At 46.8% G+C, this 57,671-nt stretch carries 47 protein-coding genes, 1 rRNA gene, 2 pseudogenes and 1 CRISPR repeat array (1 of these 51 cut by a window edge); of the genes and pseudogenes, 19 read left to right on the plus strand and 31 right to left on the minus strand.

The window, feature by feature from the left end:
* Positions 1–933: ribosomal RNA gene (locus tag PLE7327_RS05465) — 16S ribosomal RNA — on the minus strand; it reaches 557 nt to the left of the window's first position.
* A 331-nt stretch (positions 934–1,264) separates the two neighbouring features.
* Between PLE7327_RS05465 and glyQ the strand changes: the two genes are divergently transcribed.
* Positions 1,265–2,155 carry a glycine--tRNA ligase subunit alpha gene (glyQ, locus tag PLE7327_RS05470; RefSeq protein ID WP_083888329.1) on the plus strand — a complete coding sequence of 297 codons (891 nt, stop codon included), beginning with the start codon at positions 1,265–1,267 and terminating at the stop codon, positions 2,153–2,155.
* A gap of 71 nt (positions 2,156–2,226) precedes the next feature.
* Positions 2,227–3,188: pseudogene (locus tag PLE7327_RS23900) on the plus strand (IS630 family transposase).
* A 153-nt stretch (positions 3,189–3,341) separates the two neighbouring features.
* On the opposite strand, the gene PLE7327_RS05485 reads toward PLE7327_RS23900, so the two are convergent.
* The 4 genes from PLE7327_RS05485 to PLE7327_RS05500 form a co-directional block, all read right to left on the minus strand.
* On the minus strand, positions 3,342–5,036 hold the full coding sequence (locus PLE7327_RS05485; RefSeq protein ID WP_015142867.1) for an NAD+ synthase: 1,695 nt from the start codon (positions 5,034–5,036) through the stop codon (positions 3,342–3,344).
* A 412-nt stretch (positions 5,037–5,448) separates the two neighbouring features.
* Positions 5,449–6,183, minus strand: coding sequence for an NUDIX domain-containing protein (locus PLE7327_RS05490; protein WP_015142868.1), 735 nt, complete (start codon positions 6,181–6,183; stop codon positions 5,449–5,451).
* On the minus strand, positions 6,180–6,746 hold the full coding sequence (locus PLE7327_RS05495; RefSeq protein WP_041392835.1) for a nicotinate-nucleotide adenylyltransferase: 567 nt from the start codon (positions 6,744–6,746) through the stop codon (positions 6,180–6,182). The genes PLE7327_RS05490 and PLE7327_RS05495 overlap by 4 nt, the downstream gene beginning before the upstream one ends.
* A 107-nt stretch (positions 6,747–6,853) precedes the next feature.
* A complete protein-coding gene (locus tag PLE7327_RS05500) occupies positions 6,854–8,206 on the minus strand; it encodes a nicotinate phosphoribosyltransferase (protein ID WP_015142870.1) in 1,353 nt (450 codons plus the stop codon).
* Positions 8,207–8,366: 160 nt separating this feature from the next.
* Here PLE7327_RS05500 and PLE7327_RS26120 point away from each other — a divergent pair, with 160 nt between their 5' ends.
* Both PLE7327_RS26120 and PLE7327_RS05505 read left to right on the plus strand, forming a co-directional pair.
* Positions 8,367–8,498 (plus strand): hypothetical protein, encoded by a 132-nt coding sequence (locus tag PLE7327_RS26120; protein ID WP_256377717.1) that lies wholly within the window; start codon positions 8,367–8,369, stop codon positions 8,496–8,498.
* 352 nt (positions 8,499–8,850) lie between these two features.
* Positions 8,851–9,141 (plus strand): hypothetical protein, encoded by a 291-nt coding sequence (locus PLE7327_RS05505; protein ID WP_015142871.1) that lies wholly within the window; start codon positions 8,851–8,853, stop codon positions 9,139–9,141.
* A gap of 40 nt (positions 9,142–9,181) precedes the next feature.
* Positions 9,182–12,189: direct repeats of the CRISPR family, unit length 37 nt; unit sequence GTTTCAATCCCTAATAGGGATTAAGAATGTTTGGAAT.
* A gap of 280 nt (positions 12,190–12,469) precedes the next feature.
* Here the strand turns inward: PLE7327_RS05505 and PLE7327_RS05510 are convergent.
* Positions 12,470–14,938: an ATP-dependent helicase gene (locus tag PLE7327_RS05510; RefSeq protein ID WP_015142873.1), complete on the minus strand. Its 2,469-nt coding sequence runs from the start codon at positions 14,936–14,938 to the stop codon at positions 12,470–12,472.
* A 385-nt stretch (positions 14,939–15,323) separates the two neighbouring features.
* Between PLE7327_RS05510 and PLE7327_RS22555 the strand changes: the two genes are divergently transcribed.
* Both PLE7327_RS22555 and PLE7327_RS05520 read left to right on the plus strand, forming a co-directional pair.
* Positions 15,324–15,554, plus strand: a complete 231-nt coding sequence (locus tag PLE7327_RS22555) for a hypothetical protein (RefSeq protein ID WP_051036386.1) — start codon at positions 15,324–15,326, stop codon at positions 15,552–15,554.
* Between the two features lie 41 nt (positions 15,555–15,595).
* Entirely contained in the window at positions 15,596–15,781 is a 186-nt protein-coding gene (locus PLE7327_RS05520; RefSeq protein WP_041391877.1) for a hypothetical protein, read from the plus strand.
* An 83-nt stretch (positions 15,782–15,864) separates the two neighbouring features.
* Here the strand turns inward: PLE7327_RS05520 and PLE7327_RS05525 are convergent, their stop codons facing one another.
* Positions 15,865–16,743, minus strand: coding sequence for a 4-hydroxybenzoate solanesyltransferase (locus PLE7327_RS05525; protein WP_015142874.1), 879 nt, complete (start codon positions 16,741–16,743; stop codon positions 15,865–15,867).
* 121 nt (positions 16,744–16,864) lie between these two features.
* Between PLE7327_RS05525 and PLE7327_RS05530 the strand changes: the two genes are divergently transcribed.
* A complete protein-coding gene (locus PLE7327_RS05530; RefSeq protein WP_015142875.1) occupies positions 16,865–18,520 on the plus strand; it encodes a Ppx/GppA phosphatase family protein in 1,656 nt (551 codons plus the stop codon).
* Between the two features lie 182 nt (positions 18,521–18,702).
* Positions 18,703–19,440 (plus strand): acetoacetyl-CoA reductase PhaB, encoded by a 738-nt coding sequence (phaB, locus tag PLE7327_RS05535; protein WP_015142876.1) that lies wholly within the window; start codon positions 18,703–18,705, stop codon positions 19,438–19,440.
* A gap of 81 nt (positions 19,441–19,521) precedes the next feature.
* Here phaB and PLE7327_RS05540 read toward each other — a convergent pair whose 3' ends face one another.
* Positions 19,522–20,145: a TenA family protein gene (locus PLE7327_RS05540; RefSeq protein ID WP_015142877.1), complete on the minus strand. Its 624-nt coding sequence runs from the start codon at positions 20,143–20,145 to the stop codon at positions 19,522–19,524.
* Between the two features lie 13 nt (positions 20,146–20,158).
* Positions 20,159–20,935: a pentapeptide repeat-containing protein gene (locus tag PLE7327_RS05545; protein WP_015142878.1), complete on the minus strand. Its 777-nt coding sequence runs from the start codon at positions 20,933–20,935 to the stop codon at positions 20,159–20,161.
* Positions 20,936–21,118: 183 nt separating this feature from the next.
* Here PLE7327_RS05545 and grxC point away from each other — a divergent pair, with 183 nt between their 5' ends.
* Both grxC and gshB read left to right on the plus strand, forming a co-directional pair.
* The gene (grxC, locus tag PLE7327_RS05550; RefSeq protein WP_015142879.1) at positions 21,119–21,388 is read left to right on the plus strand and encodes a glutaredoxin 3; all 270 of its coding nucleotides are present in this window, start codon (positions 21,119–21,121) and stop codon (positions 21,386–21,388) included.
* A 210-nt stretch (positions 21,389–21,598) separates the two neighbouring features.
* Positions 21,599–22,570, plus strand: coding sequence for a glutathione synthase (gene gshB / locus PLE7327_RS05555; RefSeq protein ID WP_015142880.1), 972 nt, complete (start codon positions 21,599–21,601; stop codon positions 22,568–22,570).
* A gap of 286 nt (positions 22,571–22,856) precedes the next feature.
* Here gshB and PLE7327_RS05560 read toward each other — a convergent pair whose 3' ends face one another.
* Together PLE7327_RS05560 and patD are read right to left on the minus strand one after the other, a co-directional pair.
* Positions 22,857–24,542 (minus strand): ABC transporter ATP-binding protein, encoded by a 1,686-nt coding sequence (locus tag PLE7327_RS05560; RefSeq protein ID WP_015142881.1) that lies wholly within the window; start codon positions 24,540–24,542, stop codon positions 22,857–22,859.
* Positions 24,543–24,670: 128 nt separating this feature from the next.
* The gene (gene patD / locus PLE7327_RS05565) at positions 24,671–25,039 is read right to left on the minus strand and encodes a heterocyst frequency control protein PatD (protein WP_015142882.1); all 369 of its coding nucleotides are present in this window, start codon (positions 25,037–25,039) and stop codon (positions 24,671–24,673) included.
* A gap of 285 nt (positions 25,040–25,324) precedes the next feature.
* Between patD and PLE7327_RS05570 the strand changes: the two genes are divergently transcribed.
* Positions 25,325–27,622, plus strand: a complete 2,298-nt coding sequence (locus PLE7327_RS05570; protein WP_015142883.1) for a bifunctional (p)ppGpp synthetase/guanosine-3',5'-bis(diphosphate) 3'-pyrophosphohydrolase — start codon at positions 25,325–25,327, stop codon at positions 27,620–27,622.
* A 103-nt stretch (positions 27,623–27,725) separates the two neighbouring features.
* On the opposite strand, the gene PLE7327_RS05575 is transcribed toward PLE7327_RS05570, so the two are convergent.
* From PLE7327_RS05575 to bchI, 6 genes are all read right to left on the minus strand, one after another.
* Positions 27,726–28,265 (minus strand): NAD(P)H-quinone oxidoreductase subunit J, encoded by a 540-nt coding sequence (locus tag PLE7327_RS05575; RefSeq protein WP_015142884.1) that lies wholly within the window; start codon positions 28,263–28,265, stop codon positions 27,726–27,728.
* A complete protein-coding gene (gene ndhK, locus PLE7327_RS05580; RefSeq protein WP_015142885.1) occupies positions 28,258–29,013 on the minus strand; it encodes a photosynthetic/respiratory NAD(P)H-quinone oxidoreductase subunit K in 756 nt (251 codons plus the stop codon). The genes PLE7327_RS05575 and ndhK overlap by 8 nt, the downstream gene beginning before the upstream one ends.
* A gap of 97 nt (positions 29,014–29,110) precedes the next feature.
* Entirely contained in the window at positions 29,111–29,473 is a 363-nt protein-coding gene (ndhC, locus tag PLE7327_RS05585) for a photosynthetic/respiratory NAD(P)H-quinone oxidoreductase subunit C (RefSeq protein WP_015142886.1), read from the minus strand.
* A gap of 145 nt (positions 29,474–29,618) precedes the next feature.
* A complete protein-coding gene (locus PLE7327_RS05590) occupies positions 29,619–31,025 on the minus strand; it encodes an MlaD family protein (RefSeq protein ID WP_015142887.1) in 1,407 nt (468 codons plus the stop codon).
* A gap of 50 nt (positions 31,026–31,075) precedes the next feature.
* Positions 31,076–31,861 (minus strand): ABC transporter ATP-binding protein, encoded by a 786-nt coding sequence (locus tag PLE7327_RS05595; RefSeq protein WP_015142888.1) that lies wholly within the window; start codon positions 31,859–31,861, stop codon positions 31,076–31,078.
* A 68-nt stretch (positions 31,862–31,929) separates the two neighbouring features.
* A complete protein-coding gene (gene bchI / locus PLE7327_RS05600; protein WP_015142889.1) occupies positions 31,930–33,009 on the minus strand; it encodes a magnesium chelatase ATPase subunit I in 1,080 nt (359 codons plus the stop codon).
* Positions 33,010–33,408: 399 nt separating this feature from the next.
* On the opposite strand from bchI, the gene PLE7327_RS24740 reads away from it, so the two are divergent.
* Positions 33,409–33,582, plus strand: a complete 174-nt coding sequence (locus PLE7327_RS24740) for a hypothetical protein (RefSeq protein ID WP_186005368.1) — start codon at positions 33,409–33,411, stop codon at positions 33,580–33,582.
* Positions 33,583–33,630: 48 nt separating this feature from the next.
* Here the strand turns inward: PLE7327_RS24740 and PLE7327_RS23160 are convergent.
* A pseudogene (locus tag PLE7327_RS23160) lies at positions 33,631–33,771 on the minus strand (glutathione S-transferase family protein); the annotation flags it as partial.
* Between the two features lie 88 nt (positions 33,772–33,859).
* Entirely contained in the window at positions 33,860–34,864 is a 1,005-nt protein-coding gene (locus PLE7327_RS05605; protein WP_015142891.1) for a zinc-binding dehydrogenase, read from the minus strand.
* A gap of 438 nt (positions 34,865–35,302) precedes the next feature.
* Here PLE7327_RS05605 and PLE7327_RS05610 point away from each other — a divergent pair, with 438 nt between their 5' ends.
* Together PLE7327_RS05610 and PLE7327_RS26380 are read left to right on the plus strand one after the other, a co-directional pair.
* Complete coding sequence (locus PLE7327_RS05610; RefSeq protein WP_051036387.1) at positions 35,303–35,872, plus strand: hypothetical protein; 570 nt, start codon at positions 35,303–35,305, stop codon at positions 35,870–35,872.
* On the plus strand, positions 35,824–36,231 hold the full coding sequence (locus tag PLE7327_RS26380) for a transposase (RefSeq protein ID WP_071880594.1): 408 nt from the start codon (positions 35,824–35,826) through the stop codon (positions 36,229–36,231). Before PLE7327_RS05610 ends, PLE7327_RS26380 begins: the two co-directional genes overlap by 49 nt.
* Before the next feature lie 68 nt (positions 36,232–36,299).
* Here PLE7327_RS26380 and PLE7327_RS05620 read toward each other — a convergent pair whose 3' ends face one another.
* Positions 36,300–37,319: a glutathione S-transferase family protein gene (locus PLE7327_RS05620; RefSeq protein ID WP_015142892.1), complete on the minus strand. Its 1,020-nt coding sequence runs from the start codon at positions 37,317–37,319 to the stop codon at positions 36,300–36,302.
* Between the two features lie 69 nt (positions 37,320–37,388).
* On the opposite strand from PLE7327_RS05620, the gene PLE7327_RS05625 reads away from it, so the two are divergent.
* Positions 37,389–37,883, plus strand: coding sequence for a GNAT family N-acetyltransferase (locus PLE7327_RS05625; RefSeq protein ID WP_015142893.1), 495 nt, complete (start codon positions 37,389–37,391; stop codon positions 37,881–37,883).
* A 53-nt stretch (positions 37,884–37,936) separates the two neighbouring features.
* Here the strand turns inward: PLE7327_RS05625 and PLE7327_RS05630 are convergent, their stop codons facing one another.
* The 10 genes from PLE7327_RS05630 to PLE7327_RS05680 all read right to left on the minus strand — a co-directional run bounded on the left by PLE7327_RS05630 (position 37,937) and on the right by PLE7327_RS05680 (position 53,647).
* Positions 37,937–40,993 carry a response regulator gene (locus PLE7327_RS05630; protein WP_015142894.1) on the minus strand — a complete coding sequence of 1,019 codons (3,057 nt, stop codon included), beginning with the start codon at positions 40,991–40,993 and terminating at the stop codon, positions 37,937–37,939.
* Positions 40,994–41,260: 267 nt separating this feature from the next.
* Positions 41,261–43,717, minus strand: a complete 2,457-nt coding sequence (locus PLE7327_RS22560; RefSeq protein ID WP_015142895.1) for a methyl-accepting chemotaxis protein — start codon at positions 43,715–43,717, stop codon at positions 41,261–41,263.
* Positions 43,718–43,778: 61 nt separating this feature from the next.
* The gene (locus PLE7327_RS22565) at positions 43,779–46,628 is read right to left on the minus strand and encodes a cache domain-containing protein (RefSeq protein ID WP_015142896.1); all 2,850 of its coding nucleotides are present in this window, start codon (positions 46,626–46,628) and stop codon (positions 43,779–43,781) included.
* Positions 46,629–46,696: 68 nt separating this feature from the next.
* Positions 46,697–47,815, minus strand: coding sequence for a TRAP transporter substrate-binding protein (locus tag PLE7327_RS05650; protein WP_015142897.1), 1,119 nt, complete (start codon positions 47,813–47,815; stop codon positions 46,697–46,699).
* A gap of 6 nt (positions 47,816–47,821) precedes the next feature.
* Positions 47,822–50,260 carry a methyl-accepting chemotaxis protein gene (locus tag PLE7327_RS22570; RefSeq protein ID WP_015142898.1) on the minus strand — a complete coding sequence of 813 codons (2,439 nt, stop codon included), beginning with the start codon at positions 50,258–50,260 and terminating at the stop codon, positions 47,822–47,824.
* A gap of 27 nt (positions 50,261–50,287) precedes the next feature.
* Complete coding sequence (locus PLE7327_RS05660; RefSeq protein ID WP_015142899.1) at positions 50,288–50,782, minus strand: chemotaxis protein CheW; 495 nt, start codon at positions 50,780–50,782, stop codon at positions 50,288–50,290.
* Positions 50,779–51,141: a response regulator gene (locus tag PLE7327_RS05665; protein ID WP_015142900.1), complete on the minus strand. Its 363-nt coding sequence runs from the start codon at positions 51,139–51,141 to the stop codon at positions 50,779–50,781. The genes PLE7327_RS05660 and PLE7327_RS05665 overlap by 4 nt, the downstream gene beginning before the upstream one ends.
* Before the next feature lie 41 nt (positions 51,142–51,182).
* The gene (locus PLE7327_RS05670; protein ID WP_015142901.1) at positions 51,183–52,367 is read right to left on the minus strand and encodes a response regulator; all 1,185 of its coding nucleotides are present in this window, start codon (positions 52,365–52,367) and stop codon (positions 51,183–51,185) included.
* 228 nt (positions 52,368–52,595) lie between these two features.
* Positions 52,596–53,042: a VOC family protein gene (locus PLE7327_RS05675; RefSeq protein ID WP_015142902.1), complete on the minus strand. Its 447-nt coding sequence runs from the start codon at positions 53,040–53,042 to the stop codon at positions 52,596–52,598.
* 95 nt (positions 53,043–53,137) lie between these two features.
* Positions 53,138–53,647 carry a TIGR02652 family protein gene (locus PLE7327_RS05680; RefSeq protein WP_041391879.1) on the minus strand — a complete coding sequence of 170 codons (510 nt, stop codon included), beginning with the start codon at positions 53,645–53,647 and terminating at the stop codon, positions 53,138–53,140.
* A 115-nt stretch (positions 53,648–53,762) separates the two neighbouring features.
* Here PLE7327_RS05680 and PLE7327_RS05685 point away from each other — a divergent pair, with 115 nt between their 5' ends.
* The 3 genes from PLE7327_RS05685 (at position 53,763) to PLE7327_RS05695 (ending at position 54,958) form a co-directional block, all read left to right on the plus strand.
* Positions 53,763–54,308: a gamma carbonic anhydrase family protein gene (locus tag PLE7327_RS05685; RefSeq protein ID WP_015142904.1), complete on the plus strand. Its 546-nt coding sequence runs from the start codon at positions 53,763–53,765 to the stop codon at positions 54,306–54,308.
* Positions 54,309–54,376: 68 nt separating this feature from the next.
* Entirely contained in the window at positions 54,377–54,496 is a 120-nt protein-coding gene (locus tag PLE7327_RS05690; RefSeq protein WP_015142905.1) for a photosystem II protein Y, read from the plus strand.
* A 132-nt stretch (positions 54,497–54,628) separates the two neighbouring features.
* Positions 54,629–54,958 carry a heavy metal-binding domain-containing protein gene (locus PLE7327_RS05695; RefSeq protein ID WP_015142906.1) on the plus strand — a complete coding sequence of 110 codons (330 nt, stop codon included), beginning with the start codon at positions 54,629–54,631 and terminating at the stop codon, positions 54,956–54,958.
* A gap of 18 nt (positions 54,959–54,976) precedes the next feature.
* Here the strand turns inward: PLE7327_RS05695 and PLE7327_RS05700 are convergent, their stop codons facing one another.
* Positions 54,977–56,218 carry an RNA-guided endonuclease TnpB family protein gene (locus PLE7327_RS05700; protein WP_015142907.1) on the minus strand — a complete coding sequence of 414 codons (1,242 nt, stop codon included), beginning with the start codon at positions 56,216–56,218 and terminating at the stop codon, positions 54,977–54,979.
* Between the two features lie 202 nt (positions 56,219–56,420).
* Between PLE7327_RS05700 and PLE7327_RS05705 the strand changes: the two genes are divergently transcribed.
* Positions 56,421–57,584, plus strand: coding sequence for a glycosyltransferase family 4 protein (locus tag PLE7327_RS05705; RefSeq protein WP_015142908.1), 1,164 nt, complete (start codon positions 56,421–56,423; stop codon positions 57,582–57,584).
* The last annotated feature ends 87 nt before the right edge of the window (positions 57,585–57,671 follow it).

Consider the following 57,671-nt stretch of genomic DNA (forward strand, 5'->3'; position numbering starts at 1 on the left):
CCTGGTAAGGTTCTTCGCGTTGCATCGAATTAAACCACATACTCCACCGCTTGTGCGGGCCCCCGTCAATTCCTTTGAGTTTCACACTTGCGTGCGTACTCCCCAGGCGGGAAACTTAACGCGTTAGCTTCGGCACGGCTCGGGTCGATACAAGCCACGCCTAGTTTCCATCGTTTACAGCTAGGACTACAGGGGTATCTAATCCCTTTCGCTCCCCTAGCTTTCGTCCCTCAGTGTCAGTTCCGGCCCAGTAGCGCGCTTTCGCCACCGATGTTCTTCCCAATCTCTACGCATTTCACCGCTACACTGGGAATTCCCGCTACCCCTACCGGACTCTAGCTGCGCAGTTTCCACGGCCGCTCCGGAGTTAAGCTCCGGTCTTTGACCGCCGACTTGCGTTGCCACCTACGGACTCTTTACGCCCAATGATTCCGGATAACGCTTGCCTCCTCCGTCTTACCGCGGCTGCTGGCACGGAGTTAGCCGAGGCTGATTCGCTCGGTACCGTCACTTTCTTCTTCCCGAGCAAAAGAGGTTTACAACCCAAAGGCCTTCCTCCCTCACGCGGCGTTGCTCCGTCAGGCTTTCGCCCATTGCGGAAAATTCCCCACTGCTGCCTCCCGTAGGAGTCTGGGCCGTGTCTCAGTCCCAGTGTGGCTGCTCATCCTCTCAGACCAGCTACAGATCGTCGCCTTGGTAGGCTTTTACCCTACCAACTAGCTAATCTGACGCGAGCTCTTCTTCAGGCGAATTTCTTTCACCTTGCGGCACATCGGGTATTAGCAGCAGTTTCCCGCTGTTGTCCCCGTCCTGAAGGCAGATTCTCACGCGTTACTCACCCGTCCGCCACTAGGTGTTTCCACCCCGTTCGACTTGCATGTGTTAGGCACGCCGCCAGCGTTCATCCTGAGCCAGGATCAAACTCTCCATGGTAGAGTTGGTTTGATTGTTGCTCCAAAAACTGTTTTCAGTCTCCGGCATCTTTCGAGGTTTTCCTCGATCGGACTAGACCTCGCTAGTCGCTCGAGTTATAATTTCTTTTAACAAGGGCTCTGGCAACTTGGCTTTCAAACTATTGTCTTGTCTAGGTTCGGGGCGCTGCTCGAAGCGTTTGCCTCAACCGCGCATTTATTAATGTAACTATCTTTTGAGCGTTTGTCAACCTTTTGGCTCAAAAAATTTTTGAGTTTTTCTATAATGCGCTTGTCATGACCTTTCTGGGCGACAATGGAGAAGAAAGAGAAAGGTAGTCGATAAAGTGTCTATTAATTTTCAGTCAATCGTCGTTACGCTAAATCAGTTCTGGAGCGATCGCGGGTGTTTAATCGTTCAACCCTATGATATTGAGAAAGGAGCTGGAACTAAGAACCCGCATACATTTTTGCGAGCGTTAGGACCAGAACCTTGGTCTGTGGCTTATATAGAACCTTGTCGAAGACCGACGGACGGACGCTATGGAGAAAATCCCAATCGCTTCCAGCATTATTATCAGTATCAAGTCCTAATCAAACCTTCGCCAGACAATATCCAAGATATTTATTTGGATTCATTGAGAGCGTTGGGCATCCATCCCGAAGACCACGATATTCGCTTTGTGGAGGATAATTGGGAGGATGCAGCCGTCGGTGCTTGGGGAACTGGTTGGGAAGTTTGGTTAGATGGGATGGAAATTACTCAGTTTACTTACTTTCAGCAGTGCGGCGGGATCGATTGTCGTCCGGTTTCCATTGAGATTACTTACGGTTTAGAACGATTGGCAATGTATCTACAAGATGTAGATGCGATTATCAAGATTCGGTGGAACGATCGCATTACTTATGGAGAGATTTTTCTGCAAGCGGAAATAGAGCAATGTACTTATAATTTTGAGGCATCTAACCCGGATTTGTTGTTTAGTCTGTTCGATCTTTACGAACAGGAAGCAAAACAGCTTCTCGATCGCGAATTGGTTTGGCCAAGTCTTGATTACGTTCTCAAATGTTCTCACACTTTCAATTTGTTGGATGCAAGAGGCGTGATAGCTGTCGCGGAGAGGACGCGCTATATTGGCCGAATTCGCCATCTAGCTAGACAAGTCGCTCAATTGTACGTTCGGCAACGAGAAAAATCAGGGTTTCCGCTTTTGAATAATCAACCCGAAGTTATTAGTAAGTAGGTCGGGGTTGAAAAGCTGCGGTATGTGAAGTTAAATCAAAGCATGGATTTCCAAGCTGAGAGGTAGAGCCAATGGGCAGTCGCTTACGAGTGTTTCTCAGTGCCGCAGAAAACCGCACCTTGTTCGAGCTACGAACTGCCTGCACGGTGCCGCAGCGGGTCAAAGCTCGCGCCGAAGCGATCCGCTTGAGTCATCAGGGGATGTATGTCGAGCAGATCGCCGCATTTTTCGACTGGAATGCCCGTACAGTGCGGGAGACACTGCATCGCTGGCAAAAGAACGGGTTGGGCGGACTGTGGGATGCCCCGCATCCGGGTTGCCCAAGCCCGTTGGCAACCGGAGGACATGGCGTATCTGGAAGCATGCTTACGGCAAGAGCCACGCACCTACAATAGCCAACAACTGAGCCAGAAGTTAGCCCGTGAGCGCAATGTTGAGTTGAGTCCTGACCACCGGCGACGGGTGCTCAAAAAAAGGGGATAATTTGGAAGCGTACCCGTGCGAGCCATCGGGGCAAGCAGGATGCGATCGAAAAAGCGAGAAAACTGGCGGACTTAGAGATGCTGCAATGGGCAGCCGCCGTGGGCGAAATCGACTTATGCTATCTGGATGAATCCGGGTTCTGTCTGTGGCTGCCGGCGAGCTACAGCTATTTTTTCCAGGGAGAGCAGAAACGGCTCGAACAAACCGAACGCCGAGGCAAGCGCATCAGGATCTTGGGCTTGCTCCAACCGAGGCAGAGGTTTGACTACGGCTTAGTCGTGGGCAGTTTCGAGGCGGAACGTTACATCCGGCTGATGGACGAGCAAGCGCGTCAAGCCCAACTCCAGTTTGAGGCAACCGCCCCCATCCGAGTGATTGTCCAAGAGCGGAGTCCGGTGCATACCAGCCAATCGGTCAAGGCAAAATGGCAGGAGTGGCAAGCTTGTGGGCTGTATTGTTTCTTCTTGCCCAAATACTGCTCCGAATTGAATCCGATTGAAACCGAATGGCATCAGTTAAAAGCCCACCAATTGTGCGGGCAGATGTTTGACCATGAACTGGACTGAGCGTATGCCGCGCTCGACGGCATTGATGCTCGGGCACATGCCGGGGGATACCCAGCAGAACGATTTCGATTTCCCTCTCGATTGACGCCTTGATGATGCCTTACATACCTGAGCTTTTCTACCCTTGGCTACTTAGTTCAGTTTGAAGGGTTAGGAGGCAACCAGCGACTAGCAATCGGCATCCGCCAACCCGTACCGAAGGCGCGGTCGGTAATTTTTAGTCCTGGCGGTGCTTGTTTGCGTTTAAATTCAGCACGAGCAATTAATTTCATGACTTGGTCAACAACTTCGAGATCGTGTCCTGATTCTACGATCTGGGCAGTTGATTGATGGTGATGAATCGCGCGTTCGAGGATGTCATCGAGAATTTCGTAGGGAGGTAGGGAATCTTGGTCAACTTGTCCGGGTTTTAATTCTGCGCTAGGAGATTTAATCAGTACGTTGTTGGGAATGATTTCTCTAGTACGATTGAGCCAGCGACAGATAGAAAAGACGCGGGTTTTGGGAACGTCGGCAATGACGGCTAATCCTCCATTCATATCGCCATAAAGGGTGCAGTATCCAACTGCCATTTCTGATTTGTTGCCTGTAGATAGGAGAAGATGACCGAATTTGTTGGAGATTGCCATTAGTAGGTTTCCTCGAATGCGAGATTGAGTATTCTCTTCGGCAATACCAAACTCCGTGCCTGCAAATAAAGGTTCTAGAAGTCGATCGTAAGATTTCATGAGATCGCCGATGGGCAATTTTTGACTTTTAATGCCGAGATTTTTGACTAATGCTTCTGCGTCGGTAATAGAATGTTCCGAACTGTAAGGAGAAGGCATTAGAACTCCGAGGACATTTTCTGCACCCATCGCTTCTGCTGCGATCGCAGCGACTAATGAAGAATCAATGCCACCACTTAAGCCTAGTACAACTTGAGAAAATCCACATTTTCTGGCATAGTCTCTTACTCCCAAAACTAATGCGGAGAAAATTTCTTCTTCTTCGGTTTCTGGCAGAGGTGCGATCGCAGTTGGTAATAAATCTTTTGTTTGTTCGTCAAGTTCAATAATTTTTAAGTCTGATGCAAACGCTTTAGCACGGCAAACGACATTACCTGTGCGATTAAAAGCCACACTGTTACCATCAAAAATCAGGTCGTCATTTCCTCCTATCTGATTTACGTAAATAATAGGTGTTTGATAGCGACTAGCACTATGACTAAGCATGGCTTCGCGTAATTTTTGCTTGCTTACGGTGTAGGGAGATGCAGATAAATTTACGATGAGATCGACTTCTAATTCAGCTAAATCTTCAATGGGGTTAATTTCATAATTACGTTTTCCCCAAAATTCTTCCTCATTCCATAAGTCTTCGCAGATAGTTACACCAATATGAATTTTAGATTGTGAATCACTCTTAATTGTAAAGGAGTTAGTTTGATACCCTGGTTCAAAATAGCGATCTTCGTCGAAAACGTCATAGGTAGGTAAAAGCCGTTTGTAAAAGATTTTTTGAAGTTTTCCTCCCTCTAATAAAGCCGTGCCGTTAAAGAGAGGTTTTTGACCTTTAGATGTAGCATAAGGATTGGGTTCTGCTGTCCCTACTAAGACTGCTATTTGAGTGGGTAATTGTTGCGCTAACTCGTGCAACTTTTTTGACATTGATTCGACAAATTCTGAACTGAGGAGCAAGTCTCTTGGCGGATAACCGCACAGAGAAAGTTCGGGAGTTAGCATTAGGCGAACGCCTTCTTTAGCAGCTTGTCGTGCAGCTTCTAAAATATTTTTAGCGTTGCCAGAAAGGTCGCCTATTGTGGGATTGAGTTGTGCGATCGCAATTTTCATAGTTCTAGTCGCTGTAAAGGAACGTTCTCTTGCAAAATTTGTAATACTCTGTCATGTTCTTTGAGAGAATTACTGATTTAATTAATTTCCCGTCGTCAATGACAATACATTTATTTTTTTTTGATAAGTAAATCTTTTTTTATGATTGTATCGATTTTGCAATCGATGCGATCGATCTGATTGCGAATTTCTTAATGTCTTAGCAATCTTCAGAGAGTTTCATAATTCACTCCAAATAAATATTGAATGATTGCTTGATTTTTTGATAAAAAGTAAATTATTAATGCAATTTTTTATGACTTGTTTTTAGGGTGCAATCGCCTCTCTATATTTCCATAATATTTTAACACTAATTAATTGAGCGAATAATTTTATTTTTTTGATATTCGAATATACGAATGAGTAAATAATCTCAAATAAATACTAATGGTTTATCTTTAAATGGTGCAAATGCCTCAGCATCAAAGCGATATAAACTCGCCGGGCGACCAGCACCTTTCGATACTTTTACTCCGGTATCGCATAAAAAACCCAACTTCAATAAACGCGATCTAAAATTAGAGTAATCAGAAAAATTTTCTCCTAAAATTGTACAATAAAGTTGATAGAGATCGTTTAAGGTAAAGACTTCGGGTAACACATCAAAAGCAATAGGACTATACTCTAATTTGTTACGCAAACGCCGATAACCATACTCAAGAATCTCATTATGATCGAAGGCTAATTTTGGGACTCTTTGAATTGGATACCAAGTAATACTACTAAGATTTTCAGCGATTAACTTTGCATCCTCAAATCGCACTAGAGCAAAATAACTAACAGAAAGATAGCGAACTCCATAACTATCAGGAGATTCTCTCGGAGCTTGCCAGGGACCTCCAAAAGTATAAAGTTGTTCTAAATATAGATTTTTGACTTGGATTTTCTCTGCCAAAATTCGGTAGGCAGATTGTTCTAAAGCTTCTCCTTTACGAACCAGCGTTCCTGGCAAACTCCATTGACCGCTAAAAGGTTCATCTTTACGCTTAATTAGCAATACTAAAAGACGATTTAGCTGGGTATCTACAGAAAAAATAACGTTGTCAACGCCAACCTTAAAATTTTCTAATTCAGTCTTATTAACTAATTTTTGTTCATCGGTTTTCATATGTATAATTTTTCTCGTTTAATATATTCCTTAACAGGCTGGGTTACAATATTTTTATTTCTTTTCTCGCGATAGGCTGTGGAAGAAATGGCAGGAGCATCTAAGTCGGCAACGATACACTTTCCTCCTAGACTATGTAAGGCTTCTAAATCTTCTTCTGCAATTGGATATCCCGGACGAGGAATGACTAAAATTTGAACTTGTTTTAATAATTCTTCAAAGCGATACCAGCGACGTATTTGATTGACTAAATCAGAACCAATGACTAAGTGATATTCTGCTTCATTGCCCCACAATTCCTTGGCTTTTTCTACACTAATTAGACTTCTTAGATGGCTTAACTCTTCGTATACTCTAATATTTTTCCGAGGAGTTTTTATTTCTTCAATTAACAACCGCAACATTTCCATACGGTGTTCGAGGGAAGTTTGATGACCTTTAAAAGGATTATCAGATGCCCAAACTGCTACCCAATCGTAATGTTCGGATAACCATTCAAGAATGGCTTGATGTGCAGCCGTTGGGGGGTCAGCACTGGTACCAAATAGGGCAATTTTTGTTATTTGTCCTTCGTCATTGGTCATTTGCACTATAGTTTCGGTAGGCAAGGTTTAAAATCTCGTTTTTTGAGCAGTTATCAGTATTGAAGTACCTTATTCACCTTATAATTTTAGTGATTGGCAATCCATGATAAGCGAAGAGATTCTAAAGCATTGGAAATGTTGACGGGAACTGGTATTGGGTTATTAAGTCGGCGGGTTTCAGGAGGAAGGCTAGCAACAGATGCTTGAGTGCGTTTTTGAATGGTTTCTATTGTTTCTGGGGGGTTGACTGGCTTACCTTGTTGCATTACCAGTTCTAATAGTGGCTGTTCGTCGCTGTTGGCGGTTTCTTGAGCTAATCCTAATCTGTCTGATAAGATTTTTGAGTTTTCTTGGCGACGAAAAATTTGTTTGCGTCCTGGATAGGTAGCTTTTTTACTAGATTGCTTCATGGTGGGAATGCCATCAATTTCTACTATTTTGTAGACTCCATTGACAGGAGAACCCGTTACCAGTTTGGTTCCTAGTCCATAGCCATCGATACAAGCACCAGCTTCTTTTAAGCGAACGATTTCCCATTCATCTAGGTCGCCACTGGCAAAGATGGTAATATCTGGAAGCAGCGATCGCACTTTCTTAGATAATTCAGCTAAATCCCCAGAATCTAGCCGTACTCCCGTCACTTCTATTTTGCCCGCTTTAACCTTTTCTGCCAGACGCTCAGCCGCCGCAATGGTATCGTAGGTATCGATTAACAAAAGTGCAGTCGGAAAATAGCGATGAAAGGCACTAAAAGCATCATCTTCGCTTCCTTCAATCGCTCCAATTGCCATCACGAGAGAATGTGCCATCGTTCCGCTTGGCTTGCGTCCTAATTTCAATGCGGCTAGAACATTAGAAGTGGAATCCAGTCCCCCTGCTAAAGCCGCTCTAGCTGCCCAAAGCGAACCTTGCGGACTAAAAGCCCTTCTGGTCCCAAACTCTAACAAGATTGCGTCTTTTCCTGCCACATCCCGCATCCGAGCAGCTTTCGTAGCAATCAAAGTTTGGTAGTTTATAGTATTGAGAAGATAGGTTTCTACTAACTGAGCTTGCCATAGAGGAGCTTCTACCCGCAGCAATGGTTCGTTAGCAAAAATAGCCGTTCCCTCTGGGATTGCCCAAACATTCCCTGTAAAACGTCCCGACTCTAGCAGCGACCAAAATTTGGCGGGTGCATGGGCAAAAATTCCTGTATTTTGCAAAGCCTCCAGTTGTTGGTTAGTGAAATGTAGCTTTTCTAGATAGTCCAAAGCTTGAGCTAATCCCATTGCGATGAGATAGCCAAACTTATCGGGAAAATGGCGAACGAACAGTTCAAAGCTAGCAGGTTTGTCTTCTAATCCTTCCCCGACGTAACAAGCTACCATGGTTAGCTGGTACAAATCGGTCAGCAAGCTATAATCCTCACTACTGAAGATAAGTTGTTGGTCTTCTATCATTGCAGTTGAGAAAAAATCGTTTCTTGCTTTTGTTTAATTATAGTAATTTTTACCAAAAATGACTAGGGGTTTGCAGGCTGATTTTTAAAAAACACAAAGGGCACACAGGAAAATGCACGAGTGATATGATGCTGGCTATGCAGCGGATGATGGGATTAGGTTGTATTTTGTCGGCGATCGCTTGGAAAATATTGTCAGTTCTCGTCCTAATGCCAAAGCCTACCGAATTGAAAAGAATGGCGCTTCTGTAAGGGAAACTGTCCTAGAAACTATCTATTTAGGTGCTTCTTAATTCTTGGAACCTTCCAGGACTGTCCTGGACGCTTGGACGATGCGGTTGTTTTAATCCCTAATAGCGATTAGGAATGTTTAGAATGGGCGGCAACCAAAAAGTTATATCAAATCCGGATGAATGACCACAATAACCAGTAGTGCGAAAGCTCCTTTGCTATCGCTCAGGCTTCGCTTCGGCTCACCATGACGCTTCGCGTCTTGGTCGCGAGCGGGACATATGCGCTTACGCGCACGCTACGATGAGCGCACTACCTATTATGACTTCGGTATACTATTACTATAAAAAGTAAAACAAAGGCGATCGCTCTCTGGCAAGAGAATCGCGATCGGCTACCACACGGTATCTCTATATGACCTTAGAGCAAATGCAGGAAGTACTCAACAAAATGCTTTCTGTGCAGCAAGAGTTGCAAAATTCTCAACTTAAATTTACGGAGTCGCTATCCGAATTGAAAGATGACATTAGTGGATTAACGCAATCGGTCAAGCGGATAGATAAGATGGTTGCCAGACTATCAATCTCTCAAGCAAATTTTTGGGAGACACAAGCAGATTATTACGATCGCCTAGAAAAAGTAGAGGAGACGCACAACAAAATTGCTGAGATTTTAGAGCGATTGACAAAACAAGAAGAAAGATAAGCTTCGCTTACATGGGGAAAATATACATATATGGTTAAAGGTTTCAATCCCTAATAGGGATTAAGAATGTTTGGAATTCTTCCTGCGAATCCTCCTATGATATTAAAAGATTTGTTTCAATCCCTAATAGGGATTAAGAATGTTTGGAATGACCTGCCAAGTGTTTCCAAGTATTTTTCTTCGCTCTGTGTTTCAATCCCTAATAGGGATTAAGAATGTTTGGAATAGGGGATTGATGAGGTACTGAGTAAGCTTAAGGAGTTTCAATCCCTAATAGGGATTAAGAATGTTTGGAATATCATGATTCCGTAGGGTATGTTTGCTTAGTTTTCGTTTCAATCCCTAATAGGGATTAAGAATGTTTGGAATTCGCAGCCGTGGATTAAATCGGGAGATGTCCATAAGTTTCAATCCCTAATAGGGATTAAGAATGTTTGGAATTCGGGTGGGCCAAAGAATATTCGAGAATGGAGGCCTGCTTGTTTCAATCCCTAATAGGGATTAAGAATGTTTGGAATGGGCGATTCCTGCGAGTCCTTTTGCTTCTTGGGCTTCTCGGTTTCAATCCCTAATAGGGATTAAGAATGTTTGGAATCCAGGCTTGTTTGTCGTTGTACAAGTCAGGTGTTTCAATCCCTAATAGGGATTAAGAATGTTTGGAATATGAAGAAATGAAACGCCTGATCAGGCAAATCGACCAAACGTTTCAATCCCTAATAGGGATTAAGAATGTTTGGAATGTACAAACGTTCGTCCGCAACGGGTTACACCTTGTTTCAATCCCTAATAGGGATTAAGAATGTTTGGAATCTTTGATGAAAGCTATTCTAGTGAAACTGGAATGTTTCAATCCCTAATAGGGATTAAGAATGTTTGGAATTTTTTTCGGGAAGATTTACTACGAAAATCTTCCCGGTTTCAATCCCTAATAGGGATTAAGAATGTTTGGAACCAAATCGGCTATTTGACGCTCTGATTTTTTGTCCGTTTCAATCCCTAATAGGGATTAAGAATGTTTGGAATTGATCTAACTAGTGCTAGAGGTGCATTGAGAACGGGTTTCAATCCCTAATAGGGATTAAGAATGTTTGGAATTCCCACATCCGCCTCAAGAAGGAGGTGATCGGTGAGTTTCAATCCCTAATAGGGATTAAGAATGTTTGGAATATTGGAGTCGCCGATCGTTACTTTGTTTTTTTCGTTTCAATCCCTAATAGGGATTAAGAATGTTTGGAATTTAGGAAATATCTAAAAAAATGTCCCTCGAACGCATCCTGTTTCAATCCCTAATAGGGATTAAGAATGTTTGGAATTTAGGAAATATCTAAAAAAATGTCCCTCGAACGCATCCTGTTTCAATCCCTAATAGGGATTAAGAATGTTTGGAATCTTACCAAGCTTTTGGCTATACGGGGGTTTGGGAGTTTCAATCCCTAATAGGGATTAAGAATGTTTGGAATTTATAGGTTTTATTTTTATTAAAATTCTTCCTTAAGTTTCAATCCCTAATAGGGATTAAGAATGTTTGGAATCGAGACGAAAATATTCCTGTCAAAAATCAAGCCGTTTCAATCCCTAATAGGGATTAAGAATGTTTGGAATTCTTACACGGTAGCGTCCAACCAAGCGCGGCTTATCCGTTTCAATCCCTAATAGGGATTAAGAATGTTTGGAATGGTAGGAAGATTTTCGTAGAAATCTTTCTAGCCGAGTTTCAATCCCTAATAGGGATTAAGAATGTTTGGAATCGGGAGAGTTACTGGAATGGAAAAAAGCGCAGTGTTTCAATCCCTAATAGGGATTAAGAATGTTTGGAATGCGAAAGCCTCTCCCAATCGGCATCCTGTCAGAGTTTCAATCCCTAATAGGGATTAAGAATGTTTGGAATCTAGAAGCAAACGGGATGCCTTGGACTATAAAATTTGTTTCAATCCCTAATAGGGATTAAGAATGTTTGGAATCTAGAAGCAAACGGGATGCCTTGGACTATAAAATTTGTTTCAATCCCTAATAGGGATTAAGAATGTTTGGAATTTGGCAGGAATCAATGTTCCCACCAGCCAAAAGGGTTTCAATCCCTAATAGGGATTAAGAATGTTTGGAATTCAACAGCTCGACGAACAGAAAAAAGAATTTGAGCGAGTTTCAATCCCTAATAGGGATTAAGAATGTTTGGAATCGGGAAGGATGCTGAAGTGGATGAAGAAACAAGGTTTCAATCCCTAATAGGGATTAAGAATGTTTGGAATTTTTGGAATCCAATGCGGAGGATATTATGGAAATCTGGTTTCAATCCCTAATAGGGATTAAGAATGTTTGGAATATAATGGGTGAGGCTCGTTCATGTAGAAGGGCACGAAGTTTCAATCCCTAATAGGGATTAAGAATGTTTGGAATAATTCTTTTTCGACATTTCCCTTGTTTAAAAAATAGTTTCAATCCCTAATAGGGATTAAGAATGTTTGGAATTCTATTAGCTTAAGGTGGGTATACGAGCAATTCTCGTTTCAATCCCTAATAGGGATTAAGAATGTTTGGAATTACATTAGTACTATCCGAGCGCACGTAACTATTAAGTTTCAATCCCTAATAGGGATTAAGAATGTTTGGAAGATAAATGGTTAGCCCGGCGATACTCGTACCCAGTTTCAATCCCTAATAGGGATTAAGAATGTTTGGAATGAATCGCTAGTTACGCTTGCTCCAACGTTAATGTCAGTTTCAATCCCTAATAGGGATTAAGAATGTTTGGAATTGCTGAAGTTCCCAAATGGCTGCTCGATATTGAAGTTTCAATCCCTAATAGGGATTAAGAATGTTTGGAATCCGTAATTAGGATGGGGAGGCGAGGGGTTTGCTTGTTTCAATCCCTAATAGGGATTAAGAATGTTTGGAATTTGAAAAATCATTTCAATTTCCTCAAAAATTAATAGTTTCAATCCCTAATAGGGATTAAGAATGTTTGGAATTTGGTTCCCCTTCCCCGGTTGTTGGTTAAAAGCTTTTATCCTGTTTCAATCCCTAATAGGGATTAAGAATGTTTGGAATACCGATGTCCGAAAAGCTGACTATATTTAGTTTTCAAGGTACAGTTGCGCGAAACCTCTTTAAATTTAACATAACCGTGACAAAAAATCCACCTGGAAATGATAAAAGCTTTGCTGTGTATGATGCGCGGGTTGCTAAAGAACGTGATAGTGCTTAAAACTTGACTGAGTAGAGGGTTGAGAGACTTTTGTCTAAAGCTTCATTTCTACACCTACCCTGTCGCGCACTAGGAGAAGAAAATAGCGATCGCGAGGTGATTTTGCGCCAATCTCATTCGACTTTAAAACCCTATCTTAACCACCGATTCGGGAAACTGACGCATCAAGGCAGATAAAATCGGACAAGGGGTTTTATCTTGTAAATTACTGACGCGATCGCCCCGAAAGGTATTCCAGCGAAACGGTGCTTTTGTTTCTGCCGACATCCACAAAAGCCGTTTTGCTCGTGTCATGGCAACGTAAAGCAAGCGAAATTCTTCTGCTTTTTTCAATTTTCCCGCTTCTTCCCAAGCTTCTAGCGGTTGCGGAATGGGAGGCAAACTGTCTGGATCGAGATATTGAGCATGGACTGCGGTGCGAATTTGGGCGCGGGCGACTTCTGCGAGGGTAAAATCGCCTAAAAATTTAGAGGAAGTGGGAACCCAGGGTTTGCCTGGAAGTACGTCTTCGTGCAAGAAAGGAATGAAGACATAATCCCAGTCCAATCCCTTGGCTTTGTGCATGGTAATAATAGTTAATTGACCCTGACTGGTATAGCGATCGTCGGTCTCTTCTTCTACCGCTTCAAAGCATTCGGAACTGGCAATTTCATTGAGGGCTGCGATCGCAGTTTTTAGGGAACTATTGCCGACAATTTGTTGGTGCACTCGTTCAGATAATTTCTGTACGGTTGCGAGTTCGGAACCCGTATATTTTAACGTCATTCCCAGGAAGGGAATAAGCTGATAGTGAGGCAATTCCAGTCTAGCTCGCAGGAGATTGCAACAGTAACGGCGGGCTTGGGCCACCTGAGGTTTCTGGGGCAGATCGAGGGGACTGGGATAGAGAAATTGCTCTGGATAGGTAGCTAAAGCGTTGAGATCTTGGGCGGCAATGAGATCTCGTCGTTCTAGAATTTCTAAAGCTGCTTTGAGATTGTCGGGAGAATGGGGGCGGTCGATAAATTGTAGGAGTTTAAGAATTTCTTCAGGAATTTGCGAGAAGCGATCGCTTTCGCCGACTTCGTAAACTTTAATATTATGTTGCCGTAGTGAATCCGTCAGTTGCTCTGCCAGAAACCGACCTTGACGATTTTCCCGGACTAATATAGCGGCATTTCGCTGGGAGTCTTCCGTAAGTAATTTAATGACTCGCTTTTGGATGAGTGCGACTGTTTCATAAGTATCTTCAGGAGTATAAATTTCCAATCCCAGACCTTTAGCTTTTGGATTGGCTAATTTTTGCGGGTCGCCAGCGTCAACGGGATAAATTTTTTGCTCGCGGAAAGGTAATTCTATTTTCTGTGCGACGTAGGTATTTTTCGATTCTAAATTCTTTTGATTAATGTATCTTCTGTGCAAAACGTATTCTGAATTTTGTAACTCTTGTTGTTGTGACTGCTTATCCTTGCTTCTCCAGGTGTTATTGACCCACTCCAGGATAAAATTCGCTGCGTCGATGATACGCTGATTGCTGCGACCTGCTCGATCCATCGTAGCGAGGTTTCCTTGAATTTGGCAGGTGGTACAAAACCAGTTGAAATAGAGGGGATCGGCGGGTGTGAAGGTAGAGTTAATTGCTTGGTTGGGATCGCCAACGCGGACTAAATTCATTGGTGCATTGAGATTGCTAGGATCGGCAGCAAGAATTGAAATGAGTTTTTCTTGCAAGGGACTGGAATCTTGAGCTTCATCTTCAAAAACGGCAAAGACTTGATTTTGCCAAATCTGGCGAATGGATTCGTTTTCTAGAACTCGCAAGGCGGCGAGGATCATGTCATCGTAATCGATTAAATCGCGCGATCGCATCAATCGCTCGTATTGTTGATATAATCCCGCCGCGATCGCTAAAATTTGATAGTCATCGTTGGTCTGTTGGCTAATTTCTGCCAAGGCTTCTGGCGACAAACCGGAACTTTTTGCTTCTCGAATGACGGTGTGAGCGAGATTTGGCAAGACTTCGGTACGCAAGACCGAGTGACGGCGCAATTTTTCAGCTTCTTCGCCATCAAACTGCATTCCTTCGAGTAAGATTTGATATCTTCTCGGTGCAGTATTAATCCATTGTTCTACACAAGCTCTGACAATGCGATGTGTAGAATTAGGGGTAATGAGAGTGGCACTGTCGAGATTCAGTCCCGATAATTCTGGATAGCGATTGGCAATGTTGAGTGCTAACCCGTGCAGCGTTTGGACGCTAAAACCAGTCTGAGGAAGTTGGAGTTCTTTGAGCTGTTGTTTGATTTTATCTTTAATACTTGCTGCTGCCGAACGGGTGTAGGTGACGATAACCAGTTGTTTTCTGGCGTGGAGTTGATAGCGGGCGATCGCAATTGCCGCTGCCACTGACAAACTATGAGATTTTCCCGCGCCGGGAACCGCAGAAATCGCCATTTGTCCGCCTTTCCAGTCGGCTAAATCCCGCTGTCCCGGACGCAAACTTTTACGAAGTTGCTCTAATTTTTCCTCTAAGTCAGTCCGAACTGATGTTTCTGTCCAAGAGGACACGGTTGTTATTCTATTTGTAGCGCTGTCATTAGAATCAAATGGCATTATTTTAGTTATCAGTTATTTGATTTTTGATTTTTGATTTTAGGTTTTGGATTGCCCTATCTTCCTCATTTCGCTTTCCCGAAGGCTGAAGGAGGTGTTTGTAACTCTCGCCTTAATAGAATAGATTATTTAATTTTTACTAGCTCCAAAGCAAGTCATTATGGAAAATTTATACAAAAAAAGGGCTGCGTTTAGAGTATTTTACTGTTGCCTATAACATATTTGAAGCAGTTCTTTCGATTGGTTTTGGCAGTCTTAACAACAGCATTGCCCTAGTGGATTTTGGCTTAGATAGCATCGTGGAATCTCTTTCTGGACTCATTTTAATCTGGCGCTTGAGAAAACATCGTAACTTGTCCGAAGAAGAAGAGAAAGCGATCGAGCAATGGGCAATGAAACTGGTTGCCGCGACTTTTTTTATTCTTGGGGGTATATTTTGTTGGAATCCGTTCAAAAACTTCTGACTCAAGAAATTCCTCAGCCTTCTTTAGCAGGAATTCTCATCGCGATCGCATCGCTTATTACTATGCCTATACTCGCATGGCAAAAAGATCGCTTAGGGCAGAATCTCGACAGTAGAGCATTGATTGCCGATTCTCAAGAGACTCTTGTCTGAACTTCATTCTGATATTCAAATCGTGCTTCTAGCGTAGAGCATTGATTGCCGATTCTCAAGAGACTCTTGTCTGCGGGTGGCTATCTGCTATTTTGTTATTAGGATTGGGATTGAATTATACGTTCGGTTTTTGGCAAGCCGATCCCATGGCTGGAATTGCGATCGCGCCGTTCGTTTTCAAAGAAGGTTGGGAAACCTGGGAAGAAAGTCAACAAGAGGAAGATTAGATATGATTTTGGATTGGAGAGATCGCTCTGAAAAAAAAACTCATTCCTAGCGAGTTATCTTCTCAAGAAAGTAGCGATCGCTTTTAAATCGAACCCAAAATCATGCCCGACAGCAAAATAAATCCCAGCCATACATTTTGACGGAAAATTTCTCCGTAAATCGAATTGGGGATTTCTGGCGTACTCAAGCGAATATACTGTCCAACCCAGCCAACGACTGCTATTGCCCAAGCAATCCAAAAGCCCCAATGGAGTCTCATAACCAGGCTCAGATAAGCCAGCGAACCGGCTGTAAGGGCAAAAAAGACTCCTACCGCATCCGCCGCATACTTGCCGAAAAAGAGAGCGCTAGAGCTTACGCCAACTCTGCGATCGTCTTCGCGATCTGGCATAGCATACACGGTATCAAATCCCAGCGTCCAAAATATCGTTGCTCCCCAAAGCACCCAGGTGGCGCTGTCCAGCTTCGCCGTTACCGCACTCCAACTAATTAAAACTGCAAATCCCCAGGCGATGGAAAGAACCAGTTGGGGAATGGGAAAGACTCGCTTTGCCAGCGGATAGCAGATAATGACGGGGACGGCTGCAACACAAAGCCAAAAACTGAGAGAATTGAGATAGAAAGCTAGAACGGCAGCACAGGCAAAAGCAATCAAGGCAATAACAATACCTACTCGAACCGACAACGCGCGAGAAGCGAGAGGTCGATCGCGAGTTCTTTCGACTTCGGGATCGATATCGCGATCCCACAAATCGTTAACAACGCATCCTGCCGCACTGGTAACTAAACTGCCTAAGATAATGACGACCACTAAAGGCAGTGGCGGAGTGCCATGGGCTGCCAAAAATACCGCCCACAGCGCAGGAATCATCAAAATGAGCCGTCCTTCTGGCTTGTTCCAGCGCAGCAGTCGAAATATCGTTAACCAAACTGGTTCTGGAAGTTGTTGAGATTGAGTCATTTGATGAAAGAATTTTGGATTTTAAATTATAGACAGAAGTATTAATTAAGTTCTTTTAAGTTATATCTTGATTCTTAGCACGGTTAAGGGAAACTCTAGGGTTAGATATAGGGCAAAACCCATGGTTGATTCTGTTGATAAGGTTAAAACAAATAGGACGGAGCTGGCTACTCCAAGTAAGACAGAGCCGACTATTCTTGCTGCGATCGATATCGGAACCAATTCTATTCATATGGTAGTGGTGCAGATCGATCCGATATTAGCTGCATTTACGATTATTGCTAAGGAAAAAGATACGGTACGGTTGGGCGATCGCGATCCGAAAACGGGCAACCTCACTCCAGAAGCGATGCAAAGAGCGATCGCGGCGCTACAACGCTGCAAAGATTTAGCCATTAGCAAGAATGCCGACCATATCGTAGCAGTGGCTACCAGCGCCGCCAGAGAAGCTCCTAATGGATTAGAATTTTTACAACGAATTGAATCTGAAGTCGGGATTTTTGTCAATCTCATCTCAGGATACGAGGAAGCGCGACGCATCTATCTCGGTGTTTTGTCGGGGATGGATTTTCAAAACCAGCCACACGTCATTATCGACATTGGTGGCGGTTCGACGGAACTAATCCTGGCTGATAGTCAAGAACCTCGTTTCTTGAGTAGTACTAAAGTCGGAGCCGTTCGTCTAACACGGGAATTCATCACAACCGATCCCATTAGCGAGGCAGAGTTTGCCTATTTGCAAGCTTACGTGCGGGGAATGTTGGAGCGGGCAACGGACGAGTTGCGTTTCTACATCAAACCGGGCGAACAATTGCGTATGGTAGGTACCTCAGGGACGATAGAGACGCTCGCGATTATTCACGCGCTAGAAAAGCAAGGGGAAGTTCCCAATCCCCTCAATGGCTATCAAATAAGCCGCAAAGACATTAGAGAGATGGTCAAGCGTTTTGCGGCGATGAACTGCGAACAACGCTCCGCTATTGCTGGCATGTCGGAAAAACGGGCAGAAATTATCCTAGCGGGCGCGATCGTTTTGCAGGAAGCCATGAGCCTGCTAAATCTGGAGACAATTGTTATTTGCGAGCGATCGCTCAGAGAAGGCGTAATTGTAGACTGGATGCTAACCCACGGCTTAATCGATAGTCGGATGCGCTATCAGAGCGAAATACGCGAGCGCAGCGTCATTAAAATCGCTCACAAATATCAAGTCAATTTAGAGCACTGCGAGCGAGTTGCCAATTTTGCCCTCAGTTTATTCGACCAATTGCAAGGATATCTTCATTCCTGGGGCAGCGAAGAAAGGGAATTACTCTGGGCAGCCGCAATTTTACACAATTGCGGCTTATATATTAGCCATTCAGCCCATCACAAACATTCTTATTATCTAATTCGCAATGCAGAATTATTAGGGTTTACTGAAATAGAACTGGAACTCATCGCGAATATAGCTCGCTATCATCGTAAGAGTAAGCCCAGGAAAAAACACGAACCTTACAGCAAACTGCCCGATAACTATCGCAAAGCCATCAAACAGCTCAGCGCTATCTTACGCATTGCAGTTGCTTTGGATCGCAGGCAAATTGGAGCGATCGAAAAATTCGAGTGCAAGTACGACTCAGAGTATAAAACCCTACATTTACATCTTTTTACCTCAAATCCCGATGATGATTGTGCTTTGGAATTGTGGAATTTAGATTACGAAAAAGGGGTGTTTGAAGAAGAATATGGAGTAAGGCTAGTTGCAACTTTAGCCGTAAGTCGTGCAGCAGTAAGTTAGTTTTGAGACTAGATAAACTCTGCGATCGCGTCATTTTAGTCTTTTCTAATGCCAAATTCTGCTGTTTTCTTTACCATTCTTTGATTTCTTTAGAAAATATTAATAGTGTATCTAATAAAACTTTACAATCAGGGAGTAGTTTACTAGGATAAACCTGCTGTTAAATGTCAGGAGTCTAGTTAATGTTATCTCTGGGACTAGAAGACAAAGTAATTTTTGTCACTGGCGGCAATCGAGGCATTGGCGCTACCGTAGTGAGTTTGCTGCAACAGTTGGGAGCCAAGGTAGCTTACACTTATCGCTCTAGCAATCATTATTACGATGGGGATCTTCCCAATGGCGCCCTTCCGATAGAAGCAGATGTCACCGATGCAGCAGCATTAGAGGCAGCCGCTCGACGGGTGGAAGAGAAGTTAGGAGCTGTATATGGGGTAGTCGCCAACGCGGGAATTACTAAAGATAATTTCTATCCCAAATTAACCCATGACGATTGGGATGCAGTGATCGACGTTAACTTGAAGGGAGTCAACCACACAATTAAGCCCTTTATTTCAGGAATGTACGAGCGGGGAGAAGGATCGCTCGTCTGCGTTAGTTCGATTTCAGGAGAAAGGGGCAATGTCGGTCAAACCAACTATGCTGCCACAAAAGCAGCAGTAATCGGTCTTGTCAAGTCTCTAGCCAGAGAAGCAGCCCGCTATGGGGTACGGGCTAACGTAGTGTCTCCTGGATTCATCGAGACTGACATGACTAAGGGACTTCCAGATAAAGTGAAAGACAAAGTTACTGCCGAGATTCCTTTCCGTCGTTTCGGTAAACCAGAGGATGTTGCTTGGGCAGTAGCATTCCTTCTCTCGCCAGTAGCTAGCAACTATGTTACTGGAGAAGTGCTGCGAGTTAATGGTGCCCACCACACCTAAAACAGCTCGCCATATTAGGTTACGACGATTGACTTAGCGATCTAGGATTGTCTTCCTTGCGATCGCATCCCTTCGATAAGATTAAACCTTACTTTCCCAGGCTGCCGTAAAAAAATCTTCCTCGCACAAAAGTGCATAGCGATAGGTTTCTCGCACTAAATCGGTTGCAGTTGCATAGCGATCGCATAAACTCTCTAATAGCTGGGCTAGTTTTTCAAATTCTGGAGAGCTATAAGCTAAAATCCAATTGGCATATTGATGGTCGGGAATGCCATTTTGAGCAAGTTGTTGCCCTAAAAACGCATAAAGGCGCATGCAAGGACTCATCGCAACTGCCGTCACTCCAACATCGCTGCCCCAAGCCGTTGCCAGTAAAAAATCTGTATAGCGACGAGTGGCAGGAGCCGGCTTAACTTCTCGTAAGTTAACCCCCCACTGATTTGCATAGTCTTCATGCAAGCGCAATTCTTCTAAAACTCCTTCCGCCAGTCGATGAAAGGTACAAAATCCTTCCCAATCATAAGCTTTTGCCGCAGCAATACTATATGCACGAGCAAAAGCTTCTAGGAAAAAGGCATCTTGACCCACATAAAACGCAAATTTTTCTCGCTCTAGAGTTCCTGTCGCAATTCCTCGGACGAAAGAATTTTCAAGACAAGCTCGAGCCAATTCTTGATGGCTTTGCCATAATTCTTTACTAAGCATAGTGATTACATAATCAAAAAGCTACGAGAAATTGCAAAAGTAAAGAGGCAGCTCCTTGTAGAAACCTCATGAATCCTGAAGTTTCTTCTGGCTCTTGATTCGACTGACGAATGGCTTCCATGGTTACCAAAAAATTCTGGGAAGCATCAAAGCCAGGTTTATTTTGTTGCTTTTGGAAGAGTTGAGAAGCCATTTCAGCATCTTTTTTGGCTTGTCCTTGTTTGCCCAAACGGTAATTGGCAATACCGCGAGCCAAGTAGGCAGGTGCAAATTGGGGATCGAGGGATAAGGATTGATTATAATGTTCGATCGCGGCTACGTGATTTCCTTTTTTACTTTCGACCAAACCCCAGCCGTAAAATTGTTGTGGAGATCCGGCATAGGTAGGAATTCCATAAGCTCCTTGGACGTAAGCGGTATCGAGTTTCGTCCCAATTAAATTGGCATTGGTGAGATAGGCACTTCTGAGATCGGTACCATCTAAAATTGCCCCAGCTAAATTAGCACCAACTAGGTTGGCGCCATACAAAGAAGCTCCCGCAAGATTTGCCCCGCTAAGATCCGCTCCAGTGAGATTGGCTTGACTCAGGTTTGCCCCACTCAAGTTAGCTCCCCGCAGGTTGACGCCAGCGAGGTTGGACATGACTAAACCAGCCCCGCTTAGCTCGCACTGACTGCATTCTCTCGTAGATAGCAACTGACGGAGATGTTCTAGATTTTCTGCGCGAACGGGAATTGATAGCCCGATCGCAGATAAAATTGTAGTGATAGCAAGGAGATTGAATTTCATATAGCTTCCTCAATGGTTTCTAGTAAATTTAGGCTAGCAATAGCTGCTTGGTATGAAAATTTAATTATCAGATATTTTAGAGTCACAAAAGCGAATCTGGGTTTCTTAGCTTGAGGCAATAATTAACCAAGTGCGATTCGGTTTAAAATTGAAATATTACTTAACAATTGAGAAAGAAAAGCCATGGCAGCCAAAGTCGAAATTTACACCTGGAGTTCCTGTCCTTTCTGCATTCGTGCCAAAGCTTTGTTAGGTAAGAAAGGCGTCGAGTTTACCGAATACGTTATTGATGGCGATGAGGAAGCTAGAGCCTTAATGGCAGAGCGAGCCAACGGACGCAGAAGTCTACCCCAAATCTTTATCGACAATCGACATGTCGGCGGCTGCGACGATCTATATGCCTTAGAATCGCAAGGTCAACTCGATCCCCTTCTGCAAGGCAACGTTGCATAGCTTGAAAAGCAAGAGACTGGGGGACTGGGAGTGTAAGGAGTGTGGGAAGAGGAAGAGGACTTGTGAGACTCCGAAGAAGACAAACAACTAACAACTGTACGGGCGGTTTTTTAGATTAACTGTAGGTAAATCTCTCGCGTTTTTAAATAAACCTGCCCCTACTAACTCCTAACTACTAACCAATCTCCAATCGAAAATCCAAAATCGAAAATGAAATTAGCATTTATTATCGATCCCATATCTAGACTCGATCCGGGACACGATACTAGCGTGGCACTCATGGAGGCAGCACAAACTCTCGGACACGAAGTTTGGATTACTCAGGTACATCAGTTGAGCGTTATCGGGGGTACGGCTTGGGCAACGCTGCAAAAAGTTCGGCTGACTCCAGTAAAACTGGCGAACGGACGTTGGGTTAGCGATCCCAATTGGTATCAGCTTTCGGATGGGGTGTTGACTTGTCTCGAAGATATGGACGCGGTTTTCATGCGAACCGATCCTCCCGTCACCATGCGCTATCTCTATGCAACGTACATTCTGGAGTTAATTAATCCAGCCAAAACCTTGGTAATTAATTCGCCGCAAGGGTTAAGAGAAGCGAATGAAAAAATGTACACCTTGCAATTTCATCAAGTGATGCCGGAAACGATCGTCAGTCAGGATAAATCGATTATTCGGCAATTTGTAGAGGAGAAAAAATTTGCTGTCCTTAAGCCATTAGGTGGAAAAGCAGGCGAGGGGATTTTATTTTTAGATCCGAGCGATCGCAATTTTAACTCCATCATCGAAGTTAGCACTCAACACGGACGGGAACCCGTCATGATTCAACAATATCTCCCAGAAGCCAAAGATGGAGATAAGCGCATTATCATGCTCAATGGCGAACCCATTGGGGCAGTTAATCGAGTTCCTACGGGTAGCGAGTTTCGCGGCAATATGGCAGTTGGGGGAAAAGTAGAAAAAACAAACATCACAGAAAGAGAACGGGAAATCTGTGCCGCTGTTGGACCTAAGTTGCGAGATAATGGCTTGTATTTTGTTGGATTGGATGTCATTGGCGGCTATTTGACTGAGGTAAATGTGACCAGCCCCACGGGAATTCGAGAGATCGATCGCCTTAACAATACGAATCTAGGCAAACAAGTCATCCAATGGTTAGAGAAGGCAATTCCCAGTCCGTAAGCTCGATCGCGATCTTACAGAAAGTTAGATAGAGATATTTTTCAAATATTGACGAATATCCGTAGAACAATTCCTTTTAATCCATCGTCGATCGAGTTTTAAAGACTCGAATAATATTAAATCCGTTTAATTGACCATAATACGTAGTGCATTCGCGTAGCGTGCGCGTAAGCGCATACGTCTAGCTCGCTTTTCATCCCTGCTCAAACGCAAGCTAGAAGCTCGCACTACTGGTTATTGTGTTTGTTCGATCGGATTTGATATAAATATATCGAGGAGTAGTTTACTAGCGTAACTCTCCCAATAAAGGGGCAGCTTTTAGTAACTTTTGGGTGTAGGGATGCTGAGGATTGGTGAAAATCTCTTCTGTCTCGCCGAGTTCGACAATCTTACCTGCATTCATTACGGCAATGCGATCGCACAGAAATCTGGCCACCCAGAGATCGTGAGTAATAAAGAGATAAGTCAGATTAAATTCTTTCTTTAACTCTAACATTAAATCTAAAACTTGCGTCTGGACGCTAGCATCTAACATGCTGACAGGTTCGTCGCAGATGAGTAACTGAGGATGAGTAATTAACGCGCGGGCGATCGCAACTCTTTGTTGTTGTCCCCCGGATAAATCGCTAGGATAGCGATAATAATAATCTTCCACAGGCGTTAATCCCACCCGTTTGAGCATTCTTTCTACTCGCTCTTTGGCTTGTGCGGGAGTTGCTAACTGATGGATAAATAAGGGATCGGTAATGCTTTCTCCTATGGTCATTAAAGGATTGAGACAAGCATGGGGATCTTGAAACACCATTTGTATGTGACGGCGTTTTTGGCGCATTTGTTGGGGGGAAAGTCGGGTTAAATCTTCTCCCAAAAACTCTACCGCTCCAGAAGTGGGACGAATTAACTGTAAAATCGTTCGAGATAGCGTACTTTTGCCACACCCGGATTCTCCTACCAATCCCAAGATTTCTCCTGGATATAGCTCAAAATTCACTTCATCAACGGCTTTGATAACCTTTTTTTCTTTTGAAAGCCATTGCTCTAAAAGATTTCCTTCTAAGGTATAGTATTGCTTTAAATCTATAACTTTTAATAGCGGGATTGGTTGTTGGTGACTTGTGTGAGTTTGTAACTCCCGAACGGGCATACTGTCATTCGTCTCTACGGCTGACTTCTCCTCTAAATGAATATGCAAGGCGGCTTTTAGGAGAGACTGGGTATATTGATGCTGGGGATGATGGAAAATTGATTTTACCGAACCTGTTTCGACAATTTTGCCCCCGTACATTACGGCAATGCGATCGCAGTATTCCCCTACCATGGCTAAATCGTGAGAAATCATTAAAAGTGCCATCTCATGCTCGTTGCACAGGCGGGTAAGTTCCTGCAAGATCTCCGAGGCAACGGTAACATCTAAGCTAGTCGTGGGTTCGTCTGCCACAATCGCGTTAGGATTGAGGAGTAAGGCAAGCGCGATCGCGACTCTTTGACGCATTCCGCCGCTAAACTCGTGGGGATACTGCCCCCAGCGATTGGCAGGGATTTTTACCTTTTCTAGGGTTGCAAGTGCTTTTTCCTTGGCTTGGCGGCGCGATAATTGAGGTTGATGCGCTCTGAGAGTTTCGATACAATGCTCTCCAATCGTCATCAGGGGATCGAGGCGCGTCATAGGATCTTGAAAGACTAACGCAACTACCTCTCCCCGAAATTGTCGCAATTGCACGGAATTGAGACCGAAGACTGGCTTTCCTCTATACTTAATCTGTCCTTCGATACGAGATGAAGGAGGCAGCAAGCGCATTGCCGCGCGTCCTATCGTCGATTTTCCGCATCCCGATTCTCCTATCAGTCCAAGTTTTTCGCCTTTGTTGAGAGTAAACGAGACATCATCAACTGCCCAATCAATTTTTTCTGTAGCGCGATGGCTGGGATAGGCAACCCGCAAATTTTCTACGCAAAATAAGGGTTCGGTCATCATTGCTCAGTGATTCGCACAATCTTGATGATGTATTATCTTAGGACTTTTGCGAGAATCAAAGGAGTTTCCTTTGCACACCAAAAGTGACAATCTTATGTCAATGGCTTTCCAAGAGAAGTTTTTACTTATTCGCTCTCAAATGTCAGGATAGCTTGACAAAAACCGATCGAATTATCAACGCGATCGCGGATCGCTGCTAATCGTTGCTCTGAGGTGGCTGCTTGTTTGGATGACCTCAAAAAGAGAATATCCGTTCCCAACAGCCGTAGCGCTCGGTGCATCTCCGTTTGCATCGACTGAAAGTGCGAAGCGAAAGTTCCCTCTAGTTCGTCGCTTTCCAAGAGCATAACCTCTTCTTGGAAGACTTGTTGAATTTGCTGAAACTTTTCCTGTATAACAGTTACCCTGGAATTAGGAGAATCGAGCTGCTCCCGCAACCCTCTTAAGAGAGTTAACAATTTTTGATAGGCATTTTGGTGTAATGTTGGTAACATACGGCACCAGATTGCGCTAAAATCTGTTAAATAATATTAATTTTTTGGGAGAGACTGACATCAAGTCAAGTTCTTACCCAGTGGAATCGTTAAAAGAAGGTTTTAATTTTCATACCTAACACTGGTTCTGGTGCTACAGAATAGGAATGCGCGCCAGCAGCGTCAGGATTCAACTAACTATAGTAGTAGGTTTTATCGAGAGCAGTCTGTTAACTCCCTGCCTTATGATTATCTTTCTCAAGACCTCCTTCTCTTCTACTTTTTACTCGTCCAAGCACGCCTTCTATGAACGCAACTACCATTACTCTCCCCAATACTGTCAATGCCTCTGAAGCTTCTCAATCCCTAGAGCTTCCCGATTGGCTGCAAGAATGTTTGATTGCCTATAAATCCGATCCTAAAGGCGATCGCGCGGAAGAACTGAGCCTCATTTGTCGCGCCTTTAACTTTGCCTATGAGCTTCACGAAGGGCAATACCGCAAATCGGGAGAACCTTACATCGCCCATCCCATCGCTGTAGCGAGTTTGCTGCGGGACTTGGGGGGAGATAAAGCAATGATTGCGGCAGGATTTCTTCACGATGTCGTCGAAGATACGGACGTGACGCTAGAAGAGATCGAGGAAAGGTTTGGGGCGGAGGTACGCCAGCTAGTAGAAGGGGTCACTAAATTATCGAAATTTAATTTTTCCAGCAAAACCGAACGTCAAGCCGAAAACTTTCGTCGCATGTTCCTGGCGATGGCAAAAGATATTCGCGTCATCATCGTCAAACTAGCGGATCGCCTGCACAACATGCGTACCCTAGAGCATCTCAAACCCGAAAAACAGCGCAGCATTGCTTTAGAAACGCGAGAAATCTTTGCGCCGTTGGCTAACCGTTTGGGGATCGGGCGCTTAAAGTGGGAATTAGAAGATTTAGCCTTTAAGTATTTAGAACCAGAAGCCTATCGGGCAGTTCAATCTCTAGTGGCAGAAAAACGAACCGATCGCGAGGCGAGACTAGAAAAAGTTTCCGAAATGCTGCGAGAGCGCTTGACCAGTTTGGGAATTAACGTTCGAGAAATCAAAGGGCGACCCAAACATCTCTATGGAATCTACCAGAAGATGCAACGTCAGCAGAAGGAATTTCACGAAATTTATGATATCGCCGCGCTGAGAATTATCGTAGACAGCAAAGACGAATGCTATCGCGCGCTAGCAGTCGTTCACGATGCGTTTAGACCCATTCCAGGTCGCTTTAAAGATTACATCGGACTGCCAAAACCTAACCGCTATCAATCGCTGCATACGACGGTTGTCGGGTTAAACGGTCGTCCCATGGAAGTGCAAATTCGGACGCTGGAAATGCACCACATTGCCGAATACGGGATTGCTGCCCACTGGAAATATAAGGAAACCGGAGGTTCCAGTACTGCCCAGCTATCGCAAGAAGATGAGAAATTTACTTGGTTGCGCCAGCTACTGGAGTGGCAAAACGACCTCAAAGACGCTCAGGAATATGTGGACAATCTCAAAGATAATCTGTTTGAAGATGACGTCTACGTTTTTACTCCCAAAGGAGATGTAGTTGCCCTAGCGCAAGGAGCAACGCCAGTCGATTTCGCCTATCATATTCACACTGAAATCGGACATCACATGAAAGGGGCGCGGATTAACGGGCGATGGTCGGTATTGGATACGCCCTTGCAAAATGGCGACATCGTAGAAATTATTACTCAGAAAAACGCTCATCCCAGTTTAGACTGGCTTAACTTCGTCGTTACGCCAAGCGCCCGCAATCGCATTCGTCAATGGTACAAGCGATCGCGCCGAGAAGAAAACATCGCACGCGGGCGGGAATTATTAGAAAAAGAACTGGGCAAAAGCGGTTTAGAAGCTTTGCTCAAATCGGAACCAATGCAAGTGGTTGCCGAACGATGTAACTATCAAACCGTCGAAGACTTGTTGGCGGCACTCGGTTACGGGGAACTTACCTCGAATCAAGTAGTCAACCGATTGCGAGAAATAACCATTAAAGCGCAACAAGCTGAGATGGAGATGGATGAAGCAGACGTACTAACCGAGCTAACCCCGCCAACGCCAGCTCGTCATGTGACTAGCACCACGAGCAGTAAATCTCCGATCGCTGGCGTTGAAGGACTACTGTATCATATCGCTAAATGTTGTCATCCCATTCCCGGCGAAGCGATTGTCGGCGTTGTCGGCCGCGGTTCCAGAGGCATTGCCATTCATCGTCAGGGTTGCGTCAATGCCGAGAACGCGCCAGTAGAGAGGTTAATTCCCGTCAAGTGGAATCCAATCGACAGCAACGGACGACCTCAAACTTATCCGGTCGATATTCAAATTGAAGCGATCGACCGAGTGGGAGTCTTAAAAGATATCCTGTCTCGCTTGAGCGATCAAAATATCAACGTTCGCAATGCTGGCGTAAAAACCAGTAGTGGCAAACCAGCGTTGATTTCTTTAAGTATTGACATTCAGGATCGCCAACAGCTCGATCGCACCTTCGATCGCATTAAAAATATGAGCGACGTTATCGATATCCGTCGAGTCGGTCAAGTAGCTCCCGATCTAGTCAAATAAAGCAATCAAAAATAAACACTCGCCCGTTCTTTAAAAGCGAGTGCTATGCCTTTAGGACCTAGGGAGAATTGGCGATTGTCGCAATACCTGTCCCAATTCTCGTTTAATAGGCATCTTGTAATTCATAGAAATCTGGCGAGACATAATCCTTACGCAGAGGCCAGCCCACCCAATCTTCCGGCATCAAAATTCGCTTGAGATTCGGGTGTCCCTCATAGACAATGCCATACATATCGTAGCTTTCGCGTTCTTGCCAGTCGGCTCCTTTCCAAATCCAGTATACCGAAGGCACCCTAGGATTATCTCGCGGCAGAAAGACTTTTAGTCGAACTTCTTCAGGGCGATCGGCATCGTCACTGACCTTGATAAGATGATAAAAACTAACTAACTCTTTTCCGGGACCGAGATCGTAAGCGCCTTGGCACTGGAGATAGTTAAATCCGTAGGCATAGAGCGCGGTAGCAATAGGAATGAGAAACTCTGGCTCTACCTTGATTAGCTCGACTCCTAAATGATCTACCTCAAGCGCTGTATTCTCGAAGCCATTTTCCGTCAGCCAGCTAGAGATCTTACCCGCCTGGACAATTGCAGAGGCTTCTGGTGCTTCACCTGTCGGCTTATCTGACTGAGTTTCTTCAGCCACGGTTAACTTCCTCCTTTTGTTTCTGTGACGCTGCTAGAGCGGGTGGAACTGGCATTCCCATCGCTTCGGTCAACTCCAGCGGTGGCATTTCGCGAGTTCCAGCCCGGAGATATTTACCCGTCAGAATTGGCTCTACTACCTTCATACTGTGGGTAGTGCTATAGTAGCGATGGGTTTGCTGTGTTACCGCTGCTCTATCTTGAATCGAATCATTGGCAATTTTTTTGCGCAGCTTGATAATCGCGTCGATAATTGCTTCCGGACGAGGCGGGCAGCCAGGAATATAAACATCAACCGGAATCAGCTTATCGACTCCTCTGACTGCCGTCGTCGAGTCAACGCTAAACATTCCGCCCGTGATAGTGCAAGCTCCCATGGCGATGACATATTTCGGTTCTGGCATCTCTTCGTAGAGGCGAACCAGCGCTGGTGCCATTTTCATGGTAATCGTGCCTGCGGTGATAATCAAATCTGCTTGTCGGGGACTAGAACGGGGAACTAAACCAAAGCGGTCAAAATCAAACCGTGCGCCAATCAAGGCAGCAAATTCAATAAAACAACAGGCGGTTCCGTACAGTAAGGGCCAGAGGCTGGACAATCGCGCCCAGTTGTAGAGATCGTCTACAGTGGTTAAAATGACATTTTCCGACAGATCTTGCGTGACCTGAGTGCGATTAATTGGATTGAGGATTTTTTCTTTTTGCTGCTGCTCTAGGGCAGCTTCGTTGGTAGTTAAATTAGGACTCATAGTTTTCGATCGCTGTATCAAATAAGTGCTGGTAACGATTTCAGGATTCAGTTAACGGAACCAGCGAGTTAACCGATTACCGAACACCGAACTCCGGCTAAGACCATTCTAGAGCGCCTTTTCTCCAAGCATAGACAAGAGCGACGACCAGAATGGCAATAAAAATGAGCGCTTCGACGAAAGCGAGCAGTCCGAGACGATTAAAGGCAACTGCCCAAGGATATAAAAACACGGTTTCTACGTCAAAGACGACGAAAACCAGAGCAAACATGTAATAGCGAATATTGAACTGAATCCAAGCTCCTCCGATGGGTTCCATTCCAGATTCGTAGGTGGTACGTCGTTCTGGACCGCCACCGCTAGGTCGTAAAAGTTTTGACGCTGTTAGAGCTAGGATAGGAACTAGGCTGCAAGCTAGTAGGAAACCAAGTAAATATTCATACCCAGAAAGGACAAACACTGCGACCTTAATACTCCTCTTAACAAATAACCCTCAGCCGAGAAGACCTGCGTTATTTTTGTTACAGTTACCTATTATAAAGGTTTCGTTAAAGTTTCTTCTCTCAGAGAGTTTATCAAAGAAGTTATTAGCAATATAAAACCGTCTAATCCTCTGGTAACGATCCTTGCAACTGGAAGCTTGAAGGAGTTGGAAAAGCTTTCGACGATGGCTCGAAAAAAAGCTTAAAAGAGGCAGGGGATTGAAAAATATTTTTAGACATGAGTTCTAAATAGGGCAGTGGCGCTTTGGCATCATTACTGCTGACCGTAGTACTGTAAGGTTTGAGGCGTTGGGGCGATCTGCTCGTTCGTTCCGGTTCTTGTTTGACGATTCCTAGCGCTTGTGCCGTTTGAATCTGCCGCTCTAAATTCTGAGTTGAGGAGACTAGATTGCCCAGTCCGTTAACCAAGTTGCGCAGATTGTCTCGGAATGCCGGATCGCCAGTGAGATCGTCTAGGTCTGAAGTAATTTTCTGGGCATTTTCAAAGGTGGCTCTAGCCGAGTCCAAGGTGCGCTGCAATGTTAGGGCATTGGCAGGATCGTTGAGCATCCCAGAAAGTTCTCGCAGATTGGTTGATGTTGCGGCTGCATTAGCTACTAACGTTTCTAAGTTCTGTACGATTTTTTGAGTGTCAGAAGTAGCCAGTCCCGTATTTACCTGTTCTACCAACTTTTGTAGCTCTTGACTGGTGCGATCGATATTATTGAGGGTTGCGCTTAGATTGGTTCGATTCTCTTCGATCAAACTGTTCAAACTGTTTGCCAGTTCAGAAGTATTATTGAGCGTCCTCTGTAAAGTGCTGCGATTTTCTGCGAGTAAACTATTGGCGTTGTCGATAAACTGAGTTGTTTCATTGGCTGTTTTCGTCAGTGCCTCAGTTGTATCGGAAACGCCTTGAATTTCTCTGTTAACCGTCACAGACAAACGGGCTAAAACATCGCTTAGTTTGGCAATACGCTCGGCAGCTACAGAAGCGCTTTGGGCAGCACCAGTAATACTGTTAAAGAATTTTGGATCGGTATAAAGTTCGCTTAGACGAGCAAGATTTTCGAAAAGCTGAACGCCGGGATCGCCCTTGAGGCGATCGCCTTCACAAATAATTGCTTGGGAATTACAATCGGGACTAAGCGGATTGAAAGCCTGAGTATCCGAGGGAAGCGCTCCCAGGGGAGTGATGTCTACCGATGCTTCGCCGATTAATCCGTAGCGATTGGTTTGGATTCTCACCTGGCGGGGAAGAATGACGTTAGCCGAGGAAATTTCTAGAACGACATCAACATTCTTCAGCCCGGGGTTCATGGCAGCAATTTTGCCCACTGTCACGCCTCGATAGCGAACGGGAGCGCCGATTTGCAGACCGCTAACGTCACTAAATTCAGCGATGAATTGGTAGTTCCGTTGACCGAATCCCCCACCCCGCAGCCAAATAGCCAGTCCGCCAAATAATACTAATCCCAACAGGGCAAATAATCCAACCGTGCCTTCTCGAACCGTTCGCGATCGCAGCATCTGTATTCCTCACTTTGTCTCAACATCAAAGGTTTTATGACTACACTAGCTCAATCGATGACTTTGATCGGACCGCGAACGCTAGCGCTAAAAAATTGCCGTACCATGGGGTGATCGGTGGTATCGATTTCCCCACAGCTTCCTTGCCATTGAATTTTCCCGTCATAGAGAAACACAATGCGATCGGCGGTGCGGCGAATCGTACTCTGCTGATGTGTCACCATCACGTAGGTATCGCATCCTCCCGGACTGCGTTGCAGGTGACGGACTAAATCTTCGATAACGGTTGAAGCAATGGGATCGAGACCTGCGGTAGGTTCGTCGTAGAGGAGAACTTCGGGGTTATCCTGAGGGTTTTCGGGATTGGACATAATTGCCCTAGCAAAGCTTACTCGTTTGCGCATCCCGCCAGACAGTTCGGCAGGGTAGCGATCGCCAATGCCGCGTAACCCCACCACTTCGAGTTTTTCCTCGACCAGTTCCCGAATTTTCTCGCCAGGGAGCTTGGAGTGTTGATAGAGAAAAAAACCAACGTTCTCTTCGACGGTTAGGGAATCGAATAAGGCTGCCTGCTGAAACACCAAAGAGATGCGGAGACTATCCTCTTCATCTTCGATTAATCCTAGCCGCCGTTTGCCCTTGATATAGATTTCGCCCGAATCGATGGGAATCAAGCCAGCGATCGCCCGTAGGACTGTCGACTTGCCCGTTCCAGAAGGACCGATAATAACCAGTGCTTCCCCTCGATAGATACTCAAGTCTATGTGGTCAAGAATCACCTTGTCGCCAAACGACTTGCAAACCCCTCTCAGTTCGATCAAAGGCTCTTGTGTCATGTGTCTTGAGTTAGCAGTCCTTAGTCAAGCATAGCGAATGACTAGAGACTAATAACTATAACCGATGGCTAGTTTTCTTCTGACACTTCCAAACCGAATACCCGATTGAAGGCTTTTTCGACTTTATAGCCGGATTCGATCGACTCCAGGGGGTCTTTGCGCAGTCGGTGCCGCAGAGCCAAGGTAATTACCCGACGAATATCGTCTACCGTCACGGTCGTGCGCCCTTCAAAGGCTGCTAGGGCTTTAGCGGCGCGATTGGTGACGATATCTCCTCTCAAGCCATCGACATCGAGAGCGGAACAAACTTCGGAAATTTTAATGCGCAAATCGTAATCGATTTCGACTTGGGGCAGAAGTTTTTGAGCGTTAATAATCTTCTCTTGCAGCGCTTCTTGTTCGGGTTGGTATTTTTCGCAGAATTTTTGGGGATTGCTGTCAAATTCGGAGCGCTGCTCGACGATTTGCACTCTCAGCGCGGGTTCTTTGACGGTGTGAATTTCGGCGTGCATGCCAAAGCGATCGAGCAACTGAGGTCGCAATTCTCCTTCTTCTGGGTTGCCGGAACCTACCAGCACGAAACGGGCGGGGTGGCGAATGGAAATTCCTTCTCGTTCGACGGTATTCCAACCGCTAGCGGCAGAATCCAATAAAACGTCTACGAGGTGATCGTCGAGCAAGTTGACTTCATCGACGTAGAGAATGCCTCGATTAGCTTTTGCCAGCAGTCCGGGTTCAAAGGCTTTCACCCCTTCGGAGAGGGCTTTTTCAATGTCGATCGTGCCGCAAACTCTATCTTCAGTGGCTCCTAGAGGCAAGTCAACCATGGGAACTTTCTTTTTGACAATTTGTAGGGGAATTTGTTTCTCTAGTTGCTCCCGAACGCGATCGCTCATTAGATCGGGATCGTAGGGATCGGAATTGAAGGGATCGTCGGCGACGACTTCAATTTCTGGCAATAAATCGGCTAAGGCCCGAATTGTCGTCGATTTGCCAGTGCCGCGATCGCCCATAATCATTACCCCGCCAATTTTCGGATCGATTACATTGAGGATGAGAGCGAGTTTCATTTCTTCTTGACCTACAATCGCGGTGAAGGGGAAAATTACGCGACGAGTCTTTGGAGGTGCTTGGAGGGTTGCAGTCATATCTGGTTTAGTTGTGTCAGTTGAAATTTATACGAAAAATTTGTTCGATGAGAGCAATTCTTTTAGTCAGTGTCTCTCATTGTGCCATAGGACTCATCGGGTCATTCGATTTTGGATCAAAGGATTCTGGATCAAAGGATTGACCCTACGAATAAATCCGCTTGCTCTGTGACATCCAGGAATTATTGTTCAAAAGTGCAAGGTACTTCGTCAAAATTGAGATTCAAAATTTTTGAACCGCTCTCTGCCTTATGTTCGGTTAGACTCAGATCCGATCTCGCACCTTTGGCATCAACGCCTAGAACTAAAGTTCTAGGCTCAAAGCTCAACTCGATTAAAATCGACTCAAATTCCTATCGGGTCTTCTTTAGAGGACTTTTTCGCTCGACCAGGAAATTAATGACAACAGCAGTTGTTGAGAATGGTGCAAGATCTCAGGCGTTAGAAGAACTTTCTCGCTCTAATTCGCGCTGGCGCAATGTCAACAAAGCTTTTGCTCTTTGCTTGAAAGTTTTTACTTCCTGGTCATTGGGTTGCACCTTTTGCCATGCTTCTCGCTGCATTAAACGTTGACACCAATCTTTAATATTGGGGGAATTACTCAGATCGATTCCTAGTTTCGTTAATGGCTAAAAACTCTGGTTGGAATTTGTCGCCGTTTAAGTTGACTAGTACCGATTCAAAGGGAATGTTTTTTTCTAGTAGCACTATCCAGACGCGACGAGCGATCGGGGAAATAGGATTGTAGTAAAATTTCAGCATCAATAATTTTTCCTTGTTAGTTGATGGTTAATAGTTAGTCGTTAGTCATTAAGAGAAAATATCCATATTTTTAATAACGACTAACTACTTACGGAATTAAAATTAATTTGCCAATATGTTCGCCCTTTTCCATTGCTTGATTAGCGTGACGAACGTCGCAGAGTGAAAATTTGGCAGCAATAGGTAACTTATATGTCCCATTGACAAGACATTCTAAAACATGTTGATAGGCGATTTGCTCTCGTTCGCTGCCAGAAAGTTCGTTAATTAACCAACCGCGAATCGCCGCAGCTTTACGAATTAAAGGACTAACGTCTACGACATCCGGTTTGCCTAACAACCCATAAATCCAAATTGTGCCTCCATTGGCTATCAGGCGGATTTCTTGGTTGAGGAATTCTCCGGCAGCAACGGGATCGAAAATGACATCGGGTCCTTTCCCGGCAGTTAAGTGCTTGACTTCTCGCCACCATTGGGAATTGCGCGTTACGATTAAATGGTCGAACCGGACTTCGGGCATAGCTTGTAGTTTCTCGACTTTATCCGGACTGGTGGTCGTCCCGATCGCAATGCCACCATAGTGCTTGACTACCTGAGAAGCTGCGATCGCAACGCTACTACTGGCTGCTGGAATGAGAACGCTTTGTCCGGGTTGTAGTTGCTGCCTCCAAATTAAGCAACCCCAAGCGGTTAGATAGGGATACCAAATAGCGCCCAGGATCTCATCAGAAATTTCGTCAGGAGCAGGGATAGTTTTATCGGCAGCAATGAGGTAATGAGATTGATAAGTGCCTTTGCCGATGCCTTTAGACGCAGGCGCATCTAAAGTCAGGATAACGCGCTGACCGACATGGCGATCCGTAACGAGATCGCCAATGGCTTCGATGTAACCGCCTCCTTCTATTCCTGGCGTAAAGGGTGGCGCGCCAGAAATCAAGCGATATTCGCCTCGCCGTGCCATCAAATCGGCGTGATTCATACCAATGCTGGTCAGTCGCACGATAACTTGGTTGCTATCAGGAGTGAGCTCGGGTTCTTCGACGATTGAAAGTTGGTCGCTACCGCCAAAGGCATTGACTACGACTTTGTACATAAAAAGCCTTCAATAACAGAGATGTTACACCGATTAAAATAAACCTCTTGCATAAGTAGATTTAGTCTCAACTAGAGCTTGGGAATGAATTTCCCAAGCTAACAGCCCTAGTTTACTTAAGTAGACTTACACTATAAGTCAAGAAATTCATTTCTTGGCGGATCGGGAATTTTTGCAGGAGGTCTAATGGATTTGCTGTAGGCGGCGCCTAGTAAGAAGTACTCTGGTTCGGATGGGAAAGGCAATTTCAACTTCAAGAGGACTTTTCCGTGTCTGAAGTTCTTGCATATTCTATTTTTCCTAGTTATTTTTTCAGACCGAACATTTGGTTTTGCGTGAAAAAAATTTGTCGGGATTGAACGTAGAGGGTTAAAGGAGGTTTTCGACGTAATTGGCTCATGTGTAAAATATGTGCAGGAGAAGTAATGTCAGCATGCTATGGAATTTCCCCTGAACGATTTGCTCAATCGAGACAAATGCAGGCAGTGGATTTTGGAGCATTTTCATCCGGATGGCTTGAGCTGTCCCAACTGTAAAGCTGGGGTGGAACAAGCCCGAAGATTTAGAACCACGCATCGCTCTCAGTTGAGAGTTTATCGCTGTCGTGTGTGCGACCACACTTACAACCTCTACAGTGGCACGTTACTAGCGCAACATCACCTGAGACCTGAACGGGTTGTGTTGTTGTTGCGAGGCATCCTCAAGGGAGAGTCCACTAAAAGCTTGGCAGGAGAATTACAGTTAAATTACAAAACGGTGTTAACCTTACCTCATCAACTGCAAGCTCGTGCCGAGCAGTTACAATCGCAGGAACCCGTACCTGACACTCGAACTGAAACCGATGAGATGTTTCAGAAGGCGGGGAAAAAGGAGAGCAGCATCTTGACCCGTTTGACCCACCTCGACGACGAGCGAACAAACGACGAGGTAAAGGCACCTAGGATCATGACCGACCACCAGTGGTTGGAACGGTTGGACGAAACAGTGGGCAAGTCCGATTGCGAGTAGTGAGGAACACTACAGGTGAAATACTGGTTAATCATGTGCATCAATTCACAGTAATTGAGAGTCAGCTCTTCACTGACGAATCAGCCAGTTATAATCACGTCATTCGTCCTCATGCTACTGTTTGTCATAGTCAGCATGAATGGGCAAGGGATGATGAGGGAGATGGGCTTCGAGAAGTTCATGTCAACACAGTTGAAGGGATGTGGACAGATATGAGGAATTTCTTGAGCTCCTTTAAGGGTGTTCACCAAGAGCGCCTGAGTGGTTATGTTGCTATTTTTGAGTTCAAGGGAAACCTCAAACGCATCTGCCCTGCCTTCATTGCCTCACTGGTTACTCCGCACACTTCTTACTTATGAGCCAATTTATTCTGTGATTTGAGGGATCGCGAGAAAGCCTCAACTGTGCGCTTATCTAAGCTACAAATTTAATTTACTGAAACGCCTACCCTTTCTCGATTATGAGGTTCGAGGAGGTTGGTTATTTCTGGACCAATGGGAATGATGCCGCCGGGATTGAGCGGAAATAGGTTCCCATAGTACTCGCGCTTGACTGCCTCTAGGTTGCAGGTATCGGCTACGCCAGGAAGCTGATACAAGTCGCACAGGTAGCCTCCCAGATTGGTGTAGTCCCGAATTCTTTTGCGGTTGCACTTAAACAATCCATAGTAAACAATATCGAAGCGGAACAGGGTAGTAAAAAGACGCACGTCTGCTAGGGTAACGCGATCGCCGCACAAATATCGACTCCCTGCTAGTACTGCATCAATCTCGTCCAAGACCGCAAATAGCTCGTTACAGGCTTTTTCGTATGCCTCCTGGGTTTGGGCAAAGCCACAGCGGTATACGCCATTGTTTACTGCGCTGTAAATCTTCTCGTTCCACCAGTCGATCTTTTCCTTAAGTTCTTCTGGGTAAAGGTCTAAAGCGGGATTGGTTGCCCACTTGTTAAACTGAGAGTTGAGCATGACGATAATTTCTGCACTCTCGTTATTGACGATGGTTTTCGTTTGTCGATCGAAAAGCACCGGAACGGTACAACGTCCTTCGTAACCTGGCTGGGCTTTTTGGTAAAATTCGGCTAGGGTGCGGCAGCCTTCCTCTGGCTTCTCAAACGCCCAACCGCCCTCTTCTGGCGCAGGGGATACGATAGTGACGGGGATGGCGGCTTCAAGTCCCTTGATAGTTCTGACAATAAGGGTTCGGTGCGCCCAAGGGCAGCCCCATCCTACATAGAGGCAGTAGCGTCCTGCTGCTGGTTGATAAGGGTTTTCTGGTTCCGTACCGACAGAGTTTCTAAAGGCACTGGCAGGGCGAACGTATTCTCCCGACTGGCTGCGCGGAGCGAGATTTGACATCATTAAATGCCACAGACTCGTCCAGACAAACCTTCCAAGTTTGATAATAGCTTTTGGCGGCAGCGACTTTCTCTTTTTGCTACTTTTCATCGCGGAACTTTTTGCTTGACTGGGCTACCTTAATGGTACTTTTTGAGGAAGAGTGCGATCGCAAAACGGATGAGACAATTTTCTTCTAGCCTACCGAATAAATGTATCCTCCGTCGGGCAAGCTCTAGAGATATGTGGAGGATTCGCAAATTGGTGCTGCTAGCTCGATTAGATCCAACTCAGTTGCGCCAATCGCAGTTTTGGGTCATTGAATGCGAGAGAAAGATCGTTGCCTGCGGACAATTACGTTCCTTTGAGGGAGCGCAGGAACTGGGAAGCGTAGTCGTTGCCCCAGCTTGGCGCGATCGCAGTTTGGGAACTTATCTAGTGGGACATCTCATTCAATCTGCGACCCAACCTCTTTATTTAGAATGTCTTGGTGCTAGGCTAGCATCGTTTTACGGTTGTTTGGGGTTTATCCCCGTTTCCTGGCAAGCACTGCCGCCGCCTCTGAAGCGGAAATTTGGTCTTTCTAATTTAGCGGCTAGGATCTTTCAACTGCCCTTAACCCTAATGCAGTGTGTCATTGGGATAAAGAACAAAGGACGAGTGACCAATGAATGACCAATGACGCTCCCATCCCCCGCGCTAAGAAAAGGAGATGAGCTTAAGTTATTTTATAGATTTTTTGATTCGGCGCGATCGCTACTGTCCAAGAGACTTTTGACTTTGTTAATCAGTTCAGCGGTAGAAAACCCTTTAGTTAGATAGTCAGTTGCTCCAACGCGGCGGGCTTCTTGGCTCCACTCTTCTGCCAGTCGGGAGGATACAACTATGATAGGAATAGTTATACCGATGCGTCGCGCGCGGTCGATAAGCGTAAAGCCATCCATGTTGGGCATTTCGATGTCTGTGATTAGCATAGCCGGAGCGGGATGGGTTTGCAGCCAGTTCCAAGCTTCTTGTCCGTCCGCACAAGTGCTGACCGCGTAACCGTAAGCTGTCAAGCTCGCTTCGAGTCGTCGCCGCATCAGAGCGGCATCATCGACAACGAGAATCGATCGCGTCAGTTGGGCAACTTCTTGGCGAGTGGGTTGGGTGGGAACTGTTGTTGTCTTAGTCGCAAGTGTCCGTTCGGGTAACGGCTTAGCTATTCGCTCTGGATCCTCTAGCAAGACTTCTGCTAGGGTTGCTGCGTCTATGACGGGGATCGGGGAGCCATCGGGTTGCAAGCTCGCTCCCAGCAGCGCAATTGGAGCGACGAGCGGCGAAGGCAGAGGCGTAATGAGTAACTCGGTCTGCCCCAACAAATCATCGGCTAAGATCCATATTCCCCGGTACTGCTGGGCGGGATGCACGTACAGACAAACTGCCGTATCTGGTAAAGACCGTTCGGCAGCTTGAGGCTGCCAGTATTCGAGCAAATCGAGTCCCAATAGGGTTTCATCTTCTTGTTGAATCTTCCAGGAGCAGATCGCATTTGGATCGCTGGTTTTGGTTGCCTGTAGATTGCCTAAGATGGTCGTTTTAATAATGTCTTGGCTGGGAATAGCAAAGGTGCGATCGCCTGCTTGTAGCAGCACGCAGGATACCAAGAGTTGCGGCACCGGGAACTGGATTTCAAAGATCGTACCGATACTGGGTTGGGTCATCAGACTCAAGCGTCCTCCCAAACTGGCAACCTGACTGGCAACTACATCCATCCCCACGCCCCGCCCGGAGACCTCGCTCACGTCGGTTTTGGAACTGAAACCGGGCTGACAGATGACTGCCAGCAACTCAGCGGGCGTTTGGGTGCTGGTTAACGGCAATCCTTTTGCCCGGGCAGATTGCCGAATTGCCTCAGCCTCGATTCCCCGACCGTCATCTCCTACGTCTAGCAGATAGGCGTTGCCTCTTCGTTTGAGCGAAATGGTAATAGTTCCCTGTTCTGGCTTGCCGCGATTGGCTCGCTCTTCGGGGCTTTCCAGTCCGTGGTCGTAAGCGTTGCGGATTAAATGCAATAAGACTGGCTCTAATTTTGAGCTGGTTCCGGCATCGAGTTCGACCTTTTCTCCTTCGACGACCAGTCGGGCTGGTTTGCCAAAACGAACGATTAGATCCCTCACAATAGCTCTGGAGCGGAAGGCAAGGTTTTTAAAGGGGACAAGCCTACTTTGCTCGACAGTTTGCCGCAGGCGCAGAATGTTTCGATCCAGGCTTTCCAAACTGCCCGCCGCGAGCAGGGCAGTCTTTTCCGCCTCTGCTCCCAGTTCTGACAAACGCAAACTCGTTTCGAGGAGGCGGTTAATAGTGGTGTAACCTTGGCGATAGCGCTCTAGGATCGGAGCTTCGGCAGAATTACTACTCCTTTTAAGGCTATCGAGCAAAGCATAATCGTCTTGCAGTTGTCGCAGACGGGTGATGTATTGAGCGCTTTCTTTTGCCAGCGCCAAGAGCTGGGTTAGCTGAGTCTGTAGATTTTGATAGAATCCTTGAGAAGCGCGGGCGGTCAATAGGGTTTCTACCAAGCTTTGAGAGGTGTGCTCTAAGCGACTTAAGGGAACCGGAATCTGAATCTCATTGGTCTGGTTTTCGGTACGAGCGATCGCATCGGGTGCCGCGCTTTCTGTAGTAGATTGGGGGGCATCCAACCGCGCGGATGGCGGCGCAACTAATTCCAGCCAGTCGTCCGAGGTTTCAGGAGAAGATGCATTCTCGATATCTGAGGCTGGTTTCGGTGCTTCTTCGCTCAGCGCTTCCCAATCTAATTGAGCCAAGGCATCGGCGGCTTGACTCAACTCGTCTATATCCCAATCGACTAACTCGTCGGCGGCAAGCTTCGGTTCGCGCCATTCTGAATCGAGGTTCTCCACTAGAGGTTCGAGCGAGCAATCTTCACAGTCGAATTGAGAGGGATCGATCGCCGAGCGCTCTGAAGAATCTGAGTCATCCGTCTCAGACAAAGCAGGCTCGACGAATTTACCGCCTTGGCGAGCAGATTCTTTCAAGGCGTTCAAGTAGTTCGTCCACTGAGTACGCCATGCCTTGACGCTGGGACGACTCAAGAGAGATTGGCAGCGATCGAGCAATTCCGTCCAACCGCTAGCAAATTCGAGATCGTTACCGATCTCTGCTAATTGGTCCAGGGTTTGCCGAGCCACTGCCACGGTCTCATCACCGACCGTTCCTTGCTGGGGCAGCCGCTCTAATGCCATTTCCAAATCCAGTACGACCAGATCGAATCCCTGTTCGGCAAATTCTTGGTGGAGTAGGCGCTGCTCGTTCCACTCTGGCAAATAAAGTTGCTTGACTTCCTCTCGCAGGGTTTGAATTCGCTGTATGGCAGGCTGTACGGCTTTTAAGGCTTCCTCTCCAGCCATTCGAACCTGCAAGCTACCCGCCAAAAGTTCCCCGGCTTCTAGCAGCATCTGCCCCAAGCATCCATCCTCCAGAGGTGGGGCGGGATTTAGGTGACGCAGGTCAGAAAGCAGGTCTTCTAGGACGGTAGCAACCTGCAAGATGGCATCCGCACCGACAGTCACCGAGCTGCCTTTGATGGTATGGATAACTCGATATAGCTCTTGAATATCCCTCGTCCAAGAGAGCGGATCGAGACATTGTACCAGATTCAAATAATCTTGAAGATACTTCTGGCTATCGACCTCGAACATGGCACGCAGTTCTTGCTGCAATTGAAGTTCGGCGAGATCGACCTCGTTGGGTTCTGGGGATGAAAATTTGCCTGATACCATCGCGATCCTTCTCTATTAGACAGATTGAACGGAGAGAATGGAAAGAGGCGGGCGATCGCATCTCGGAGACGGGCTGAAAGCAAGAAGAATGAATTGGATCGATAGACTTCTTTCAGGCATGGGGTAAGGGGGAATAGGTAAGAGGGAATTTGATTTTTGCAAGAGGTCTGATTTCGTCAAATAGTCAAAGGAGGTGATAGGAGGTAAGAACATATACATTCAAGGAGCGGTTATCGAGCCTAGAAATGTTGCCGCTAACGTCTCTACTTAAGATTTTCTCCTCGAGGAGGTTACTTTCTTATTTTCATTATTCATCGGATCGGGTTGCGTACCATTACTCGGACTGCCGCTATCATTAGCCGAACGCAGGATTTTGGCAGCCGAGCCAGTTTGCATTTGCTCTGGCGCAATGCGGAAAAACCGCACCAGTTCATCCAGATTGCCGGCGAGTTGTCCCATTGCTTCTGACTGCTCGCGAGTGATGCTAGCTTGCCGTTCTGTATCGGACGCGAGTGCGGCAATCTCCCGGATCGATTTTAAGGTGTCCCGCGCCGCATCGGCGATCGCCTGACTCGATTGGGTCACTTGTTGCCCCACTCGCGCTACCTGCACCGTCGCGGTTCTAATCTCATCAAACGCCTGACGGGATTGTTCGACTCCCGTTGCGAAGTCCTTGACGATGCGCTCGATCTCTTCTGCATCCTGGTTAAGCCCGGACACAACCGTCTGAATTTGTTCGGTTCGCTGTTGCAGTATGATTAAACTTTGGCTGGTTTGCACGGCTAGATCGTTTACCTGAGCGGCAACTGCTTCAAACTCTCTGGCGATGCTAGCAAATTGATCCGGGTCTTGCTGTTCGGTTGCTCGCGTCGAGAGCAGCGCGGCGTTGAGTGCCAACACCCGCGTCATCGAAGCGATGCGTTTCTGATCTTTAGCAAATTGTACGGCAAGTTGTACGAAGTCGCTCAGGGTTTGCATCCGCCGGACAATCTGAACCGTTCCTCGGTCGAGGGTATCGATCTCGGCAGTCAACTGGGTCATTTGCCCCTGACCTCGAACCAGAGCCTCCTGCGCCTGCTGTATCGACTTATTAGCAGTTTGGGTTTGTTTGGCGTTATCGCGGGTCAGATTGCGAATATTTTGGAGCAGCGCTTGCATGGCTTCCACTGAGCGGGTTTGTAATCGTACCTGACTTACTGTCTGTACGGCAAACTGCTCTAGGGTTTCGGCGCTTTGAGTAACCTGCTGCGCCGTAGACGATACCACTGCCATGATGCGGGCGAGTTGTTCGACTAGGCGATTAAAGGTATCGGCTACCAGTCCCGTGACGCGATCGCTTACTGGTGCTTGCACGGTCAAATCGCCCTCTTCTACTGCCGCTACCACCTCTAGCAGTTGTCCGACATCCTCTTGCAATACCTGGCTTTCAGCTTCGAGCGCCTGTCGCTGCCGTTCCTGTATTTGTACTCTCAAGCTGGCTTCTTGACGAATCTGTGCTTGGTTAGCTTCAAGCTGTGCGAGCAGGTTAAAGAAAGACGCAGACAGTCGTCCGATCTCGTCCTGCCCTTGCAGCTTGGCTTGGGTTTGAGCGTCTGCTGCCAGTTTGTTGCACTCATCCAAAATCGGCTGCAAGCGACGGTTCAAATTCCGAACGAATAGCAAGACCACAATTCCCAACAAGGTCGTCACAATTAATGCCGCACCGATGCTGGTTAAAATTGCGGGAGTGACGATCGCTCCTTGGGGAAAGGCCGCCAGCATCACCCAGCCCGTACTGGGAATCTTTTGATACGCCCAATATTTGCCTTCGATCGCGAGCAGTCCAGAGGTCTGGCTAGCCAATCCCTGTCGGACTGACGACCAAACTGGCTTTAGTTCTGGCACCGTCTCGGCACTCGGTCCTGGTTGCAAGTTTTTGGGAGGAATGGGCGGCGCTGGGGGATAGGCAACGATTCGTCCCTGCGCCGACAAAATTGTAAAGTATCCCGCATTTCGTGTCACTTTTGTGTTGGCAATTTGCTGGGTTACATCGACGAAATCGACATCTGCATTGACAACTCCGATAATTTTCTGCTGTCGATCGAAGATGGGGGCAGCATAAGTGGCAATCAGAGCGCCATAACTGCCATAGGGTTCAAACCAAGAAGCTTTGCCGCTCGCGACCGGAGTGGCGTAATAATCTTGGTTGGGGTAGTTGTCATCGGCAAACAGCTCGGAGTAGATGACATCCCCATCGGGAGCTGGGAGGCGCTTTCCTTTTTGTCCTGCTACTTTTTTGTCAAAATAATAGAAGGGGAAAAACCACTGACGATCCGGGACGATCGCTCTGGGAGTTTGACCCAAACCAATCCCCGTCAGCAGTTTCGATCCCTGTCGCAGGGCAGAGAAGGCGAGTTGCTCGTAAGCCGAGGGGGTTTTTATCCCCTGGCGATGGAGAACGTTCGCGGCTCCGCTCAAGCTGCGAACTTGCTGCTCTACAGGAGCCAGTTGAGCTTCTACCGATTTAACTTGAGTGCTCAGGCTATTCTGAATCTCGGCTTGTGCGCCTCGAACGAGGGTTTGGTAAAACGAGTAAGACAAGGCGGCTAAGCCGATGGCAGCACTTCCCAACACGTAAAGAAACAACCGCGTCCCAATTGAATTCGAGCAGAATTGCCAAGAACTCAAAAGTTGAGTCAAGTTCTCGGCGATTTGCCTGGGTAGATTGGATGGCGTTGTGGTCATGGATGCTCCTTTAGCTTTTTAGCGACGCTATTCTATCCGGTTTTCTGCTCCCAGGACTGCGTTAGGTAGGAGTCTTTGGGGTAATATCAAGGGCATTTTCTCGCTCCTCGGACAAGTCCACTCGTTCGGTTGCCTCGGCGGGCAGTCGGAGAAATTGAATTCTTTGTAGCAATTGTTCAGAACTTTGTTGCATGCGCTCTGATTGGATTAGGGTAGTTTGGGTGAGTTGGGCGGTTCGATCTGCCAGTCGAGCGATATTGCCCATTGCCGTTGCTGTCGAGCGAGCGGTTTGTACGATCTGCTGATTCGACCGACCGACGGTTGCTCCAATTTGAATGGCCTTTTCGGTGGCAGACTGGATGCTCTCAAACGCTTCGGCGGACTTTTCGACTCCTAGGGTCAAGCCGTCTACTAATCCATCGATTCCTTGCAAATCCCGCTCGATGGACGACACCGCCTTTTTGATGCGATCGGTGCGTTTTTCGAGGGAGCTGAGGTTTTTGTCGGTTTGTTGGGCTAAGTCTTTGATCTGGTTGGCAATGGTTTCAAATTCTTTCGCCAGCACCATCATTTGTCGGGGATCTTGCTGTGCCGTTGCCCTTGCCGCCAGTAGCGTTGCTCCCATTGCCAGCGACTGGATCAGTTCTGCCAACTGGCTTTGCTCTTGCACGAATCCATCGGTCAGGGTCACGAACTCATCCAAGTCTTTGGTTCGCCGCACGACCCGTTCGGCTCCTGCTTGTAGCGTCCGAATGCCTTGAGTAAGGGTATCGATGGCTAACTGCCCTTGCTCGACGGTAGTTCGTACTTTTCCCAAGGATTGGTTTGCCAGCGCGATTTGGTTGGCTGAATGGCGAGCAGAATTTTGCACCCATTTGGTGAGGTTCAAGACCTTAGTGACGCCTTCAGCTTGTTGCTGGGCGTTGAGGGCGACAGTTCTGGAAGATTCGTCGAGCTGTTGGGAGGTTTGCGTTACTCGTTGAGCCGTTCCGGATACCTGGGCTAAGATCTGACCCAGTTGTTCGAGCAATCGATTAAAGGTATCGGCAACCAATCCCGTCGCGCGATCGCTGACATTGGCACGAGCGGTCAGATCTCCCTCTTCTACTGAAGATACGATATCGAGCAAGTGACCCACTTCTTCCTGGGTCGTCTGATTTTCCAGCGCTAGAGATACTAGGTTGGCGATCGAGCCGACAAAGGTTTGCTCCTCTGGGAGCCACTGTCGAGGCGAGCCAACCTGTTCGCAACAAACGATTCCCACTGTCTGAGCGGTAATTTGAATGGGCACGTCTAACCTTGACTGAATGCCCAGAGGAGTGAGGTAGGAATCCGAAAACTCTTCCAGGGCGGGATGGGTATTGACGTCATTGGCAACGATAAAGGCATCTCGTTCGAGGGACTGAAAATATCTTGGAAAATCAACTATCTTTAGTTTCATCCCGTCTGAATGCTGCTGGGGGGTAAGCTCGTAGAGGTCTAAACAGACAAGTTTACTGCGATCGCTATTGTAGAGCCAGATACTCGCCAGTTCTACTCCCAGGGTTTCGGCAGTGGCTTTCGTGAATGCAGTAGCAGCTATTTTGACATCTCCTAACAATATCCCTTGATTTCTCGCTAGTTCGGCTAACACGCGATTTTGTAGACTCAAGCGATCGGTATTTTGGCGCAATGTCCCCAGTAAATTCTGAATTTGACTTGCCATACGGTTGATATTATCTCCCAAAACGGCTAACTCATCATTGCCTCGCACTGGAACTCGAATACCCAGGTTCCCTTCACCGATTTTCTCGACGGCTGAAGTTGCCTGCAAGACGGGGAGAGTCACTCGATTGGCGATGAAAGCTCCTAAAACCGCCGTTACCAAAGCCGTCAAAACCGTACCGATGCCGATGGCTTGTAGCAAATTTCGCTGAGGGGCAAAAGCAATGGTGCTATCGGTTGCAGTCACTACGCTCCAACTCAAACCACTCACATTGAGAACGGGGCTATAGGCGTACAATTGCTCGCCCCAGGAGTTGCCATCAATCCAAGCTTGATTGCGCCGTTGAGCGTTAACTGGTGCAAACAATGCCGTCTTCTCGGCGATTTTACTGCCGATCGCGCTATTGGCTTGCTTGTTTTGTGGGTTAAGGGTTTGAAAGATTCGCCCGGAGCTGTCGATCAAGCGATAGGTCGTATGCTCGGATAAACCCGACGTTCTCAAAATGGCATTGCCGACAAATTCTACGGGGATTTTGGCAACGATCGCGGCGCTGACGCGATCGCCATCGTTTTTGATAGGAGCGCCAAGATAAATCGCCCACCGTTGAGAATCCCCCACTTTCGTAGCAATTGGCTCGCTGATGACCGGAATTCCTTTCTTAATTACCTGCTGAAAGTAGGGAAAGTTTTTCTGATTCGGTTCCCTGGCAGAACCTAGCGAGCGGGCGATCGGATTGCCTTGAAGGTCGTATAGAGAAATATTAGAATAGACGGGATAGTCTTGAGTAAAATGACTCAGCTCTTTCTCTAGCTTCTGTCGAGCTGCCGTCCGCGCCCGCTCGCTGGGAGCGCTTGAAAAGTTTGTCCCCCCGGTCAGTTCGGCAACCCTGACAGCCGTTTTGAGGTTGGCGATGCGGTCTTCCAAGAAACGGCTGAGGCGGTCGGATAGCTGGGTAGATTCGGTAATTTTCTCTTCGGCAATTTTTTGAACGATCGAGCGATCGGCGACCCAGTAAGCAATAGCGCCGACTACTAACACGGGCAATCCCCCAAAAACTGTTGCCAGAGCCGTAGCTTTGAGGCGGATCCCCAACCGTCCCTTAGCACGACGAGCGATCGAAGCCTTCAACGCCGAGTGAGAAATTCTCCCGGCAGCTGGAGTGCGATCGCGTCCGGAACGCCTATCTTTAGCAGATTGAGCTGTCATGGTCGGTCAAACTCCTCAGACTACTGTTCGTCACTAAGGTTAGGGTTCCTCAAAATCGCCTCGATCTTTCAATTGGCTTGAGCAAAGACAAAATCGTCATAGCTAAGCTCGTTGATGCGATTCCAGGAAAAAATGGTTTTGCGGAAACCCTTCCAGCTGGTATAGACTGCTTTAAACATTGCGTCCTTACTCGCGTTTTCTTCGTATAGCTCAAAGGCTGCCTCTTTAGCAGCTTTGAGAATTTCCGCTTCAAAGGCAACTAGCTCGGTTCCGCTTGCCAGCAGGCGCTGTAGGGCTTGGCGATTGAGAGCCTCGCACTGGGATTGGGACAAAACCTGGGTTTCAAAAGCCGCTACGCCGAGAGCCTCTTGGTAGTCCTTGGGCAATTTCTTCCAGGCATTCAAATTGACGAGCAAATCATGGTTAGTGCCCGGTTCGTGCCAGCCCGGATAGTGATAAAACTTGGCAAATTTATTCAGACCGAGCTTTTCATCTTCATAAGGACCGACAAATTCTGCCGCCTCGATGTCGCCCTGCTCGAATGCTGCCGGAATTTCCACGTGGGGAAGGTTGATGGCATTGATACCGATGTGCTTGGCAACTTTGCCCCCAATTCCCGGTATCCGCATCTTCAACCCTTTGAGATCGGCAAGCGAGCCGATCTTCTGCTTAAACCAACCTCCCATCTGCGGACCGGTCGTTCCTGCCGGAAAATAGATAACATTATAGTCAGCGTAAGCTTTTCTCAACAGCTCCAGAGCACCTCCCCCATAGATCCATGCCATCAGTTGAGAGGGGTTAAATCCGAAGGGAATGCTGGTTGCGAAAGACAAGGCAGGACTTTTAGCAACGTAGTAAATTCCTTCTGTATGTCCGCACTCAACTTTTCCCTCGCCAACGGCATCGAGAATTTGTTGGGCGGGAGCAATGCCTCCAGCTGGGAAAGGCTTAATTTTGAAATTGCCGTTGGTCAATCGCTCGACGCGATCGCAAATCCGGGTCGCTGCCTGATAGTACGTTTCAACTTTGTCCGACCAACTGGTTGCCATCCGCCACTCAATCTGGGTTCGCTCGGCTTGCCCAATTTCCGTATTGACCAGGAGTTGTTGGTTTCTGCGACAAGCAGCGAGAGTAGCGCTACTGGCTGTTGCGATCGCTAAATGGTTGACTAGCCGCCTACGCTTCATAACACTTTACTCCTCACCGACTAGAACAGATCGAACGGTTGGAGACAAAGAAGATCCCCGCTCGACCGAAGTCGAGTTGGCATCGACGGTACTTTCGCCAGTCCCAGACAGATCGACCGACTCCGGTTCCAAGGGAGGTTGCGGCAACAGTTCGCTCGGAAGGCGGAAAAATTCTACCCGTTGCAAGAGTCGAGTTGAGAGGTCGCCCATTGTCTCTGATTGATGGCGGGTATTCTGAGTGAGCCGAACCGTGCGCTGGGCGAGTTCGGCGATGTCTCGCATGGCAGCGGCAGTAGAGCGAACGGTATTGATGATATCCTGACTCGATTGGGTAACGGCTTCGCCGGCTTGTAAGACATTGGCAGTTACCATTTGTACGTTGTTAAATGCCTCAGTTGACCGTTCTACCCCCTCAGTGAACCCTCCGACCAGTCCGCCCAGGTTTTGCACTCCGGCATCCACCGCTGCCACGACGTTTTGGACTTGGGTCGTTCGTTGCTCTAGCACTGATAAGCCTTCGTTAGTTTGCTGGGCGAGCTTGCTCACTTGATCGGCGATTGCTTCAAATTCTTTGGCGGCTATAGCGAACTGTCTGGGGTTTTGCTGCTCGCAAGCGCGGGCGGCTACCAGGGAGGCGTTGAGTGCCAGCACTTGCGTTTGCATGGCAATTTGGTTTTGATCGCGTACCAATTGCTCGGTCAGTCCGACGAACTCTCCGAGGGTCTTCATTTGCTGGACGATGCGGTCGGTTCCTTGGCGCAGCATCTCTGTTGCTCTCGTTAGGTCTGCCATCGCGGCTTGACCGTCGAGTACCGTGCTATCGAGCGCCAGCAATGACTGGTTAGAGACCTGTAGTTGTTGTGCGGCGCTCTCGGCAGAGCGTTCTACTCGCTCGGACAAACTCAACGCCTGCTCCACTTCCTGCGCCTGTCGGTCGGCGTTAGTTACTACTACCTCGGCAATCTGCTCTAGGTTGTCTGCGCCCGCAGACACTTGGCGGGCAGCTTCGAGCACCTGCGCCAGAACTTTTGCGATTTCTTCGATTAAGCGGTTGAAGGTATCGGCTACCAGCCCCGTGACGCGATCGCTTACTGGTGCTTGCACGGTAAAATCTCCTTCTTCTACAGCCGCTATTACCTCCAGTAACTGCCCAACTTCTGCTTGCAGCGCTTCCCCTTCTCGCTCCACCTCAACCGCTCGCTTCAGTTCTTCTTGCGCCTGCACCGCTCGCGCCACTTCTTGACGAATTTGCTCTTCTTTGGTGGCTAGTTGGTCGATCAGATTAAAAAAAGACACGGATACCCGCCCCACCTCATCTTCGTTTGCCAGGCGGGCGAGCGTTTGCGCATCGGTTGCAGCCAATTTGTTACATTTGTCGAGAATTGGTTTCAGGCGGCGATTGAGATATTGCACTGCTACGACGACGATCCCGGCTAGCAACAGACCTGCCGCGACAGCTCCTCCCACGGTAATCAGCAGTACCGGACGCAGCACTACCTCAGATGGGACTGATGCCAAAGCCACCCAGTTGGTTGACGGAATTCGTTGGTATACCCAATAAGTTCCGCGCTCTTTTATCAATCCAGATTGACCGTTTTGCAGTCGAGACCAGACTGACTCCAGTCCGGGAATTGATTTAACCGTTTCAGCCTTAAGTCCTTTCTGAGGGTCGGGAGGATAGGCGACAATTTGACCGCTATCGGTCAGCAGCGCAAAATAACCCGCCTCCCGAATGACCTTATCTTGGAGAGATTTCTCAAAGGTTCTGGCATCAAAATCAACGCTAACTCCTCCCAGCCATTGCTTTTGGTCGTCGTAAATCGGGATATAAAAAGTCGTGTAAAAGAACCCATAGTATTCATAGGGATCTGCCCAAAGCGTTTTCTGAGGAACCATGTAATCCTTCCAATAATCCGACTCCGGGTAGAAATCTCCAGGCGTATTCTCGTCAACGTAGCGAATCTTGTTGTCAGGAGCTGGCAGGAGTTTTCCGGGAAAATCTGGGACTCCCGGATCTAAGAGGTAGTAGGGACCAAACCATGGTTTTTTAGGCAGAACGCCATACTCTCGTTGCATAAATCCTAGACCCGTGACGTAGTCCGGGCGATTTTTGAACAGTTCCAGGGTCAATTTAATGTAGGTTTCGGGAGTTTCTACCCCCTGAGCGTGGAGCGTAGCAACAGTGGTTCGTAACGATTTTGCCAACGCTTCAGCTTGCTGGACTTGACCGTCGATTAAGTTAACTTTGCTGCTCAACGTTTGACGAATTTCTGCCTCAACCTCTTTTCTGAGGGAGTTGTAGAAGAGGTAAGCCATACTTCCTAGTCCGACTAAAGCCCCTCCCATTACCAAAAGAAATAATCGAGTTCCCACGGATTTCAAGCGAGGCAGCTTTCTATTGGCTTGCATCATCTTAAGCTGAGACTGGGGTTGGCTTGTCGTCATAACCAATTCCTAAAACGTTGACAGACTTCAAGAGCGGCTCGTGCTGGCAGCCCAGCGCTGGGGCAGAAACAGTTCGTCGCTCAACAGTTGCGTTTTAAACAGTTTCAGGGTTGCCTCCCTTTCTGTGGCAGGGAAATATAGATCCGCGTCAAAGATTTCTGCTGGCAACTGCTCGCTTGTTTGACTGCTCAAGAGGCGATCGACAACCAGCCCAACTCCGGCAAACTTCTGTGCTTGTTCGCCCAGGCGAACGACGGTCAATCGTTCTTTCGTCAGAGGGCTGGAAATCCCGAACAAAGCATCGGTGGCTACAAGCGGCACGAGCTGTCCGGCGTGGTGAATGCAACCCAAAACGACCGAAGGATAGAAAGGCATCGGTAAAATCTGGGAGCGATCGATTAACAAGGTTTCCGCAACTAAGTTAGCGGTAAACACCAGCGTTAGCCGATCGAGTTGTGCCAAGATGAAACGACTGCCGCTCGGAGGGGTTGCGATCGCTGCGCCCTCAGCTTTTTCTGTCATGTGGGAACCTCCTCTAAAACTGCGCTCACGCTTTCGCGGGTTACGGGCTTGGTTAGGTAGGCATCTGCTCCTGCCCGCTTGATGCCATAGTTAACTTCAATGGGGGTTTTTTTGCTAGAGCAAAAGATCACGTGTTGTTTGGCAGTGGTCGGATTGGAGCGCAGTTCTCGTAAGAATTTGTAGCCATCCTGCTCTGGCATCACGATATCGAGAAACACGGTGGCGTATTTTTCCTGGGCGATTTTATCCAAAATACCTGCTGTATCGGCACTTTCATCGACTTGATGTCCCAACTCTTGCAGGAGAGACACCAACAAGCGTCTATCCACTGCACTATCATCTACTACTAATAACCGCATTTGAAATTTTCCCTGGCTACAATCGTTTTAAAATCAACAGATTATTGAGGCAGGGGGACTGCTTCTTGCAGCAAGCCGCGCAGTTCTACCTGAAAGCTAAAAATTTCCTCAGACGCTCTCGGCTTTGCCAAAAATTTACAGTTTCCCCACTTGGCTCGCCATTGATTGGAGAGGGAATTCTCCCCTGTTAATAATACCAAGGGGAGCACGGCAAGCTGAGGTTGCCGCCGCACTTCCTTAATTAAGTCAAATCCTGACATTCCTGGCATATTGATGTCGAGAAAGACAATCGAGGGATTGGATTCTAGCATCTTTTGAACGACGGTAGCGGTATCGCCCCAGGCATTGACGCGATAGCCCCATCTCGTGACTAAGGATTTAAACTTTTGCAGAAAGAGGGGGGAGTCATCGACGATAAATACTTCCGGTGCGGCAAATTTGGCGGCGATATCTGGGGAAAGCTGCAAGGTTACATAGCCCTTCTCAATCAGCTTGGCAAACATTTTGGCGGTTTCGAGTGGGTCTTTTGCCATGACTTGGGCGATCGCGCTTAAAGGTTTGCCCAGACCGACTAATTTCCGCACGAGCTGTTTTTGCTCTGCGCCCAAGCTAGAATTTTCTAAGGCTTCCGAGTTCAGAATCGGCGTACCCAACATCGAAGGGACATAGCGTCGCAGACTTTTCCATTCTTCTTGGCGCATTTGCGCTTGGAAAATTAAATCTTCTAATTTAAAGCCGCTCACGGGAGCCTGATAAACTAAGGCATTATTGTCGCTATAGCGACCGCTTCCCGCCGAGTCAAAAAGGTAGGTGTCAAAGTCGGATAGGATTTGCAGATGGATGGCACTGACGACGTTCTGCTGCTCTAGCGCAGGAAGCCTTTGCTCGGCTTTCAACAACACTTTACTGAGCATTGCCAATTCCTGCGGCGATGACTCTTGCGCGATCGCCTGAAGCGTTTGCTTGACGCTGGCGGTACGCAAACTGGGCAGGTAGCGTTGCAGCGTCTGGCACAGCGATCGCCAAGATAGGGGTTGAGACCCAGAAAAAATTACCCGTCCTTGAGACATTGCCAAATACCACGGTGCTTTTGGGTCGCTTGCTCCGGGAGCGCTCGTAAATTTAAACTGCCAGTACCCAGTCCTGACTTCTTCGCAGGCTGAAGCGAGTAAGTTTGGCAACTCACGGGACTCAAACGCGATGTTGGAGGATGTTAACCCGCTCATAATTGATGCAATTGCCGTTTATTTAGGAGTATACCTATTTATTTGGAAAAAACGATCGAAGCAGCCGTAAAATATAAGTTAGATTTTTGGTAAGCTTTAGATGTTTTTTAGATAGCAAACATTCAGCTAACTGATGCGGGGTCGTCCCTTCTAAAACTACCAGTCAATCCGATTAGGCGATTTCAAGTTTTTTATATTTTGTCAGCGAAGTGCGTGGCGATGTTAGTTTTAGCGCCCGATGGTAGACATTACTCGTATAAATTCCAAAGGTAACCCATCAGTATCGGCGATGAAGGCGACTTCATAAACGCGATCGCCGATGATTCGCTGCATGGGTTCGAGCAAAACTTTTAAGGCTTGAAATTGTTCGGGATTTTGCCTGGCAGCGTCGGCAAACCTCGCTTCTAAATCCCTCAGCCAAGTGGGTAAATCTGGGGTTTTATCCGTCAAATCGAAAGACAGGTGATAGTAGCCGACATAATGTTCGTCGCTAAAGGCATCGGGAGCGGGTTTGGGTTCGGGAATCTGAATCAATTCGATCCTGCCGCCCAACCCTTCCATCCAACAAGCGAGAGTGTAACCTGTCGTGAAGCGTTCGGTTACGGTAAAGCCTAACTTTTCGTAAAACGCGATCGCCCGATGAATATTAGCCGTGCGAATAGAAGCATGATGCATGAATTCAGCGATCGGTTAGTGGTTGACGAATTGGGTTAGTAGTTAGTCGATAGTATAACTATTAACCACTAACTACTAACTGATAGAAATCTTAATTATTCAAACAAGCGAAAGTAAGGATAGCGTTTGGGGATTCCTGGTTCTTTTTCCAAATCGAAATTAATCACGTCCCAACAGGGATCTTCTTTTGATTCGGGACTAAATTCAACCGGAAGCCCATATAATCGGGGAGTCTGGGAATCGGAATTTCCGCGCCAAGGCGTATTGCGTTCTAGATAAGCGCTAACCAACTCGCGATAGCGACTGGCGATAATGACCTTAGTTGCCCGATAGCCCTGAGTATAGAGGCGATCGAGTGCCTCGTGAATTTCAAAGCGAATGCCGTCGGGATGAGTGTGCTGTCGATACCATTCTCCATTCCAGCGCCGCCAGTGCCGTCCCGACTGTAGGTGAACCAGTTCGCCGGTTTGTGGGTTTGCCTCAAAAGCACCATGGCGCGGACACAAATAGGTATCCGTCAGCGTCAAAGCTGGAATCATTTGACGGCAGTGCGGGCAGGAAATTTCTGGGCCAAATATAGGATATTGTAAACCTGGACTTATCATTGAGGATATATTGTGCATCTCTGGTATCCGCCAGCAGTCGTGGATATATTATATCTGCTCATCTGTGTAGGGCTTTTATTTTAAATTGTAGATTTTAGATTTGGACAAAAGACTGATGCAGGAGAATTTATCGGCTCTAGGCGCTTATTGGTCGCCCCCAGATTTATCTGCTGCTGCTTTTATTGCCCCCAATGCCGTGGTGATGGGGGATGTATCCGTAGCAACTGGTGCGAGCATCTGGTACAGTGCCGTCGTCAGAGCAGATGTAGAACGAATCGAAATTGGCGCTCATACCAATGTTCAGGATGGGGCGGTTTTACATGGCGACCCCGGTCAGCCTACTATTTTAGAAGATTACGTGACCGTCGGTCATCGCGCCGTCATTCATTCGGCGCATATCGAACGAGGATGTTTGATTGGCATTGGCGCTGTCATCCTCAACGGCGTGCGAGTTGGTGCGGGGAGTATTGTTGGCGCGGGTTCGATCGTGACGAAAAGCGTGCCGCCGCGATCGCTAGTTGTCGGACTTCCTGCCAAAATAGCGCGAGATGTCTCGGATGCGGAAGCCGAAGATTTGCTCGAACACGCGCGGCACTACGAGAAACTCGCTCTAGTCCATGCGGGAAAAGGAACCGATCTAGGATTCACAAGTCCCCACTGATTAGGATATAAATATAAACATGAAAATCTTTTAAATTACCTTAAGTATTCAAAGAGGAAAGATAAGATATGGACTGGCGAGTTTTAGTCGTGCTACTTCCCGTTCTCGTGGCAGCCGGATGGGCAGGATTTAATATTTTGAGTGCCGCACTAAGGCAAGCTCAACAGTTTCTGAGCAAGGAAAGCTAATAATACAAGCTTTCGAAATTCCTTGTCTTACCGACTGTTTTTCGCCTGGGAAAGCAGTCGGTTTATTTTTTTAACTTTTGTACGAGCAAGGCACTGCCTTGCCTCTACGACTGACTTGTAACTGTACTGATTATGATTGTTACGACAGCACCGACCATCGAAGGAAAAAAGATCGTCCGTTACTATGGATTAGTCTGTGGCGAGGCAATTTTGGGGACTAATATTTTTAGAGATTTTTTTGCTAGTATCCGCGATATTGTCGGCGGGCGATCGGGAGCTTACGAGCGATCGCTGCGAGAAGCAAGAGAAACTGCCATTAACGAGATGATTCAAGAAGCGAGAGAGATGGGAGCCAATGCCATTATTGGAGTTGACTTGGATTACGAATCTATTGGGATTGGGGATGGCGGTAACATGCTGATGGTATCGGCTAGCGGAACGGCAGTAAGATACGAAGATTAAATTGACATCCTCCCACCGCTAATTCGGAGTACCGAATCTAGCGGGGGATTCCAAAGATTGCTCTTTGGGCTTCCTCTTTCCACGACTCGGCTTACTTTGAGGAGTTTCCCCACCAAGGCAGAGGTCGATGTCTCCAGAGGCGTGAGTTCCGATGTGTCCCACCGTACTTAATCCTTTCTCTAAAATGTTCCGAGCAGCGTTCCAGTCTCTATCTTGTGTATGCCCACAATGAGTACAAACATGAGTCCTGACACTCAAAGACTTTCTGACAACTTCACCACAGTTAGAGCAGTTCTGGCTGGTGTAGTGAGGCGGTACGGCAACTGTGACTACACCAAACACTTTGCCAAAATACTCAACCCATGTGCGAAAAGTTGTCCAGGCTGCATCGGATATAGATTTAGCCAAATGTCGATTCCTGACCAGGTTACGCACCTTCAAATCCTCATAAGCTACCAAGTCGTTAGACTGGATTACGCACCTTGCCAACTTTACGGCAAAGTCTTTACGCTGCCTACTTACTTTGAGGTGTTTTCTTGCCAGTTTTTTTCTAAACTTGGCTCGGTTTTTAGATCGTTTTTCGGTCTTAGAAAAGCGACGTTGAAGTCGTTTCAAAGACTTCTCACTTTTACGCAGATGTCTTGGATTAGCTACTGTATTTCCATCGCTATCTGTATAAAAGTAGTTCAGTCCAACATCAAGACCGATAGTTTTAGATGTCGGTTCTCTTTTTTCCAACCGCTCTTGGTCAATACAAAATTGTACGTAGTAGCCATCAGCACGACGCACAACCCGCACCCGTTTGTACTGCTTCAATTGATAGAAATGCAAGTCGCGGGTTCCCCACATTTTGAAGGTTCCCGCTTCAAACCCATCGCTGAAAGTTATATATCTACGACACTCAGAAAGTTTCCAGCCTGTGGTCTTGTATTCTACAGACCCATGTGTCTGCTCTTTCTTAAAGCGTGGATATCCTTTCTTTCCTGGCTTATTCTTCTTGCAATTATCAAAGAATCTAGCGATTGCAGACCAAGCTCTTTCAGCACTAGCTTGACGAGCCATCGAGTTAAGTTTTCCTGCCCAAGCAAATTCTTTCCCCAGGACAGCACAATATGCACTCAACTCATAACGTCCGATGTTACGGTTATCCATCCAGTATCGCAAGCAAGAGTTTCTGACAAAACGAGCAGTACGAATTGCCTCATCCAACAATCTATACTGCTGTTCCTCTCCCTCAAGTTTTGCCTCGAATACCAGCATTTTTACGTTAATTTGCTCGACGTAAACTATCCTAGCATAGATCCTGTCCGCGATTCATCTCACCGCCAAATCAGAGATTATGGCGGGAGCCTTCTCGCGGTTGAAGGTAAAAAGGTAAAAGGCAAAAAGGTAGTAAATTCCATCGAGTTTTTTCCTTTTTAATTTTCTTTTATAATTCTGAGGTTGTCGTCGGTGCGATCGCGTGAGTCAGTCTGCCCAGTCTCATAATTCCTCCCTCAATCATGTCTTCATCTTTTTAGAAATCTTTTCCCAAGAAGGGGGAATTCAGTCTTACGTCAAGGATATTTTTCGTGCTTACCTCGCTCTATACGAAACCGAACCCAATTCAGAACAAGCTGAAGCTTTCTTATTGCGAGATGTACCGGGATGCGACAATCCCTTCGAGACGGGGTTAATTAAATTTCACTATCTCAAAACGCTGCCTGCCTGGAGAGGACGCTTAAAACTAACTTTTTCCCTCTTTAGTTGTTTGGTGCTGCGCCGTCCTCGGCACGTCTTTTGCGGTCATATTAAATTAGCGCCTCTGGTTAGCCTCTTGTGTCGATTTCTGGGAATTCCTTATACGGTTTTGACTTATGGCAAAGAAGTGTGGGAACGCCTACCCGATTGGCAACGTCAAGCCCTTGTCCAAGCCACTTCTATTTGGACGATTAGTCGTTACAGTCGCGATCGCCTGACTCAAGCTAACGGCATAGAACCCAAAAAAGTTCGGATTCTTCCCTGCGTCGTCGATGGAAATGTCTTTAGTCCCGCAGAAAAACCCCTCGAACTCATCGAAAAATACGGACTTGCCCATAGTAAGGTGCTGATGACCGTGGCGCGGTTGTGGTCGGGAGATATCTATAAAGGCGTTGACGTGACCATTCGCGCCTTACCCAAGATTGTATCAGCGTTTACAGAGGTCAAATACCTAGTCATCGGACGCGGAGACGATCGCCCCCGTCTAGAACAATTGGCAAAAGATCTGGGAGTTGGCGATCGCGTCGTCTTTGCCGGGTTCGTGCCAACAGAAGCGCTAGTCGAGCATTATCGCGCGGCAGATGCTTATATCATGCCGTCCCAGGAAGGCTTTGGCATTGTCTATTTAGAAGCGATGGCTTGTGGAGTTCCCGTCCTCTCCGGCGATGGAGATGGTTCGGCAGATCCGTTGCAGGACGGACGTTTGGGTTGGCGAGTCCCTTACCGCGACCCCGATGCCGTAGCGGCGGCTTGTATAGAAATCTTACAAGGTAACGACCCCCGTTGCCGGGGTCAATGGCTGCGGGAGCAAACCTTAGTAAAGTTTAGTCGAGAAGTATTAGTGAAGCAACTACAAGCATTGTTGTCAGAATTTGGGATTTTCTAGCCATCCCTGCCAGAATATCTATCCTGGGATAGAGTCTGCTCGAAGAGAACTAGAGAAGAATATGAGAGAAAGCTAAAAAAAAGTCAA

It is taken from the genome of Pleurocapsa sp. PCC 7327, assembly GCF_000317025.1.
Lineage (GTDB): Bacteria > Cyanobacteriota > Cyanobacteriia > Cyanobacteriales > Microcystaceae > Hydrococcus.

Excerpts from the sequence above, each read along its gene's own strand:
- PLE7327_RS05485 (WP_015142867.1), bottom strand. The coding sequence starts at position 5,036 with ATGAAAATTGCGATCGCACAACTCAATCCCACAATAGGCGACCTTTCT.
- PLE7327_RS05490 (WP_015142868.1), bottom strand. The coding sequence starts at position 6,183 with ATGAAAACCGATGAACAAAAATTAGTTAATAAGACTGAATTAGAAAAT.
- PLE7327_RS05500 (WP_015142870.1), bottom strand. The coding sequence starts at position 8,206 with ATGATAGAAGACCAACAACTTATCTTCAGTAGTGAGGATTATAGCTTG.
- PLE7327_RS05505 (WP_015142871.1), top strand. The coding sequence starts at position 8,851 with ATGACCTTAGAGCAAATGCAGGAAGTACTCAACAAAATGCTTTCTGTG.
- PLE7327_RS05510 (WP_015142873.1), bottom strand. The coding sequence starts at position 14,938 with ATGCCATTTGATTCTAATGACAGCGCTACAAATAGAATAACAACCGTG.
- PLE7327_RS22555 (WP_051036386.1), top strand. The coding sequence starts at position 15,324 with ATGGGCAATGAAACTGGTTGCCGCGACTTTTTTTATTCTTGGGGGTAT.
- PLE7327_RS05525 (WP_015142874.1), bottom strand. The coding sequence starts at position 16,743 with ATGACTCAATCTCAACAACTTCCAGAACCAGTTTGGTTAACGATATTT.
- PLE7327_RS05530 (WP_015142875.1), top strand. The coding sequence starts at position 16,865 with ATGGTTGATTCTGTTGATAAGGTTAAAACAAATAGGACGGAGCTGGCT.
- phaB (WP_015142876.1), top strand. The coding sequence starts at position 18,703 with ATGTTATCTCTGGGACTAGAAGACAAAGTAATTTTTGTCACTGGCGGC.
- PLE7327_RS05540 (WP_015142877.1), bottom strand. The coding sequence starts at position 20,145 with ATGCTTAGTAAAGAATTATGGCAAAGCCATCAAGAATTGGCTCGAGCT.
- PLE7327_RS05545 (WP_015142878.1), bottom strand. The coding sequence starts at position 20,935 with ATGAAATTCAATCTCCTTGCTATCACTACAATTTTATCTGCGATCGGG.
- grxC (WP_015142879.1), top strand. The coding sequence starts at position 21,119 with ATGGCAGCCAAAGTCGAAATTTACACCTGGAGTTCCTGTCCTTTCTGC.
- gshB (WP_015142880.1), top strand. The coding sequence starts at position 21,599 with ATGAAATTAGCATTTATTATCGATCCCATATCTAGACTCGATCCGGGA.
- PLE7327_RS05560 (WP_015142881.1), bottom strand. The coding sequence starts at position 24,542 with ATGACCGAACCCTTATTTTGCGTAGAAAATTTGCGGGTTGCCTATCCC.
- patD (WP_015142882.1), bottom strand. The coding sequence starts at position 25,039 with ATGTTACCAACATTACACCAAAATGCCTATCAAAAATTGTTAACTCTC.
- PLE7327_RS05570 (WP_015142883.1), top strand. The coding sequence starts at position 25,325 with ATGAACGCAACTACCATTACTCTCCCCAATACTGTCAATGCCTCTGAA.
- ndhK (WP_015142885.1), bottom strand. The coding sequence starts at position 29,013 with ATGAGTCCTAATTTAACTACCAACGAAGCTGCCCTAGAGCAGCAGCAA.
- PLE7327_RS05590 (WP_015142887.1), bottom strand. The coding sequence starts at position 31,025 with ATGCTGCGATCGCGAACGGTTCGAGAAGGCACGGTTGGATTATTTGCC.
- PLE7327_RS05595 (WP_015142888.1), bottom strand. The coding sequence starts at position 31,861 with ATGACACAAGAGCCTTTGATCGAACTGAGAGGGGTTTGCAAGTCGTTT.
- bchI (WP_015142889.1), bottom strand. The coding sequence starts at position 33,009 with ATGACTGCAACCCTCCAAGCACCTCCAAAGACTCGTCGCGTAATTTTC.
- PLE7327_RS24740 (WP_186005368.1), top strand. The coding sequence starts at position 33,409 with ATGACAACAGCAGTTGTTGAGAATGGTGCAAGATCTCAGGCGTTAGAA.
- PLE7327_RS05605 (WP_015142891.1), bottom strand. The coding sequence starts at position 34,864 with ATGTACAAAGTCGTAGTCAATGCCTTTGGCGGTAGCGACCAACTTTCA.
- PLE7327_RS05610 (WP_051036387.1), top strand. The coding sequence starts at position 35,303 with ATGGAATTTCCCCTGAACGATTTGCTCAATCGAGACAAATGCAGGCAG.
- PLE7327_RS05620 (WP_015142892.1), bottom strand. The coding sequence starts at position 37,319 with ATGAAAAGTAGCAAAAAGAGAAAGTCGCTGCCGCCAAAAGCTATTATC.
- PLE7327_RS05625 (WP_015142893.1), top strand. The coding sequence starts at position 37,389 with ATGAGACAATTTTCTTCTAGCCTACCGAATAAATGTATCCTCCGTCGG.
- PLE7327_RS05630 (WP_015142894.1), bottom strand. The coding sequence starts at position 40,993 with ATGGTATCAGGCAAATTTTCATCCCCAGAACCCAACGAGGTCGATCTC.
- PLE7327_RS22560 (WP_015142895.1), bottom strand. The coding sequence starts at position 43,717 with ATGACCACAACGCCATCCAATCTACCCAGGCAAATCGCCGAGAACTTG.
- PLE7327_RS22565 (WP_015142896.1), bottom strand. The coding sequence starts at position 46,628 with ATGACAGCTCAATCTGCTAAAGATAGGCGTTCCGGACGCGATCGCACT.
- PLE7327_RS05650 (WP_015142897.1), bottom strand. The coding sequence starts at position 47,815 with ATGAAGCGTAGGCGGCTAGTCAACCATTTAGCGATCGCAACAGCCAGT.
- PLE7327_RS22570 (WP_015142898.1), bottom strand. The coding sequence starts at position 50,260 with ATGACGACAAGCCAACCCCAGTCTCAGCTTAAGATGATGCAAGCCAAT.
- PLE7327_RS05660 (WP_015142899.1), bottom strand. The coding sequence starts at position 50,782 with ATGACAGAAAAAGCTGAGGGCGCAGCGATCGCAACCCCTCCGAGCGGC.
- PLE7327_RS05665 (WP_015142900.1), bottom strand. The coding sequence starts at position 51,141 with ATGCGGTTATTAGTAGTAGATGATAGTGCAGTGGATAGACGCTTGTTG.
- PLE7327_RS05670 (WP_015142901.1), bottom strand. The coding sequence starts at position 52,367 with ATGAGCGGGTTAACATCCTCCAACATCGCGTTTGAGTCCCGTGAGTTG.
- PLE7327_RS05675 (WP_015142902.1), bottom strand. The coding sequence starts at position 53,042 with ATGCATCATGCTTCTATTCGCACGGCTAATATTCATCGGGCGATCGCG.
- PLE7327_RS05680 (WP_041391879.1), bottom strand. The coding sequence starts at position 53,647 with ATGATAAGTCCAGGTTTACAATATCCTATATTTGGCCCAGAAATTTCC.
- PLE7327_RS05685 (WP_015142904.1), top strand. The coding sequence starts at position 53,763 with ATGCAGGAGAATTTATCGGCTCTAGGCGCTTATTGGTCGCCCCCAGAT.
- PLE7327_RS05690 (WP_015142905.1), top strand. The coding sequence starts at position 54,377 with ATGGACTGGCGAGTTTTAGTCGTGCTACTTCCCGTTCTCGTGGCAGCC.
- PLE7327_RS05695 (WP_015142906.1), top strand. The coding sequence starts at position 54,629 with ATGATTGTTACGACAGCACCGACCATCGAAGGAAAAAAGATCGTCCGT.
- PLE7327_RS05700 (WP_015142907.1), bottom strand. The coding sequence starts at position 56,218 with ATGCTGGTATTCGAGGCAAAACTTGAGGGAGAGGAACAGCAGTATAGA.